The sequence below is a fragment of the Curtobacterium phyllosphaerae genome, from assembly GCF_049341865.1.
Taxonomy (GTDB): Bacteria; Actinomycetota; Actinomycetes; order Actinomycetales; family Microbacteriaceae; genus Curtobacterium; species Curtobacterium phyllosphaerae.
The window spans coordinates 448,634-503,467 of sequence record NZ_JBMPIU010000002.1 but is presented as its reverse complement, the minus strand read 5'-3'; the positions used below and the strand labels follow the sequence as shown (position 1 = coordinate 503,467).

Here is a 54,834-nt window from a genome sequence, read left to right as displayed (position 1 = left end):
CCGCCGACGCTGACACGCGTCGACGACCGTCCGGAACGGCCCGGACCGCAGGCACCCGCCCGCGGTCCGGGCCGTTCCACGTCCCGCGGGCCGTTCCACGTCCCGCGGGCCGTTCCACGTCCCGCGGGACCGGCTCGGCTACGCGTCGACCAGGGCGACGAACCGACTGCCGACACCCGCGACCTCGGACCACGGGCGGCCGGACGCGGATCCCGGCGCCTCGTGCGGCGCGTGGTGGTCGCAGACCAGGGCGTCCCAGTCCGGCCACCACTTCTTCGGTCGAGCGTCCTCGGCGAAGCCGCACACCGCGCATTCGAGGTGCACCCAGACCTTCGTGTCGCCGGTCCGGTTCGCCCGGGACTGCGCGAGCCAGGGCGGCGGATCCTGCTCGATCGCCGCGAGCTCGGCATCGCTGAGGCGCGGCGGGATCCCGTGGCGGGCCGCCATCTCGAGGGGGATGTCGAGCCGGACGGCGGCGTCGCGTCGTGAGAGCATCCGCCCAGGGTAGGTTCTCCGGACCGTCGGCGGGGACGGCTCACCACGCGGTGGCCGCACGGCGCCCGGCGAGGCTAGGTCGCGCTCAGCGCTTCCTCGTCCGCAGCGAGGTCCTTCTGCACCGCGAACTGGGTCCGGTGCAGTTCCTCGTACCGGCCGCCCACCGCCAGCAGTTCCTCGTGGGTCCCGCGCTCCACGATCGTGCCGTCCTCGACCACGAGGATCATGTCGGCGCTCCGGATGGTGGAGAGGCGGTGCGCGATCACCATCGCCGTCCGACCCTCGAGTGCCTCGCTGAGCGCCTCCTGCACGGCGGCCTCCGACGTCGAGTCGAGCGCCGCCGTCGCCTCGTCGAGGATGACGACGCGCGGCTGGGCGAGCAGGAGCCGCGCGATCGTCATCCGCTGACGCTCGCCGCCGGACAGCCGGTACCCGCGCTCCCCCACCATGGTGTCCAGCTGGTCCGGGAGGGAGCGGATGAGCGGTTCGAGCCGAGCCCGGCGGACGGCGTCCCAGACCTCGTCGTCGGTCGCCCCGGGTCGCGCGAGGCGCAGGTTGGACAGGATCGTCTCGTGGAACAGGTGCCCGTCCTGCGTCACCATGCCCATCGTGTGCCGCATCGCGTCGAACCGGACGTCGCGGACGTCCGTCCCGGCGAGCCGCACGGCACCGCTGTCGACGTCGTACAGCCGCGAGAGGAGCTGCGCGATCGTGGACTTGCCCGCACCGGACGTCCCGACGAGGGCGACGGTCTGCCCCGGTTCGATCCGGAAGGACACCCCGTGCAGGACCTCCTCGCCGCCCCGGGTGTCGAGCGTCGAGACCTCCTCGAGGGAGGCCAGGGAGACCTTGTCCGCGGACGGGTAGGCGAACCGGACGTCGTCGAACTCGACGGCCACCGGGCCCTCGGGGACGGAGACCGCGTCCGGCTTCTCCTGGATGAGCGGCTCGAGGTCGAGCACCTCGAAGACGCGCTCGAAGCTGACCACCGCGCTCATGATCTCGACCCGCGCGTTCGCGAGGCTCGTGAGCGGTGCGTAGAGGCGGGTGAGGAGCAGCGCGAGGGTGACGACGTCGCCGGTGTTCAGGGACCCGCCGAGCGCGAGCGACCCGCCGAGTCCGTACACGAGCGCGAGGGCGAGCGCCGAGACGAGCATCAGGGCCGTGACGAACACGAACTGCAGCATCGCGGTGCGGACCCCGATGTCGCGGACCCGGGCGGCACGGACGCGGAACTCCTCGGCCTCCTCGTCCGGACGACCGAACAGCTTGACGAGGGTCGCACCAGGGGCCGAGAAGCGCTCGGTCATCTGTGTGCTCATCGCCGAGTTGTGGTCGGCGGCCTCGCGGCGGAGCGCGGCCAGGCGACTGCCCATGCGGCGCGCGGGGATCAGGAAGAGCGGGAGCATGACGACCGCGATGACCGTCACCAGCCAGGACGTGCTGAGCATCACCGCGAGCGTGAGCACCAGTGCCACGAAGTTCGTGACCACGCCGGACAACGTGCCGCTGAACGCCTGCTGGGCGCCGATGACGTCGTTGTTGAGGCGGCTCACGAGCGCGCCGGTCCGGGTGCGCGTGAAGAACGCGATCGGCATCTTCTGCACGTGGTTGAAGACGGCGGTCCGGAGGTCGAGGATGACGCCCTCACCGATCCGCGCCGAGTACCAGCGCGTGACGAGTGACGTGGCGGCGTCGGCCACGGCGACGAGCGCGATGACGACGGCGAGCCAGATGATCGTGCTGACCGCGCCGCGCGCGACGATGACGTCGACCACCTTGCCGGCGAGCACCGGTGTCGCGACGGCGAGGAACGCGCCGACGACGGACAGGGCGATGAAGATGACCAGCTTGGACCGGTAGGGCACCGCGAAGGTCATGATCCGCCGCAGGGACGCACGGGAGAACCCGTGCTTGCCGTCCCGGACGGTCGAGATCTTGTACAGCGAGCTCCAGGCCGCGCCTTCCATGCTCATTGCGATTCCTTCCGTGGGCACCGGGCCGAGCAGAGACGGTCGGTCGCCCGAGCTCGCGGTTCGCCCGAGCGGCGACGCGAGCACGGAGGCCAGGATACGGCTCCGCGCGCCGGTCCGGCGTCCCCACCCACCAGACGCCAGGGGCGGCGCCGAACGCGCGCCGCGCCTCCCGTCAGGCTTCGGCGCGGCCGGTGAGCCAGCGGACCATGTCGGGGTCGACGTGGGAGAAGAACTGCGACTCGCCCTCCTCGAGTCCGGCGATCGCCGCCATCTGCTCGTCGGAGAGTGCGAAGTCGACGACGTCGAGGTTCTGCTGCATGCGCTCGGGCTTGACCGACTTCGACAAAACCACGACACCACGCTGCACCAGCCAGCGGAGTACGACCTGCGCGACGGACTTGCCGTGCGCGGCACCGATCTCGGACAGCACCGGGTTGGTGAAGAGGTCGTTCTTGCCCTCGGCGAACGGCGCCCACGCTTCGAGCTGCACGCCCTCGCCGTGCAGCAGCTCCTGGTAGTCGGCCTGCTGGTGGAACGGGTTGGTCTCCATCTGGTTCACCGCCGGCACGACGTCGGCGAACGCGATGAGGTCCACGAGCCGGTCGGGGGCGAAGTTGGAGACGCCGATCGCGCGGAGCCGGCCATCCCGGTGCGCCTGCTCGAGGGCACGCCACTCGCCGTGATAGTCGCCGAACGGCTGGTGGATGAGGTACAGGTCGAGGTAGTCGAGGCCGAGCTTCTGCAACGACGTGGTGATCGCCTCCCGCGCGCCCTCCTCGCCGCGGCGCTGGATCCACAGCTTCGACGTGATGAACAGCTCCTCGCGGGGCACACCGCTCGCGGCGATGCCACGGCCGACGGCCTCCTCGTTGCCGTAGGACGCGGCGGTGTCGATGAGGCGGTAGCCGGCTGCGATCGCGTCGGTGACGGCCTGCTCGGTCTCGTCGGCGGGGATCTGGTAGACGCCGAAGCCGAGCTGCGGCATCCTCGCGCCGGTGTTCAGGGTGGCGGTGGGGATGGTGCTCATGGGCGTTCCTTCCGGGGATCGGGGGCGGCCGAGGTCCGGCCGGTGATCCCAGAGAACAGCGCTCTCCGCGCGGGGAACAGGCTGCGCTGTTTGGTGTACTGGCAGTGTCTGTTCCACCATCACGGGCACGCCTACGCTGACCGGCATGGACACCGGAACCGAGGCCAGCGACTTCCTCCGCAGCCGTCGCGCCCGCATCACCCCGGAAGCGGTCGGCCTCACCGCCTCCGCGACCGGACGACGCGTCGAGGGACTGCGGCGCGAAGAGGTCGCAACGCTCGCCGGGGTCAGTGCCGAGTACTACAACCGGATGGAACGCGGCAAGCTCGCCGGCGTCTCGGAGTCCGTCCTCGCCGCCGTCGCCCGAGCGTTGCAGCTCGACGAGTCCGAGGAGCAGCACCTGTTCGACCTCGCCCGCGCCGCGAACGCCGAGCACGCGCTGACCCGCCCCGCGCCGCGGCGCACCCCGGCCCGCTCCCGCGCCGATGCTCCCGTCCGCCGGATCCTCGACGGGATGACCGACCTGCCCGCCTACGCCCGGAACGCCCGGACGGACATCATCGCGATGAACCAGCTCGGCGCGGCCCTCATGCCGGGCCTCGTGCCGAACGGGAAGGAGCCGGCGAACATCGCCCGGTACCTCTTCCTCGACCCGACGTCGCAGGAGTTCTACGCCGACTGGGAACGCGTCGCCCGTGACATGGTCGCCGCCTTCCGGATCGAAGCCGGCCGCACCCCTTTCGACCGGGCGCTCACCGACCTCATCGGCGAGCTGACGACCCGCAGCGACCCCTTCCGGACCTGGTGGGCGTCGCACAACGTCCGCCTGCACACCAGCGCCAGGAAGACCCTCCGGAACTCCACGGTCGGTGACGTCGAGGTCACCGGGGTCGCACTCACGCTCGCGAGCGACCCGGACGTCACGATCATCAGCTACATCACCGAACCCGCCTCCGTGTCCGAGGAACGCGTCCGGCTCCTCGCGAGCTGGGCCGCCAGCGACGACCGGACTCCGGGATCGCCCATCGAGAGGACCCATCCATGAAGAGCACCCGCCTCGGCGACTCCGGACTCCAGGTCAGCCGCATCGCGCTCGGCTGCATGAGCTTCGGCGACCCCGCCAGCGGCCACCTGCAGTGGTCCCTCCCGGAGGACGACGCGCTCCCCTACTTCCGGCAGGCCCTCGACCTCGGGATCACGTTCTGGGACACCGCGAACGTGTACTCCTACGGCGACTCCGAGCGCATCGTCGGCGAAGCCCTCCGCCAGTTCGCCGACCGCGACGAGATCGTCCTCGCCACCAAGGCGTTCTTCCGCGACACTCCCGGCACGGGTCCCGGCCTGCACGTCGCGGGACTGTCGCGGAAGGCGATCATGCAGCAGATCGACGCCTCCCTGACCCGACTCGGAACCGACCACGTGGACCTGTACCAGATCCACCGCTTCGACCCGGACACCCCGGTCGAGGAGACGATGGAAGCCCTCCACGACGTCGTCAAGGCGGGGAAGGCCCGGTACATCGGCGCATCCGCGATGTGGGCGTGGCAGTTCGCGACGATGCAGCACGCCGCCGACCTGCACGGCTGGACCCGGTTCGTGTCGATGCAGGACCAGTACTCCCTGCTCTACCGCGAGGAGGAACGCGAGATGTTCGGCCTCCTCGCCGACCAGGGTGTCGGCAGCATCCCCTACAGCCCCCTCGCCAAGGGCCGCGTCGCCCGTCCCGCGGGTGGGCAGACCAAGCGGTCCTCCGACGACCCGGTCGGCAACAGCTTCTTCGCCGACACCGATCGCGACCGTCCCGTCATCGACGCCGTGGAGCGCATCGCCGCAGCACGCGGCGTCCCGATGGCCCAGATCGCGATGGCGTGGGTGCTGCACAACCCGGTCGTGAGCGCACCCATCATCGGCGCGACGAAGCCGCACCACCTCGACGACGCAGCGGCAGCGGTCGACATCGACCTCACCCCGGACGAGGTCGTCGCGTTGGAGGAGCACTACCAGGTACGCCCCGCCGGCGGCTTCTGAGGGGGGCGGGCGGCGAGGTCGGCCCCACTGCCCGCACGGTGGCGGAGGATGGCACGGTGAACCGCACCGATCGTCTCTACGGGCTCGTCGAGGAACTGCGGGCGGCGGCCCCACGACCGCGGAGCGCCCGACGCCTGGCAGACCGGTTCGAGGTGTCCGTGCGGACCATCGAGCGGGACCTCGCCGCGCTGCAGGAGTCGGGCCTGCCGATCTGGGCGGAGCCTGGGCGGACCGGCGGGTACGTCATCGACGCCTCGGCGACGCTCGGACCGGCCGGGTTCACGCCCGACGAGGCGCTCGCCGTGCTGATCGGGCTCGGCACCCTCCGGCACAGTCCGTTCCGGCACGCGGCGCACACCGCTGCCCGGAAGACCCTCGCCGTCATGCCGGACCGCGACGCTGCACGCGCCAGCGCCCTCGCCTCCCGCGTGCACTTCCTGGAACGGGAGGAGCAGCCGTCTGCACCGGCGGAGTTCGCGGCGGCCCTCCGCGCAGACCGCGTCGTCCGGCTGCGGTACGCGGACGCCGCGGGGTCGGAGTCCGTCCGCGACGTCGAACCGCTCGGCTCGATCGGCAAGGACGGGCAGTGGTACCTGATCGCGTGGTGCCGGTTGCGGGACGGCGTGCGGGCCTTCCGGGCAGACCGGATGCGCTCGATCGAGGTCACCGACGAACGACCCCCGCAGCGCACCGTCCGCGCCGAGGACCTCGCGATCCAGTACGGGCGACTGCGATCCGTCATCGACGACGGACCGCCCTGACCACGTCGACCGTCCGCCCCGGTGATCTCCGGGAACACCGACAGGACGCTGTCGCGACCACGGGTGACGCTGGTGGCTCACCACCACCATCTCCGAAGGGGACCCCATGTCGTTCGCATCCATCCGCATCGTCACCGACGACCTCGAGGGCCTCGTCGCCTTCTACGAGCGGGTCACGGGCCAGCAGGCGGAGCGTCCCACGCCGGCCTTCGCCCAGTTCAGGGGGCCCGGCGCGAACCTCGCGATCGCGAGCACCGCGACCGTCGCCATGCTCGGCGGTGCCATGACGCCGGCGACGAACCGCTCGGTGTTCATCGAGTTCGAGGTCGTCGACGTCGACGGCGACTTCGCCGCGCTGCAGCCACGGAGCGAGGACGTCGTCCTCGCGCCGACCACGATGCCGTGGGGCAACCGCTCCGCACTCGTCCGCGACCCCGACGGCAACGTCGTCAACCTGTTCAGCACGCCGCGTGCCGGGTAGCAGCGTCCCATCCACGGTGCCCCTGGAGGGACTCGAACCCCCAACCCTTTCCTTAGGACGGAACTGCTCTTCCATTGAGCTACAGAGGCCGGTCCGTCCACTCTACCGAACGCGCTGCGGGGCCCGGCCACCGGCAGATCGGACGGGAGGCCCTGTCCGGGTCCCACGAGCGACTCGCCGTCCCGGGCGGTCGCGGTGTGCATCCAGGCGAACCGGTCACGTCGTCGGCTGGAACCCGACCTCGAGCAACAGGTTGGCGTGCGAACGCTGGTCGCCGGTCGCGATGACGAGCCCGAGCTCCGGGGCGCGGACCGCGTCGTAGAAGGCGAAGCGGTCGAGCGACGCGAACGGGACGTCCGGCCCGAGCGCGGACCGGTAGCCGTCGTGCGCCGCCACGGGCCGGTCGGCCGCCATCACCGTCGCGGACTCGATCGGCACGGCGTCGAGGAGCGTCTCGAGGACCTGGTCGACGTCGAGGAGCCCGGGACGGAAGTTCAGGAACACGAGCGCCGCGCGCGGGTTCATGGCGGTCCGGAACGGGTAGTTGCCGTCCGCGACGAGGACCCGCGACCCGTGGCCGAGGCCGGCGAGCGCGCTGATCGTGGGCTGGTGCGTGAGGGTGTAGCGGAGCACGTGGCTCTCCTGTCGTGGCGTGGGTGGGGGGTCAGGACGTGCGGCGCGCGACCGAGGCACCGGCGACGAGCCGGGGTGCGACGGCGACGTCGACCGTGGTGGCGGCGTGGTCGGACGTCCCGTCGCCGGCCAAGCGCTCGCGGATGCGGTCGGCGGCGAGCACCGCCAGCTCCCGGGTCGGCTGCGTGATCACGGTCAGCTTCGGCACCGTCACCCGAGCGAGCTCGAGACCGTCGAACCCGAGCACCGAGAGGTCGCGGCCGAGCGCGAGACCGGACTCGTTCAGGGCGATCACCGCGCCGAGGGTCAGTTCGTAGTTGGCGCAGAACACCGCGGTCGGTCGGGGGTCCGCCACGAGGATCCGCTGCATCGCCGCGTGCCCCTGCTCGAGCGTCAGGGGCCCGGTCAGCACGAGGGGCTCGGGGACGTCGACGCCGGGGCGTTCGAGCACCGCACGGAACCCCGCGGTGCGCTCCCGCATCGTCGAGACCGCCGGGTCGCCGCCGATGACCGCGAGGTGCTCGTGCCCGTGGTCGAGGAGGTGCCGAGCGGCCATCGCGCCGGCGGCGTGGTTGTCGAGGAACACGCCGTCGACCCGGAGCCCCGACGCACGCCAGTCGACCTGAACCACGGGCAGTTGCTCGGCCGCTCGCGAGAGGGGCTCGACGTCGTGCGCGGACGGAACGGCGATGATCCCGTCGACCATCCTGCTCCGGAGCAGTTCCACGGCCCCGGCGGACGCGTCCGGGCTCGACGACACGATGACGCTCATCCCGTGCTCGCGGAGCGCGCTCTCGACGCCGGCGATGACGGTCAGGTGGAAGTCGTTGTCGAGCGCGGGGAGCAGCACCCCGATCGTGCTCGACCGCCGGGACCGGAGGTTGCGAGCGAACCCGTTCGGCCGGAACCCGAGGCGACCCGCGGCGTCCTCGATGGCCGCCCGGTTCGCCGCGAGCACCGTGCCGCCGTTGAAGTGCTTGGAGATCGTCGCGAGGGACAGCCCCGTCTCGCGCTGGATGTCCTTGTACGTGGCGGTCGTGCGCCCGGTGTCCGTCACGCGACCGGGTCCCCGGCTCCGCCCGCGATCGTGCCGTCCTCGTCCCAGAGGTCCCGCCAGCTGTCCGCGCCGCGCCAGAGGAACACCTGTCCCTTGATGAGCCGAGCGCCGCGGTCGACGTCCGCCATCGCGGCGAGCTCCTCGGCGGTGAGCGGATCGGTGAGTGCGCCCTCGAGGTTCGCGCGGTACTGCTCGGGCTTCACCGAGAACGGGATCGGAACCTGGCCTCGGGCGACGGCCCACTTCAGGCAGACGACCGCGGGGTGGACGCGGTGGTCGCGAGCGATGCGTTGCACGGTCGGGTGCTCGACGTCCACGGGGTCGTCGTCCGCGCGGTCGCGGTCCGGGCGGGACGGGGACCCGAGCGGCGAGTACCCGACGGGTTGGATGTCGGCCGAACGGCAGAGGTCGAAGAGCTCCGGCTGCTGGAAGGTCGGGTGCAGCTCCATCTCGTTGAGCGCGGGCAGGACCCTGGCGTCGTCGAGGAGCAGCCGCAGTTTCGGGACGGTCGTGTTCGAGGTGCCGAGATGGTCGACGAGGCCCGCGTCGACGAGGTCCTCGAGTGCCCGCCAGAGCGCCAGGTACGCGGCGTGGTCGTACGGTCGGGCGGCGGCGTCGCGGTCGTCGACGGATGCGTGCGGCGGGTGGTGGTTGGGGAACGGCCAGTGCACGAACACCGCGTCGAGCCGGCCGACCCCGAGGTCCGCGATCGACCGGTGCACGGAGGCGACGGCGGCGTCGGGGTCGTGCGCGTCGTTCCACACCTTGCTCATCACGAACAGGTCGTCCCGGGGCACGCCGGCCGCCGCGATGGCGGCACCGACCGCCGGCTCGTTGCCGTAGACGGACGCGCAGTCGATGAGCCGGTACCCGACGTCGATGCCGCCACGGACGGCCTCGGCGACCTGCTCGGGGCCGTACCGGTCCGAGCCGAAGGTGCCGAGACCGATCGGCGGGATGACCCGACCCGTCCGCAGTCGTCGACCGGCCGTCTCGTCGACCGCAGCCCTGTCCGTGGGAGCCATGTCGTCCCTCCAGTGCGAAGTGTGTGCCGACGCAGACGCGTCGGAACGTTTCGTCACGCTAGCGCACCGATCATCTCCGGCGACAGTCTTGACTCCCGACGACAGCACTCGTACCGTGCTGGGAGAGCGGAACGTTTCGCCCCGGAACGCGCAGCCAGTACGCACCCATCGACCCGAGGACGTGTCATGACCCCGATCGACCCCACCGACCTGCCGGACCCGATCGACGTGTCGGACAACAGCCGGGCGCTCGCCGACGTCGCCGCCGTCGTCGCCGCCGGTCCGTTCGACGCCACGTGGGACTCGCTCCGGCAGTACACCCCGCCGCGCTGGTACGAGGACGCCAAGTTCGGGATCTTCCTGCACTGGGGCGTCTTCTCGGTGCCGGCGTTCCGGAACGAGTGGTACTCCCGCGACATGTACCGCGAGGGCACGCCGGAGTACGAACACCACCTCGCGACGTACGGTCCGCACCGCGACTTCGGGTACAAGGACTTCATCCCCTCGTTCACGATGGCCGACTTCGACCCCGCGGCGTGGGCGAACCTCTTCCGCCGGGCGGGTGCGCAGTTCGTCGTGCCGGTCGCCGAGCACCACGACGGCTTCGCGATGTACGACACCGACCGGTCCCGCTGGAGCGCGGCACGGATGGGTCCCGAGCGGGACGTGTTCGGCGACCTGCTCGCCGCGGTCGACGACGCCTGGATGGTTCGGGGCGCGTCGTCGCACCGGGCGGAGCACTGGTTCTTCATGAACGGCGGCACCCGGTTCGACTCCGACGTCCTCGACCCGCGGTTCATCGACTTCTACGGGCCGGCCCAGCGCGAGGAGACCGCGCCGAACGAACGGCACATCGAGGACTGGCTGCTCCGCACCGTCGAGATCATCGACAAGTACCGGCCGCAGGTGCTGTGGTTCGACTGGTGGATCGAACAGCCCGCGTTCGCCGAGGCGCTCCGGACCCTCGCCGCCTACTACTACAACCGTGCGGCGGAGTGGGGCCGCGAGGTCGTGATCAACTACAAGTGGCAGGCGTTCCCGGACGGTGCGGCGGTCTACGACATCGAGCGCGGCGCCCTCGCCGGCATCCGACCCGTGGTCTGGCAGAACGACACCTCGGTGTCCAAGACCGCCTGGAGCTTCGTCGAGGGCCATGACTACAAGACCGTCCGTGAGATCGTCGCCGAACTCGTCGACGTCGTGTCGAAGAACGGAGTGCTGCTCCTCAACGTCGGCCCGAAGTCCGACGGCACCATCGCCGAGCCCGAGCAGCGGATCCTCGAGGGGGTCGGCGCCTGGCTGACCCGGAACGGCGAGGCGATCTACGGCTCACGCCCCTGGACGATCCCAGCCGAGGGACCGACCGAGCAGCAGGTGGGCTCGTTCACCGACGGCGCCGCTCCGGCCTGGACCGCCGCGGACATCCGCTTCACCACCCGGCACGACGTCACCGGCCAGTACGTCTACGCGGTGCTCCTCGGCACCCCGGACGACGGGGTCGCCAGGATCCGGGCGTTCGGGTCCGGCAGCGGTCTCCTGCCGAGGCCGATCCGGAGCGTCGAGGTGCTCGGGACCGGCCCCGCGAGCTCGAACACCGGCGGACTCAACGCGTTCGACGACACCCCGGCGGAGGACGCCGCCGTCTCGTGGCGGCAGACCCCGGACGCGTTGGAGGTGACGATCCACGGCGAGGTCGGTCCGGACTCCGGGCCCGTCGTCAAGATCTGGCTCGCCCCGGAACGGGCGACGGAGCGGACCGACGCCCTGCACGGCTGATCCGCCGGTCAGGCCGCGATCAGGTACTCGTCCCAGTCGGGCTGCGGGCGCTCGATGCCTCGCACCACCCACGCCGTGCCGTGCGGGGCCTTCGGCCGGAACCGCAGGGCCCAGCCCATCTCCCGCGGGGTCCGGTCGCCCTTGACGTTGTTGCACGTCAAGCAGCACGCCACGAGGTTCTCCCACGAGTCCTCACCGCCACGCGACCGGGGCTGCACGTGGTCGATCGTCGTCGCGTGCCGACCGCAGTACCCGCAGCGGTTGGCGTCCCGGCGGAGCACACCTCGACGGGACACGGGCACGAGCCGCGACTGCGGGATGCGCACGTACCTCGTCAGGATGATCACCGACGGCCGGTCGAAGCTCGACGAGGAGCCGAACACCGGGTGGTCGGCGTCGACCGTGACGACGGATGCCTTCTGGTTCATCACGAGGACCAGGGCGCGCCGGAACGAGATGACCGCGAGGGGCTCGTAACCGGCGTTCAGGACGAGAGTGCGCATGGGTTCCCTTTCGACGTGCCTGGACGGCTTCCAGGCTGACGACGCTTGCCGGACCACGTGCTCCGGACGGGCTCCCACCGGTCCCACGACGAAGAAGAGCACCACCCCGAGGGGCAGTGCTCAGTCATGCGGGTGCGTCCTGCGACGCGACGTGTGTGTGCACGCAGGCGGTGGTCGACCACGTGTCGACATGCGCGCGCCGACCCATGGTGCGGGTCGTGCGACAGGCTGACATGAGATCTCCCGTTCGGGCCGAGTGGACCGGCTGCCGACAGGGTAACCCACGAACCGACCCGACACGGTCAGTGTCGGGCCGGTTCACCGGGAGTTCAGCGAGCGGCTGCGCGCTACTTGATGCCGAACCGGACGATGTGGTAATCGCTCGTCCAGATGGGGCGGATGCTCACCCGGCCACCGGGCTTCGGAGCGTCCATGATCATCCCGTTGCCCATGTAGAAGCCGTCGTGGGCCTCGTTGTTGAAGATGACGACGTCCCCGGGCTGCGCGTCGGCCTCGGAGATTCGGGTGCCGGCCGCGTCCTGGAGCGGCACGGAGTGCGCGAGCGAGATGCCGAACTGGGCGTAGACGTACATCACGAAGCCGGAGCAGTCGAAGCCGGCCGGGGTGGCGCCGCCGAACACGTACGGCGTGCCGATGTACTGCTGGCCGACGGCCGCGACCTGGTCGAGGCTGAAGCTCGGGTACTTCGGGTTCGCGACGTAGTCCGCCGCGGTCGGGCCGGTGTACGACGCGAAGCTCGCCGCGGTCTGGGCCCGTGCGGTCTGCACGGCGGCGATGCGCGCGGTCTCCGCGGCCTTGGCGGTGTTCGCGGCGGCGAGGACGGCCGGGTCCGACGCGGTGTAGCCGTCACGGGCGGTGTCGGCGAGGGCGGCGGCGCTCGACACGCGGACCGACTGGCTGTCCGTGGTGCGGAGGTTCGCGGCGTCCACCGCGGCCTGCGACGAGCCGTCGGACTGACCGACGCTCTGCTGGGCGGCGAGCGCGGGGAGCACCTGCGTGCTGAGGAGTCCCGCGGTCAGCGTCACCACGACGACCGGCAGGACGCGACGCTTGACCGGGGTCCGACGCGTCGCGGTGGTCGTCGGGGCGGCGGTCGTGGCTGCCGTCCGGGCGACGGCGGTCGTGGCCGCGGTGCGGGCGGCGGTCGCACGGCGGGCCGGTGCTGCCGGAGCACTGCGGCGGAACGCGCCGGACTTGGCCGCGGCCGCCGCTGCGGTCTCGGCGGCACGCAGGGAACGGCGGGTGGGAGTGGCCTGCGCCAGGTCGCCGGTCAAGGCGTCCGCGGTGGATCCGGTCTGCGTCAAGAGTGTGGTCTCCGGCGCCTCGATCGCACACGACCAGCAGGCCGTTCGGGTGCGACCCCATCCGTTCGTCATCGTTTCCGATCAGGCAGGAGACGGGTTCGAGACGTCCTGCCACGGTTCCCGCCAGCTCGCTTCCAGGCTGGGCGGGACTCGTCGAGAGTACGTGATGCCCGCTGCGGTGTCGAGCCGAAATGGGCACTTTGTAACGGAATGGTAAAGAACACCCGGTCAGAGCGGGGTTTCCGATATCTCATGGCGAGCCGTCCACGCCAGCACCAGATCTGGGGTCACGCTGTACCCCGAGGGGTCGGGGTCGGGGTACGACGAGGAGGACCGCCGGGGCGTCAGGCGTCGATGTAGACGTGCTGCGCGACCTCGACCGGCAGCTCGAGACCGTCGTCTTCGCCGTCGATGCGCACCGACACGTACGCCCCGGCGCGTTGCACCCGCGCGGTCCGACCCGGCATCACGCCGGCCGAACGGAGCTGGTGGAGGAGTTCCGGCTCGAACTGCACGGGCTCGCCGAGCCGGCGGACGACGCCCGAGGCGACCTGGTCGGTGCCCTCGGTCGCGGCGACGATGTTCCGCACGCCGTCGAGGAACCGCCCGGCGGGCGAGTCGCCCAGCTCGTCGAGCCCCGGGATCGGGTTGCCGTACGGCGACTCCCGCGGATGGCCGAGCATCTCGATGATGCGGCGCTCGACCTGCTCGCTCATCACGTGCTCCCACCGACAGGCCTCGTCGTGCACGAAGGCCCAGTCCAGCCCGATGACATCGGCGAGCAGTCGTTCCGCGAGACGGTGCTTGCGCATCACGTGGGTGGCACGCTGTCGTCCCTCGTGCGTGAGTTCCAGGTGCCGGTCGCCCGAGACCACGACGAGGCCGTCGCGCTCCATCCGGGCGATGGTCTGCGAGACCGTCGGACCGGAGTGCCCGAGGCGCTCGGAGATGCGCGCGCGGAGCGGCACGATCGCCTCTTCCTCGAGGTCCAGGATCGTGCGCAGGTACATCTCCGTGGTGTCGACGAGATCGGTCACCGGTCCGCCTCCCCAGTCAAGTCAGCAACCCCGCCATCCTACGTGGTCACGTCCCACGGACCCGACGAACGGACGGGAGGCGCACCCCTGCCGGACGGACCGGTCCCGACCGCGCATGGTCGGGTCGGCTGGGATACCAGTCGCTAGGATCGGCCCATGGCCGACATCGTCATCCCCGCAGACCTCCTCCCCACCGACGGCCGCTTCGGATGCGGTCCGTCCAAGATCCGCGGTGCGCAGCTCGAGGCCCTGGTGACCAGGGGGGCGTCGATCCTCGGGACCAGCCACCGCCAGGCACCCGTCAAGGACCTCGTCGGCTCGGTCCGTGGCGGCCTCCGCGACCTCTTCGACCTGCCCGACGGGTACGAGGTGCTCCTCGGCGACGGCGGTTCGACCGCCTTCTGGGACGCCGCCGCGTTCGGGCTCGTCGAGCGTCGGGCCGAGAACCTGTCGTTCGGCGAGTTCGGCTCCAAGTTCGCCAAGGCCGCCGCTGCTCCGTGGCTCGAGGCACCGCACGTCGTGAGCGCCCCGGCCGGATCGCGGTCCGAGGTCGAGATCGTCGAGGGCGTGGACGTCTACGCGTACCCGCACAACGAGACCTCGACGGGCGTCATGGCCCCGGTGCGACGCGCCCACGGCGACGACGGAGCGCTGACCGTGGTGGACGCGACGAGCGCCGCGGGTGGCGCGATGGTCGACCCGGGCGAGACCGACGTCTACTACTTCGCCCCGCAGAAGAACTTCGCGTCCGACGGCGGCCTCTGGCTCGCGCTCTTCAGCCCCGCGGCGATCGAGCGCGTCGGGCGGATCGCCGCGTCCGATCGGTACATCCCGGAGTTCCTGTCGCTGCAGAACGCCGTCGACAACTCGCGGCTCGACCAGACGCTGAACACCCCGGCCATCGCGACGCTCCTGCTCCTCGACGAACAGGTCCGGTGGATGAACGAGTCCGGCGGACTGGCATGGGCCGACGCCCGGACGCGGGAGTCGTCGTCGGTGCTGTACGACTGGGCGACCGCCTCGGACTACGCGACGCCGTTCGTCGCGGACCCGGACCACCGCTCGCAGGTCGTCGCGACGATCGACCTCGACGACCGGGTCGACGCGGCACGGGTCGCGACGGTGCTCCGCGCGAACGGCATCGTCGACACCGAGCCGTACCGGAAGCTCGGCCGCAACCAGCTCCGCATCGCGACGTTCACCGCGATCGAGCCCGACGACGTCCGCGCACTCGTCGGTGCGATCGACCACGTCGTGGCGCAGCTCGGCTGACCTGCCGCCGGGTGCTTCCGCAGGGCATTGCCCTCCCCGCAGGACACCGCTCCCACGGCGGTGTCTCGGCGGGAGAGCGGCGCCTCGGGGGCGGTGTCTCGGGGGCGGTGTCTCGGGGACTACTCCTCGTCGTCGGAGTCGTGCGCGGCGGCCTCGGCCTCCTCGACGTCGACCCCGTCGAAGTCGTCGTCGTCATCATCGAGATCGTCGTCCAACTCATCGTCGTCGTCGAGATCATCGTCGTCATCCGACACGTCGTCGTCCGACTCGTCGTCGTCGAGATCGTCGTCGTCGTCGAGATCGTCGTCGTCCTCGTCCGACTCGTCGTCGTCCTCCCCGGACTCGTCGCCGTCGTGCTCGGACTCGTCGCCGTGCCCGTCCTCGCCCTGCGCCGCGCGCCAGTCGGCGAGCCGCTCGGACCAGGGCACCCAGTCCGGCGCGAGCAGCGAGCCGTCCCCGGGCATCAGCTCGACTTCGAGCACGGTCGGGTCGTCGCCCTCGACCTGGGCGACGCTGACGGTCCACCGCCACCCCGGGTAGCCGGGCATCGTGTTCGCGAAGCGGACGGACACGACGCCGTCGCCTTCGTCCACGGTGTCGACGTGGGCGCCGACGGTGGACTCCGGAGTGACCTCGAGGAGCGCCCGACGTGCCAGCGCGGTGGGATCGTCGATCATCGCGTCACGCATCCAGCTGGTCCGCCACGTGGCGGAGGATCGTCGCCGTCCGACGGCCGTTCTTCGGGTAGTGCCCGTGGCGGAGGTCGCCGCTGATCCGGTCGAGCTCCTTCACGAGGTCCTCGATGATCACCGACATGTCGTCCGCGGAGCGGCGCTGGATCTTCGCCAGGCTCGGCCCGGCCTCGAGGACGCGCACCGAGAGCGCCTGGGTCCCGCGCTTGCCGGCGACGACGCCGTACTCGAGTCGGGTCCCCGCCTTGATGGTCTCGAGTCCCTCGGGGAGTGCCGACGCGTGCAGGAAGACCTGTTCGCCGTCGTCGCCAGCGATGAAGCCGAACCCCTTCTGCTCGTCGTAGAACTTGACCTTGCCGGTCGGCATGACTGCACTCCTTGATCATGGGCACCGCGTTCGGAGTGCCGGGTCGTCTATCCTTGGCACGTGGCCAGACAGACCCGAACCCCTGAGCAGGCGCCGAGTTCGCTCGAGCCTGTGGTGACGTCCAATCGTAGCGAACGAACGCTGGCGTTCATGGTCGCCGGCGTCCTGGGCGTCTCGCTCATCGCGTTCATCATGCTGATCGTCGCCTGGCTGACGATCAAGACGATCCCCGGCACGGGCATCTGGCCGCTCGTCACGGTCCTGCCCGAGATCGGGTTCCCGGTCGGCATGCTGCTCGTGTTCGCCCTGCTCGCGGTCACGTGGATCCGACGGGCACGGCAGAACAAGGACGGATCGCGCTGACCGCCCGGCCGCTGGACACGACGGACGACGCTCGATGACGACCGCGGCTGATCTCGCCTCCCGGCTCCGGGCGCTGCCCGCCGAGGACCTCGTCGTCCTCGTCGTCGGTCGGCGCCTCCCCGGCGGCGCCCTCGCGGCGAACGGCCCGGCGGCGATCACCGACTTCTTCGACCTCGCGGACGCCCTCCGTGGCCCGGACTCCATCGACCGGGCGCTGGAGCGCCTGCCCCGGGCGACGCTCCTGGCGCTCCGGGACCCCACCCGGACCGACGACCTCGGCCCGGCCCTCGCGCTCGGGCTCGCGACGTCCGACCCGGCCACCGGCACGCCGCAGGTCGACGACGCCGTGGCGGAGCGGCTCGCGGCCCGCACCGATCTCCACCGCGCCCTCGACGACGGGCCGGCACCGCGCCTCCCGTCCGACCGTCCGACGGAGGCCGACCCACGGTCGGGAGGCGCGACCCGCGTGCCCGACGCACCGACTGACCCGCAGGCGGTCGCGCGGGCGACCGGCGTGGCTGCGGAGCGGGCGTTCACGACCATGACGACGCTCGCGGAGCTGCTCCGGCAGGTCGACGACGGTGTCGTGCACGAACTCGCCAAGGGCGGCATCGGCGCGCCGCTCGGACGCCAGCTCGCCGCCGTGTCCGGAGCGGGGCCCGAGGACGTCGGCCCCCTGCTCGACGTCCTCGCGATGGTGGGCCACGTGGACACGGTCGACCAGACGTGGAGCGCGACCGACGAGGGCCGCTCCTGGCTCGTCCGCAGCTGGCCGGACCGCTGGGCGGACCTCGTCGCGCACTGGCAGGGCGCCCTCCCCGACCCGGTCCGCGGCGTCCTCGCACTCGCCGGCGACGACTGGTCCGACCTCGCCGCGCTCGGGCGCTGGGCGTACCCGGGCGGCGCCGAGTGGCTCGACTCGGACCTCGACCGCGCCGCCGACGTCGCCGACCGACTCGGTCTCGTGGTGGACCAGATCGTCACGCCGACGGGTCGTGCGCTCCTCGACGCCGATCCTCGGCGGGCGGTCGCGGCGGCGAGTGCCGACCTCCCGCCGACGGTCGACGCCGTGTACCTGCAGCACGACCTCACCGTGATCGCTCCCGGACCGCTGACGCCCGCGGACGACCAGCGGCTCCGACGCGTGGCCGACGTCGAGGCACCCGGTCTCGCGACCCGGTACCGCATCTCCGAGGAGAGCATCCGCCGCGCGCTCCTCGCCGGGATCGACCGTGCGGAGATCCTCGACACGTTGTCCGGGTTGTCCGCCACGGCGCTGCCGCAGCCCGTCGGGTACCTCGTCGACCAGGTCGCCGCGCGCGCCGGCAGCATCGTCGTGGACCGCGCGGCCGGCGGGGTCGGCACGGTCGTCCGGGGGCCCGCCGACCAGCTCGACCTGATCGGCGTCGACGCCGAGCTGCGGCACTTCACGTGGGACCGACTCGCGCTCGACTCGCTCGGGACCCGGTACCCGCCCACCGTCGTCGCCGCGGAGCTCGAGGCCCAGCGCTACCCGGCCGTCGTCGCCGCCGGTGCACGACCGCCGCGTCCGACCACCGATGCGCCCCGCCGTGCGGCGGTCCGGACGCCGGAGTCCCAGGCGCGGGACCTCGTCGAGCGGCTGCGAGTGACGACGGAACGGGGCGACCGGGAGCCGGAGCAGGAGTGGCTCGGCCGACAGATCGACCTGGCGGTCCGCGGCAAGGTGCCGATCCGGGTGACGGTGCAGATGCCGGACGGATCGCAGGTGCCCTTCACCATCGTGCCGACGTCCGTCGCTGCGGGCCGGGTGCGCGGGCGGGACACGCACGCCGACGTCGAGCGGACCCTGCCCCTGTCCCTCGTGGTGGCCGTCGAGTCCGAGGCCTGACCGCCACAGGCCCCGGCTGCGCCCCACGCTGCCTCGTCCCCACCTCGCCTCGTCCCCGCCGAGAATGCGACAACCGGCAGTCCGGAGCCGGACACACCCCGCGCTCCTGCATCCTCGACCGCGCACACCAGCGCACACCCGGGACACGTAGGCTGGAACGCCTATGAACGGGCCACTCATCGTGCAGAGCGACCGGACCGTGCTGCTCGAGGTCGCACACCCGGACGCCGACGACGCACGCCACGAACTGTCCACCTTCGCCGAGCTGGAACGTGCCCCCGAGCATGTCCACACCTACCGCATCACCCGGCTCGGCCTCTGGAACGCGCGCGCCGCCGGCCACGACGCCGAGCAGATGATCGCGACGCTCGAGCACTTCGCCAAGTTCCCGGTCCCGCAGAGCGTCACGGTCGACATCCGCGACACCGTGGCCCGCTACGGCCGCCTCGTGATCCGGCGCGAGGACCCGGCCGACGCCCCGGCGATCGCGAACGACGCGACCGAGGAGCTCGAGCGCCAGCCGACGCTCGTCCTCACCGCGGTCGACCCGAGCGTCCTCGCCGAGGTCATCCGGTCCAAGCGGATCGCACCGCTCCTCGGCGAGCGCCGCTCGGACACCTCCGTCGAGCTGCAGCAGTGGGCCCGCGGACAGGTCAAGCAGGAGCTCGTCAAGATCGGGTGGCCGGCCGAGGACCTCGCGGGCTACACGCCGGGGCAGCCGCACGCGATCGACCTCGACACCTCGGAGTGGAGCCTCCGCGAGTACCAGCAGGACGCGATCTCGAGCTTCTTCTCGCAGGGCTCGGGTGTGGTGGTGCTCCCCTGCGGCGCCGGCAAGACCCTCGTCGGCGCGGGGGCGATGGCCACCGCGAAGGCCACGACGCTCATCCTCGTGACGAACACCGTGTCGGCCAGGCAGTGGCGCGACGAGCTCCTCAAGCGCACGACACTCACCGCGGACGAGATCGGGGAGTACTCCGGCAGCGTCAAGGAGGTCCGCCCGGTCACCATCGCGACCTACCAGATCCTCACGGCCAGGCGGAAGGGCGTCTACACGCACCTGTCGCTGCTCGACGCGATGGACTGGGGTCTCGTGGTCTACGACGAGGTCCACCTGCTCCCGGCGCCGGTCTTCAAGCTGACCGCGGACCTGCAGGCCCGTCGTCGGCTCGGCCTCACGGCGACCCTCGTGCGCGAGGACGGTCGGGAAGGCGACGTCTTCTCCCTCATCGGTCCGAAGCGCTACGACGCCCCGTGGAAGGAGATCGAGGCGCAGGGCTACATCTCGCCCGCCGAGTGCTACGAGGTCCGCATCGACCTGCCGCACGAGGACCGTCTCGAGTACGCCGCGTCGAGCGACGAGGACCGGTACCGCCTCGCCGCGACGAGCCCCGCGAAGACCCCCGTGGTCCGCGAGCTCATCGAGAAGCACCGGGGTGAGCAGATCCTGGTGATCGGGCAGTACATCGACCAGCTCGACGAACTCGCGGCCCAGCTCGACGCCGCGGAGATCACCGGTGCGACCCCGATCGACGAGCGGGAGCGGCTCTACCAGCAGTTCCGCGAGGGTGCGATCGACGTCCTCGTGGTCTCGAAGGTGGCGAACTTCTCGGTGGACCTTCCGGACGCGACGGTCGCCATCCAGGTGTCGGGGTCGTTCGGCTCCCGCCAGGAGGAGGCACAGCGCCTCGGGCGGCTCCTCCGCCCGAACAAGGACGGCGTCCCGGCGTCCTTCTACACGCTCGTCACGCGCGACACGGTGGACCAGGACTTCGCCCAGAACCGTCAGCGGTTCCTCGCCGAGCAGGGGTACGCCTACACGATCCTCGACGCGGACCAGCTCGCGCCCGCCTGAACCGCACGTCGCGGACGCGACCAGGAGACGGTGGGGAGGAACGGTGCCAGCCCGCACCGTCCCTCCAGTCCGCGTTCCACTCCTGTACCAATCGTTCCCAGGGAACCCCGAGGGAACGGCCAGATACTTGCTCCATGACCGATGGCCCCAAGATCCTCATCGTCGACGACGAACCGAACATCCGCGACCTCCTCACCACGTCGCTGCGCTTCGCGGGATTCGCGGTGCGCGCCGTGGGGAACGGTGCACAGGCGATCTCCGCCGTGCTCGAGGAAGAACCGGACCTCATCATCCTCGACGTCATGCTCCCCGACATGAACGGTTTCGGCGTCACCAAGCGCCTCCGTTCCTCGGGCTACACGTCGCCGATCCTGTTCCTCACCGCGAAGGACGACACCGAGGACAAGATCACCGGGCTCACGGTCGGCGGTGACGACTACGTCACCAAGCCGTTCTCGCTCGACGAGATCGTCGCCCGCATCAAGGCGATCCTCCGTCGGACGATGAACGACGAAGAAGACGCGATCATCCGCGCCGGCGAGCTGACGATGGACCAGGACACGCACGAGGTCACCATCGGCGACGCGCAGATCGAGCTCAGCCCCACCGAGTTCAAGCTGCTCCGCTACCTCATGCTCAACCCGAACCGCGTGCTGAGCAAGGCGCAGATCCTCGACCACGTGTGGGAGTACGACTTCAACGGGGATGCCGGGATCGTCGAGTCCTACATCTCGTACCTCCGCCGCAAGCTCGACCAGTACTCGGCCGAGCCGGTGATCCAGACCAAGCGCGGCTTCGGCTACATGTTGAAGGCCTCCAAGGCCTCCTAGCGACCGGCTGTCGGCGCGACCCCAGCTTCGGGCGGGGTCGCGCCGATTACTGTGTACGCAGCATGCACGCACGCCTCTCTCACTGGTGGAACGAGATCTCGCTCCGCACCAAGATCACGGGGATCACCGTCCTCCTCGTGACGCTCGGGCTGCTCGTGGCCGGGCTCGGGACGATGACCGCCCTGTCGACGTACCTGATGGGGCAGATCGACTACAACGTCACCTCGACCGCCAAGAGCCTCGACAACCAGCAGAACCAGGTCTCGGCCGAGGGCTACTGCAACTTCTCGATCCAGCTCGGGAGCACCACGTACATCAGCGTCTACAACGCCGACGGCGACCTCATCTGCCACACCAGGTCGTCGGACGAGGAGCCCGACACGAGCGACCTCGACGCGACGGCGGCCGCGGCGTCGAACCCCGACTCGCCGTTCTCGCTCTACGACGCCGACCACAACCACGAGTGGCGTGCGATGGTCGTCGACGCGACGGTCAAGGGCACCGGCCAGGACCTCAAGATCCTCGTCGCGATCTCCTCCCAGAACGCGGATGCCACGATCACCCGCTTCACGGCGATCTTCCTCGGGTTCGGGTTCTCGGTCGTGCTGCTCGGCGCCATGCTCACGCGGCTCCTCGTCACCGCGACGTTCGACCCGCTCCGCGACGTCGAGGACACCGCGGCACGGTTCGCTGCCGGAGACTTCTCGCAGCGTCTCGGCGATGAGACACCGAACACCGAGGTCGGACGTCTCAACCGGTCGTTGAACACCATGCTCGAGCGCATTGACTCCGCGTTCGACGACCGACAGCGCACGATCGAACAGATGCGCCGGTTCGTCGGCGACGCCTCCCACGAGCTCCGGACGCCGCTCGTGTCCCTCCGTGGGTACGCCGAGCTGTACCGGATGGGCGCGCTCCGCAAGGACGAGGACGTCGCCCAGGCGATGGACCGCATCGAGAAGGAGGCCAAGCGGATGGGCCTCCTCGTGCAGGACCTCCTGCAGCTCGCGCGCATCGACGAGTCCAAGCCGCTCGAGCTCGGCCCGGTCGACCTCGTCGCGATCGCCCGGGACTCCGCGCTCGACACGATGGCCTCGAACCCGGACCGCGAGATCCAGGTGCTCCTGACCGACGCCGTCACCGGTGTCGGTGTGCCGCAGTGGGTCGGTCCGGCCGCACTCCCCGCCGCACCCGGTGGGTCGCCGTCATCGCCGTCCGCCAACGTCACGGGGCCGATCGCGTTCGCCGGGGCGACCTTGGCGCGACTCCGCGCCCGTCGGAACCGCGCGATGAACGTCGAGTCCTCGACGGGTCCGTCGACCGCCGAGCTGCCGACCGTGGTGCTGCCGGCGCGACCGCCGGTGGTGCTCGCCGAGGAGAACAAGATCCGCCAGGTCGTCACGAACCTGATGGGGAACGCGATGCGGTTCACACCCCACGACGACGCGATCGAGATCGGGATCGGCGTGGACGAGTCGCGCGAGATGGCGCACCTCGACGTGGTCGACCACGGCGAGGGCATCCCGCCGCAGCTCCGGGAGAAGATCTTCCAGCGGTTCTGGCGGGCGGACACCTCGCGTGCGCGGGACACGGGCGGCTCCGGACTCGGGCTCGCGATCGTGTCGGGGATCGTCGCGGCGCACCACGGCGACGTCGAGGTGTTCGACACCCCGGGCGGCGGTGCGACCTTCCGGGTGTGGTTGCCGCTCCTGCCCCGTGACTACGTCGCGCCGTCGGAGTCGTCCGCCGAGTAGCCCGTGCGCGCTCGGTTCGGGGTCGCACAACACGCCGCGTCCCGCTGCCGGGGTCGCACAACACGCCGCGTCCCGTCGGCGGGGTCGCACAACACGCCGCGTCTCGCTGCCGGCGTCGCACAACACGCCGCGTCCTGCTGCCGGGGTCGCACAACACGCCGCCTCCCCTCGCCGGGGTCGCACAACACACCGCGTCCGCCCACCCCGAGACGGCGCGTCCTGCGACCTCGACGTCACGCGGCCGGGCGGGTCGCGCCCCTGAGTGCCTGGGCGAGACGCCGCAGGAAGTCGTCCGGTGCGGCAACGTCCCGCGCGGTGACGTGCAGCACGGTCCACCCGTTCACCACGAACCCGTTCGATCGAGACGCGTCGTGCTGCCACGTACCGCGGTCGGTCCGGTGATGATCGCCGTCGTACTCGATCGCCACGCGGGCGGCTCGGTAGACCATGTCCGGCCGACCGAGGAACGTCCCCGTGTCGTCGAACACCGCCACGTTGAGTTCGGGCTCCGGAAGCCCACGGTCGACGACGGCCAGTCGAGTGATCGTCTCCATCGGCGACTCGGACCCGACCCGGACGCGTTCGGCGGCGCGTCGCAGCGCGATCGAGCCACGCGACCGTCTGACCCGTGCGGCAGTGACGAGTTGGTCGGGCGTCGCGAGTCGTCGCTCGCCCACGATGTGATCACCGACGATGACGAGCTCGGACTCGCGGAGAAGTACGGCGCAGTCACACCACGTCCCGACCGCATCGGACACCGGGAGGTCCCGGATTCGGACGGATCCACCGAGGACAGCGAGCGAACGATGTCCGACGACACCCGGGCGACGCATCACCGGGCCTGCACCGATGGTCGTGACGTGGACCGGATCGTGCGCGCGGTCCAGGCGGCGCGGGAGGGGGAAGCCCCACAGCCTGGCAGCCGTGAGGTGGCTGAACCGCTGGTCGTCGCGCATGACGAGTGCCAGGGCACGAACGAGGTCGAGATCGTCGTGCTCGAGGGCGACAGCGATGCGGACGCCGTGGACCGGGGATGACAGGTCCGATCGGCGGAGGCGTGTCGCAGGCACGCCGATCAGCCGCTCGTCGTCGACGCGGAACGGTCCGCTCCCGAAGCCGCTCGGGAGTGGTCGCAGAGGTGTTGGCATCCCGCGAGCGTGGCCGGACCACCGACATCCACCGCGGCCCCCTGGGTGACCTGTGGAGCGATCACGTGGTGCGTCACCTGTGCAGGACGCCCACTCCCCGGGCCAGATCGCACCAAACGCCGTGGACGGGGGCCGAGGTCGCGGGACGCGCCGCGTGGTCGAGGCCCGAGACGGCGTGTTGTGCGATCTCGACGCCGTCGGCGGGCGCGGCGGGCGCGGCGGGCGCGGCGGCCGCGGCGGGCGCAGCGCCCGGGTACGCGGAACGGGCCGCCCTCCCGGAGGAGAACGGCCCGCTCAGGACACGAAGGTCGGACTAGAAGTCCATGCCACCCGTCGGGTCGCCGGCCGGAGCCGAGACCTTCTCGGGCTTGTCGGCGACGACGGCCTCGGTGGTGAGGAACAGTCCGGCGATCGACGCAGCGTTCTGCAGCGCCGAACGGGTCACCTTGGCCGGGTCGATGATGCCCGCCGCGATCAGGTCGACGTACTCGCCGGTCGCGGCGTTGAGGCCCCACCCGGACTCGAGCTCGCGGACCTTGGCGGCGACGACACCCGGCTCGAGACCGGCGTTCAGCGCGATCTGCTTGAGCGGCGCGTCGATCGCGACGCGGACGATGTTCGCCCCGGTCGCCTCGTCGCCCGTCAGCTCGAGGCTGTCGAGCGCGACCTTGCCGGCCTGGATGAGTGCGACGCCACCACCGGCGACGATGCCCTCTTCCACAGCCGCCTTCGCGTTGCGGACGGCGTCCTCGATGCGGTGCTTGCGCTCCTTGAGCTCGACCTCGGTCGCCGCACCCGCCTTGATGACGGCGACGCCACCGGCGAGCTTGGCGAGACGCTCCTGGAGCTTCTCGCGGTCGTAGTCGGAGTCCGTGGCCTCGATCTCGCTGCGGATCTGGCGCACGCGACCGGCGATCTGCTCGCTGTCGCCAGCGCCCTCGACGATGGTCGTCTCGTCCTTCGTGATGACGACCTTGCGGGCACGACCGAGGAGGTCGAGCGTCGCGTTCTCGAGCTTGAGACCGACCTCTTCTGCGATGACCTGACCACCCGTGAGGATGGCGATGTCCTGCAGCATGGCCTTGCGGCGGTCGCCGAAGCCCGGGGCCTTGACGGCGACGGACTTGAAGATGCCGCGGATCTTGTTCACGACGAGCGTGGCCAGGGCCTCACCGTCGACGTCCTCGGCGATGATCAGGAGCTGCTTGCCCGACTGGATGACCTTGTCGACGACGGGGAGCAGGTCCTTGATGTTCGAGATCTTCGAGTTGACGATGAGCACGTAGGCGTCCTCGAAGACGGCCTCCTGGCGCTCCGGGTCGGTCACGAAGTACTGCGACAGGTAGCCCTTGTCGAAGCGCATGCCCTCGGTCAGCTCGAGCTCGGTGCCGAACGTGTTCGACTCCTCGACCGTGACGACGCCTTCCTTGCCCACCTTGTCGATGGCCTCGGCGATGAGCGCGCCGATGGTCGGGTCCGCGGCCGAGATCGACGCGGTCGCGGCGATCTGGTCCTTGGTCTCGATCTCCTTGGCGTCCGACAGCAGCTGAGCGGAGACGGCCGCGACGGCCTTCTCGATGCCCTTCTTCAGGCTGATCGGGTCCGCGCCCGCAGCGACGTTGCGGAGGCCCTCGCGGACCAGCGCCTGTGCCAGCACGGTCGCGGTGGTCGTGCCGTCACCGGCGACGTCGTCGGTCTTCTTGGCGACCTCCTTGACGAGCTCCGCACCGATCTTCTCGTAGGGGTCGTCGAGTTCGATCTCCTTGGCGATGGAGACGCCGTCGTTCGTGATCGTGGGGGCGCCCCACTTCTTCTCGAGGACGACGTTGCGGCCGCGCGGGCCGAGCGTCACCTTCACGGCGTCAGCCAGGATGTTCAGGCCGCGCTCGAGGCCACGACGGGCCTCCTCGTCGAAAGCAATGATCTTTGCCATGTGTGTTTCTCGTCCCTCCCGGACGTCGTGCTGGACGCGATGGTCGTTGGCACTCGATGCAACTGAGTGCTAGCCGATTCTGGCACTCGCACCCGGTGAGTGCAACCTCCGGCCGGTCCTCCGCGCGAGCCCGGGGCGAACACCCAGCCGCACGCACGACGGAGCACGCTGCCCCGAGGGACGACGCGCCCCGGACGCACGACGGAGCGCGCCGCCCCGAGGGACGACGCGCTCCCGACGAGCTCGGTGCTCAGGCGGGCTTGACCGCCTCGGCCTGCGGGCCCTTCGAGCCGGTGCCGACGTCGAACGTGACCGCCTGCCCCTCCTCGAGCACCTTGTAGCCGTTCATGTCGATCGCCGAGTAGTGCACGAAGACATCCTGTCCGCCGCCGTCGACGGTGATGAATCCGTAGCCCTTCTCGGCGTTGAACCACTTGACGGTTCCGTTGGCCATGTTCATTGCTCCCTGCGATGTCGCTGACGGTGGGGCGTGGGTTCGCGCACCACCGGGTCCGAGTGCTCAGGCACTTCACCCGGGTTCGTCCTGACGAGCGCACACGGTGTCCGTCGGCATTCTGATCGCTGGGGTGACCAATTGCGATGCTAGCCGCGTCAGCGGTTTCGACAAGGGCGATGAGCGCGAATCCCGCGGGTGGTCCCGGAACTCAACATGCCTGTAACACGACCGAAACGAACGACCCCGGAACGGCGCCTCGCGGCCGGGCGTCAGCGGGCGTAGTCGGCGCCGAGGACGACCGTGACGTCGGAGTTCGGGAACGCCGTGGACTTCTGCACGGACCCGACGCCGAGCGTCACGACGATGCCGCGCGCGATGGCCGCCTGGTCGTCGGACTGGTAGTAGACGATCGTCGACGGCGCACCCTTGGTCGACGCGTTCCCGTCGGACGCGACCTGCCAGCCGGCGTTCTCGAGCGTCGCCGTCCCCGTCGCCGCGAGTCCGCCGGTGTTCGTGCCGTTCAGCACCGTGAGGGTGATGCCCGATGCCTGCGCCGACGGACCCGCGGTGGGCTCCGGCGTCGCGGAGGCGGATGCGGGCGCCGATGCGGACCCGGACGCCACGGCACTCGACCCGGCGCCGTTGCCGGTGAACTGGATGCTGTCGTTCAGCACACCGAGCACGACGGCGCCGCCGCCGACGAGCACGCCGGTCGCGAGCGCGGCCCAGGCGAACAGGATCCAGCCGCGTCCGCGGCGCGGTAACCCGCGGTGCGCACCGACCCTGGGGCCGTCGGCGACGTCGTCGAACCGGTCTCGGGGGAATCTACTCATGCGCGTCGGTGCGTCCTTCGTGGTCTGCGCGCTCGGCCCCGAAGGACCGTTCCGCGCGTGCGTTCGTCCGACTCCGCCGGAGTCGGTGCAGCCGGGTCACGAGCTGCGGGTCGAACGCGAGTGCTGCGGGGGTGTCGATGACACGGTTCAGGACCTGGTAGTACCGGGCGGGCGACATGTCGAACTCGACGCGGATGTCGGCCTCCTTCGTCCGGTCGTGTCTCGCGCGGTCGTGCTCGAACACGAGGACGTGCCGAGCGAGCTCCGAGAGGTCGGAGTCGGTGCGGGGTCCGGTCACGTCGATCCGTTCGCTCACTGATCACCGCCCATTCGGATACCGACGGCGCTCACGGTCGTCGCAATAGTAGGGGTGACGGTCCGCTCGACCCTGGCATGCCCCTGGCAGGTCGCGAAGAAGCCCTCAGATCCATCGCACGGTGGTGCCGTGCGCGTCGGCGAGCGCCACGGCGACCCCGTCGAACGACACGGTCGCGAACGCGTCGGGGTCTCCGGGGTCGACGCCGTCCGGCAGCGTCGACGCCACCCCGTGCAGGATCCCGGTGCGTTCCATCGCGACCCAGTGCACCCCGAGCGCGGTGACCCGGTCGACGAACGCCTGCCGTTCCGCACCGGGGACGTACACGAGGGTCCCGGTCGTCATGACGACCGGGGTGCACCCGGACGGGAGCGCGGCGAGCGCACGGTCGAGGTCGTCCGGCACCCGGCCGGTGATGCGGACGGGAGGCGCGGCCAGCGTCGCGCGGGCGGCCGCGCGCATCAGGGCGGTCCGGTCCGTCGCCTCCGGCGGGACCGCCTCGACGAGCCGGTCGAAGGCGCGGGGCTCCCGGAGGTCGATCGGTGCGGGGTCGAGGCCGACCCGTCCGGCGATCGCCGGCACGACGAACGGTTCCGGCACGCGTCCCGTCGCCCGGGCGGAGAGCGCGAACGAGGGCTGCGCGGTCGAGGACGTCATCCGGACCGGCCCGTCGTCGGTGACGTAGTCGAGCACGACGTGGTCCGGCACGCTGCAGAGCCCGGCGCTGACCCCGACGTCGAGCAGGCCGATCGGTCCCGGCATCCGGGCGAACAGCGGCAGGACCGCGGCGAGCCGTCGCGGGTCGTTCGCCTGCATGGTCGCGAGGGACGCCGCCTGGACGACCTCGTCGGGCCGCGTCCGGAGCAGCCGGACGAGTGCGGTGGGGTCGACCGGGTCGGCACCGAGGCGTCGGGCGACCGCGAACACGAGCTCCGGCTGGCGCTTCGTCGGCGGCAGACGGTCGAGCACGGCGACGACGTCCGCGGCGGACGCGACCGATCTCGCCCACGCGGCGTACGTCGGCCACGCGGCCACGAGCCTCCCGGCGGTCGCGGTGTACCGGTCGGCCGTGCCGGACGCGACCATCAGCGGGGACCCGGCGCGCGGTACATCCCGACGTGCCTGATGCCCGCCTCGACGTAGGAGGCGCCGAACCGGACGAAGCCGCTCGCCGCGTACAGCCCGGCGACGTGCTCCTGGGCGTGCAGTGCGATCGGGTCGGTGCCGTGGGCGTCGAGCACGGCCTCCACGAGCCGGTGCGCGAAGCCCCGCCTGCGGTGTCCGACCTCCGTCGCGACGCGTCCGACCACCCAGCGTGCAGGCTCGGCACCGTCCGGGGAGACCTCGGCGGCCGACGGTCGGATCAGGCGCAGGTACGCCGCCGCCACGCCCCCGGCGCCGTCGATCCACCAGTGCTCAGTGTCGTCGGCCTGGTCCCGGGGCTCGAAGTCCTCGTCGGTGACGCGCTGCTCGAGGGCGAAGACGCGGTTCCGGAGGCGCACGATGCCCCAGAGGTCGTCGCGGTCGAGGTCCGTCCACCGTGCGCACCGTACGGAATGTTCACCCACGCCACCGAGTTTAATGACGTGACCGACCCTGACGGTCAGACCTGGAGGTACGCAAGTCATGGCATACAACGTGGAGAAGTCCGACGCCGAGTGGCGCGAGGAGCTCGACAAGGAGCAGTACGCCGTCCTGCGGCAGGCCGCCACCGAGCGTCCGTGGACCGGTGAGCTGCTCGACGAGGAGCGCGCCGGCGTCTACACCTGTGCCGCGTGCGGCGCGGAGCTGTTCAAGAGCGGCACGAAGTTCGACTCGGGCTGCGGGTGGCCGTCGTTCTACGAGTCCGTGCGGCCGGAGGCGGTCCAGCTCATCGACGACGACACCCTCGGCATGAAGCGCACCGAGGTCCGCTGCGCGAACTGCGGCAGCCACCTCGGCCACGTGTTCCCGGACGGGTTCGGGACGCCGACGGGTGACCGCTACTGCATGAACTCGATCTCGCTGGCCTTCACGCCGGGCGAGTGAGCACCCCGGCCCGCCGGTACACTGGTCGGGCCAGCCGGCGTGGCGCAATTGGTAGCGCACCGTACTTGTAATACGGGGGTTGCGGGTTCAAGTCCCGCCGCCGGCCCTCAGCAGGACACCGCCGGGGAACAGCGGTGCCCGACATCTCACGGTGAGCACGTCGGTGGCGTCGCCGGCGCACTCGCCTACGACGCCACCGACGGATCGGTCATCGTCCGCCGACGAGCTTCCGCTCGCGCTGCGCGGTGCCGGCCGTGCCGTACGGGTAGTCGTCGATCTGCGGGACGCTCGCGGAGTCGAGGGCCTCGACCTCGTCGGCGGTCAGGACGACGTCCGTCGCACCGAGGTTGTCGACGAGCTGCTCGACGGTCCGCGCACCGAGGATGACGCTCGTCACGGCGGGCCGGCCGAGCAGCCAGGCGAGCGAGACCTGCGACGCCGAGACCCCGTGCGCCTCGGCCGCGGCGTGCACCGCGTCGAGGACCGCCCACGTGCGCGGGTCGGCGTTCCGGGCCTCCCACGCCTCCATGCCGCGCGTCGGGTTCTCGCCGAGGCGGGTCGCACCGGTCGGGGCCTGGTCCTTGACGTACTTGCCGGAGAGCCAGCCGCCCGCGAGCGGCGACCACGGCAGCAGACCGATGGCCGCGTCGAGGCAGGCGGGCACGATCTCGTGCTCGATGTCCCGGACGAGCAGGTTGTACTGCGGCTGGAGCGTCACGGGCGGTGCCCAGTGGTTGGCCTTCGCCTCGTAGACGGCCTTCGTGATCTGGTAGCCGAGGTAGTTCGAGAACCCGTAGGCGCCGATCTTGCCGGCCGAGACGGCGTCGTCGAGGAACCGGAGCGTCTCCTCGATCGGGGTGAGGGCGTCCCACGCGTGCATCTGGTAGAGGTCGATGTAGTCGACGCCGAGACGGTCGAGCGACGCGTCGAGCGCCTTCGTGAGGTGGCGGCGGGAGAGCCCGACGTCGTTCGGGCCGTCGCCCTGCGGGAACCGTCCCTTGGTCGCGAGGACGATCTGCTCCGCCTCGGTCGGGTGGCTGCCGAGCCAGCGGCCGATGATGCGCTCCGACTCGTTGCCGGAGTAGACGTCCGCCGTGTCGACGAACGTGCCGCCGTGTTCGACGAACGTGTCGAGGATCTGGTGGGAGGTGGTTTCGTCGGCTTCACTGCCGAAGGTCATGGTGCCGAGTGTCAGCGACGACACGACTGCACCGCTGTTGCCGAGGAGTCTGTAGTCCATGCTCCGGACGGTAGCCCTCCGGGTCGCCGCGTGTGCGTCGATGCACGAACGGTGCCGCTATGCGCACTGGGGCGGACCAGACGGGAGGCGCGGGTCGGCTCGGTCCCGCGCCCGGCGTCCGTCAGCGGGTCCGGTCGAGGAACGCGACGGCGGCCTGGCGGAACACCCCGGAGGTCGGCGCGTTGAAGTGGTGCCGGCCCGGTATCTCGAGGAACTCGCCGCGTGGGGCGGTCGTCGCGAGCCGCCGCGACGCGGGGAGGACGCCGTCCTCGCTCCCGGTGGCGAGGAGGAGCGGCTGCGTGGGCGCGTTCTCCGGCGTCGGCGAGACGGTGCCGCGCATCCCCTCGATGAGCGCGACGAGGGCACCGAGGTCGTTGCCGGGCACCCCGGACGCCATCGTCACGTACGTCGCCGTGAGACGGTCCTCGACGGGTGCGCCGGTCTCGACGAACGCCCTGGCCTGGTCGACCCGCAGCCGGAGCATCGGGTCGGCGTCCGGCACGCCGCCGAGGACCGCACGGCTGATCCGGTCGGGCGCGCGGTCGGCAGCGTGCCACCCGACCCGCGCACCGAGCGAGTACCCGAGGTACGCGACGTCGTCGAGCAGGTAGCCGTCGAGGACCGCCATGACGTCGGCCACGAGCAGCTCCATCGAGTAGCACTCCGGCCGGTGCGGCTTCGCGCTCGCGCCGTGTCCGCGCTGGTCGATCGCGACGACGCGCCAGCCGGCCCGCGTCAGGTCCCGCGTCCACCCCGAGGCGTGCCAGTTCAGGAGCGCACTCGACGCGAACCCGTGCACCGCGAGCACGACGGGCGCGTCCGGGTCCCCGAAGTCGTAGGTGGCGATGGCCGTGCCGTCCGGGGACTTCACGATGCGCGGCTCGGGAACGTCGGGCACGGGGGTCATGGCCGTACGAGGCTACCGAACGCGTGGCATCGTGGCGCGCATGGACGAACACCGCGTCGGCTACGGGGCCGACCAGATCCGCGCTGCCGAACGACCGCACCTCGCCGCCGGGGAACCGCTGATGCCACGCGCCGCCACGGGTCTCGCCGACGTCGTCGCGGGCCTCCTCGACGACGTCGCCGTGACGGCGTCGGACGGGCCGGGCCGGGTGCTGCTGCTCGTGGGGAGCGGCGACAACGGCGGCGACGCCCTGTACGCCGGGGCGTCCCTCGCCGAGGCCGGCCACACCGTCGAGATCGTGCGGACGGGGTCGCGCGTGCACGAGGACGGGCTGGCGGCGGCGCTCGGTGCCGGCGCGCGCCTCCCGGCCGAGAACGTCCTGACGGACGCGACGCCCGTCGCGGACGTCACCCGAGTCGTGACGGAGGCGGCGCTCCGCGCCGACCTGCTGCTCGACGCCGTGCTCGGGATCGGGCGGACCGGGTCGACGGCGCTCCGTCGCCCGGCCCGGGAGGCCGTGTCGGCCGTCCGCGAACTCGCCCGTGACCAGCGCGCACCGTTCGTGGTCGCGGTCGACGTGCCGAGCGGGATCGATGCCGACACCGGTGCCGTGTCGGACGAGCAGGTGCTGCAGGCCGACGTCACCGTGACGTTCGGCGGCGTCAAGGCGGGCCTTGTCCGCGGGCCGGGCAGTGCGCTCGCCGGACGGGTCGTGCTCGTCGACGTCGGGATCGGCGACGAGCTCGCCGGGGTCGAGCCTCTCGTCCCCTGACGCACGCCGTCCGCGCCGTCAGCTCCGTCCGCTCCGTCCGCCCCGCTCCGCTAGCATGCGTCCCGGTACGTCTCCTCGAAGTGCCGGTAGTTCGCGGCGATGACGTCCTCGGCGTCCTCGGACCGCATCTCGCCGTCGACGACGTGCCCGAGCGGCTCCTCCCAGATGCTCCGGCCGATCGCGAACCCGACGAACCCGTCCACGGGCGCGGCGACGGACAACCAGCGGTCCAGGTCCTCCTGCGCGGCGTCCCGGCCGAGGATGATGCACTGCACCGAGTCCCGACCACCCTGCCGGGTCGCCGCGACGATCCGCTCGGCGTCCTCGCGACGGTCCAGGCCCTCGATCTTCCAGACGTCCGGCTCGACGCCGTGCTCCTGCAGGTAGCCGACGACCTCGACGGTCAGCGTGGGGCGGAGGTCCCGGTCGTAGTCGTCGACGGAGTCCTCCTGGTCGTCGGTCCCCGGCACGAGGAGCTCGAGCAGGAACGTCCGGCCGGCGTCGTGCAGGGCGGTCGTGACGGCGGCGAGCCGTGTCGCCTGCCCGGCACGGTCGGACTCGTCGAACGCCGGGTTGTCGCGGACGAGCACCTTGACGTAGTCCGGGTCGAACTCCTCGACGTGGCGCATCCACTCGCCGTCGGTGCCGTCGCCGTACTCGAACGCGAAGAAGTCCTGGCCGGACGCCTCGATCGGCATCGCGAGCTGGAGACCGGCGTCCTTCACCATCCGGGCGACCTCGGCCCCGTACCGCTCGTCGACGAGGACACCGGCGCGGGCCCGATCGGCACCGCGGGACAGCGCGTCGAGGAGCCCGCGGTAGACGAGCTGCTTGCCGGCGCTGATCCGCGCGATGACGGCGGGGTCGGTGGGCTGCCCGGAGTCGACGCCGTACGTGGTCTTCGCGAGCGAGTCGCGGTGGTCCATCGCGAGGATGAAGACGGGGTGGTCGCGGTCGAGAGTGGTCATGCGGCGATGCAACGCCGTCGCGCCGAGAGCCGGCTCAGCGACCGGGGGACGCGCTCCGGGACCGCGCATCCCGGGCACGCCGCCGTCCCGACCCCTAGGTTCGGGGCATGACGTTCAACGACGACACCGAGCTCTCCGACGGCAGGGTCAAGCGACGCGGTCGTACCGCAGGCATCGCCGGGGGCGGGGTCGGCCTCGCCGCGGTGGTCGTGTTCCTCATCGCGCAGTTCACCGGCGTCGACGTCTCCGGACTCGTCGGCGACGGCGGCGGCACGACCACGATCGAGACCGGTTCCGACGCCACCCCGGTCGCCGGGTGCCAGACCGGGCGCGACGCGAACCAGCGGGTCGACTGCCGGATGGAGGGTGCCGCGGAGTCCCTCGACGCGTACTGGACCACGGAGTCCGGGCAACTCGGGTTCGCGTACCGCGCACCGGAGTTCTTCCTGTTCGACGGCTCCACCGACACCGGATGCGGTCAGGCGTCGAGCTCGACGGGACCCTTCTACTGCCCGCCGGACCGGGCGATCTACCTGGACACCGCGTTCTACGACGACCTCCAGGACCGGTACGGGTCGTCCGGTGGGCCGCTCGCGCAGATGTACGTCGTCGCCCACGAGTGGGGGCACCACGTCCAGCAGCTCGAGGGCACGTTCGCGACCACCGACCGGTCGAGCGGCGCGTCGTCCGGCAGCGTCCGGACCGAGCTGCAGGCCGACTGCTACGCCGGAGCGTGGGTCGGTGCCGCGGCGACCACGGAGGACGCGAACGGCCGGACCTTCTTCGCGCCGATCTCCCGTGCCCAGGTCGCCGATGCGCTGAGCGCGGCGTCCGCCGTCGGCGACGACCGCATCCAGTCGGCGTCCGGCGGGCAGGTCGATCCGGACTCGTTCACGCACGGCACGAGCGCCCAGCGGCAGCGCTGGTTCGCGCAGGGGTACGAGCAGGGCGCCGCACGGTGCGACACGTTTGGCGTCCCGGCGTCGCAGCTCTGACGCCGACCGACGTGTCAGTCCGCGGTCGGGGTCGGGGACGGTGTGGGCGTCGCCGACTCGTCGTCGTCGCCCGCGGCGAAGCTGCTGCCCGCGGCGGTGACGATGAACGTCCGGAACTCGGCGTTCGAGAACGGCAGGCTGTAGTCGTACTTCTTCCCGTTCACGAGGATCGTCGGCGTGCCGGAGAACGTCGTGACGTTCGAGTGCGGGATGCCGTCCGAGGTGACCTTGGTCGTCTCGTCGTCCACCCACTTCGCGAACTCCTGGTCCTGGATGCATCGCGTGATCGACGCCAGGTGCGTGATGCCCTTCGTCTTCGCGACGAGCGCCGTCAGGGCCGCGTCGTCGAGCCCTGAGGTGTTCTCCCGCGGTTGCGCGTCGAACAGGGCCTGGTTCACGGCGAAGAACTGGTTCGGCGAACTGTTCGCGACGCACGCCGCCGCGTTCGCCGCACGGAGCGAGTACTTCGTGCCCTGCGACCGGTTCGTGAGGATCGCGATCGGGTGGATCTGGACCGTCGCGGCGCCGGAGTTGACGAGCCCGCGGACGTACGAGCTGTTCTCCTGTTCGAACTGACCGCAGATCGGGCAGAGGTAGTCGATGTACAGGGTGATCTTGACGGTGTCGCCGGAGCTCGTGCCGTCCGTCGCCGCGTCGCTCGGGTCGGCGCTCTCGGTCGGCGTGGCGCTGCCGGACGCGGTGGCGCTGCTGCTCGCGCTCGAGCTCGCCGACGGGGTCGCCGCACCCGAGGACCGTGCGCCGACCACCTGCAGCCCGCGCCCGATCGTGATGCCGCCGTTCGCCATGTTCGCGGGGCCGGGGCCCGCCGGCTGCACGGAGTTGACGAGCACAAGGGTGACGACCGCGACGACCGCGAGCAACACGACGCCGATCCCGGCCTGGATGCCGATGCGGACCCCGCGCTGGCGGCGCTTCTGCTGCGCGCGGGCCTTCTGCGCACGGAGCCGTGCCGCCGCGCGGCGGTGGTTCCGCGACTCGCGCAGGGGCTTGTCTGCAGGGCGGCCCGTACCCTCGGGGCGGTTCGTCATGCGGGGGTCCTCCGTGATCGACCGGCGGTGGTGTTGCCGCCTGCGTCCGAACGGCCTCAGCACCCCCGCGCGGCCCGGACGGACCTCGGAAGTGTAGTGGGCGGCACTGGGAGGAGTCCAAACGCGCGCATGGACCTCGGTGTCGACGGCGTCGGACTGGCGTTCCACCCCGAAATCGTGTTCTATTGCCTCGATGGTCGATGTCGCCCATCCGGGGGCCCCCGGGCCGCCGTTCCTCACTACGGATCGTCCGGCACGTACCTGCCGGTGAAGGAGCATGAACGCTCATGGCGTCAGTCACCTACGACAAGGCAACCCGTCTCTACCCCGGAGGCACCCGCGCAGCGGTCGACTCCCTCGACCTCGAGGTCGCCGACGGCGAGTTCCTCGTCCTCGTCGGACCGTCCGGTTGCGGCAAGTCCACCTCGCTCCGCATGCTCGCCGGGCTCGAGGAAGTCAACTCCGGCAACATCCTGATCGGCGACCGCGACGTCACCGACATCCCGCCGAAGGACCGTGACATCGCGATGGTCTTCCAGAACTACGCGCTGTACCCGCACATGACCGTCGCCGAGAACATGGGCTTCGCGCTCAAGATCGCCGGCGTCGGCAAGGACGAGCGTGCCACCCGTGTGCAGGAGGCAGCCAAGCTCCTGGACCTCGAGGAGTACCTCGGCCGCAAGCCCAAGGCGCTCTCCGGTGGTCAGCGTCAGCGCGTCGCGATGGGCCGCGCGATCGTCCGTCAGCCCCAGGTGTTCCTCATGGACGAGCCGCTGTCGAACCTCGACGCCAAGCTCCGCGTCCAGACCCGTACCCAGATCGCGTCGCTCCAGCGTCGTCTCGGCGTCACCACGGTCTACGTCACCCACGACCAGACCGAGGCCCTCACCATGGGCGACCGCATCGCCGTCCTCAAGGACGGCATCCTCCAGCAGGTCGGCTCCCCCCGCGACCTCTACGAGAAGCCGCAGAACGTGTTCGTCGCCGGCTTCATCGGTTCGCCGGCCATGAACCTGCTCCCCGCCGACGTCGTCGACGGTGGCGTCCAGTTCGGCACCTCGGTCGCCGCGGTCGACCGCGACGTCCTGGGTAACGCCAAGTCGGGCAACGTCACGATCGGCGTCCGTCCGGAAGACGTCGTCGTCTCGACGTCGGGCGAGGGCCTCAAGGTCCAGGTCGGCCTCGTCGAGGAGCTCGGCGCGGACGGCTACCTCTACGGCCACACCGAGGTCGGCGGCAAGCGCGTCGACGTCGTGGCCCGTGTCGACGGCCGCCAGCACCCGTTCGCGGGCGACACCGTGTACGTCACGGCGCACGCCGGCCGCGTGCACGTGTTCGACACCGAGTCGGGCGAGCGTCTCGGCGACAAGGCCGTCGTCTCCGCCTAGTCATCGGTACCATCACCACACGGGGAGCCCGTCGGATCGCCTCACCAGGGCGGCCCGGCGGGCTCTCCGCCGTCTCGACGGGGGTCGCCTCCGTCGCGAATCCCCCCGCCACCTCCTGAAAGGCGTGCACGCCGTGCCCGACTCGATGTCCATCACCGCGGCCACCGTCGACCCCGGGCTGCTCGACCTGCCGTGGGACCTGCCGCTCGGGGCATGGCCCGACGAGACCATCGCGGCGCTCCCGAAGGGCATCTCCCGGCACCTCGTGCGGTTCGTGCACCTGAGCGGGTACGTCGTCGCGGTCAAGGAGACGAGCGAGGAGCTCGCCCGGAGCGAGTACGACATGCTCCGGACGCTCCAGCGCATGGACGTGCCGTGCGTCGACCCGGTCGCGGTGATCACGAACCGCGTCGATGCGGACGGCGCCCCCCTGCAGCCCGTGCTCGTCACCCGGCACCTGCGGTTCTCCCTGCCGTACCGCGCGCTGTACTCGCAGACGCTCCGTCCGGAGACCGCCACCCGGCTCGTCGACGCGCTCGCGGTGCTCCTCGTCCGGCTGCACATCATCGGGTTCTTCTGGGGCGACGTCTCGCTCTCGAACACCCTGTTCCGTCGTGACGCGGGGGCGTTCGCGGCGTACCTCGTCGACGCCGAGACCGGCAAGCTCTACCCGGGCGGCCTGTCGAACGGGCAGCGCGAGAACGACCTCGAGATCGCGCGGGTGAACATCGCCGGGGAGCTCCTCGACCTCGAGGCCGGAGGACGCCTCGACGAGAACGCGGACCCCGTGTCGGTGTCCGACGGCATCGTCGCCCAGTACCGCACGCTCTGGAAGGAGCTCACGGGCACGGAGCAGTTCGCCGCGTCCGAACGCTGGCGGATCAACGACCGCGTGGAGCGCCTCAACGACCTCGGGTTCGACATCGAGGAACTCGCGATCAAGACGGCCGAGGGCGGCACGCAGGTCCGGATCCAGCCGAAGGTCGTCGACGCCGGCCACCACCAGCGGCGTCTGCTCCGCCTGACCGGCATCGACGCCGGGGAGAACCAGGCCCGTCGGCTCCTCAACGACCTCGACTCGTACCGTGCGCGGAACGGCCGCGAGGAGCTCGACGAGGAGATGGTCGCCCACGAGTGGGTGTCCCGGGTGTTCGAGCCGGTCGTCCGGGCGATCCCCCGCGACCTCCGCGGCCGCCTCGAACCGGCCGAGGTGTTCCACCAGCTGCTCGAACACCGCTGGTTCATGGCGCAGCAGCAGGAACGGTCGATCTCGCTGCCCGAGGCGACGACCGCCTACGTCAACGACGTGCTCCGGCACCGGCGGGACGAACGGCTCCTCATCAACCCGCCGACGAACGCCATCACGCTGCCGATGGACCTGGTCGACGACGCACCGGTGTCGTCCGACGACGAGGTCGACGACTGGCGCGCGACCGTCTGACCCGGGTCAGCGGTCACGATGCCCCCGCTCAGCGGTTGCGACGCCGGGCGATCTCCCACAGCGTGACACTGGCCGCGATGCCCGCGTTCAGTGACTCCGTGGCCGAGCTGATCGGGATCGAGACGACCGCGTCGCACGTGTCCGTGACGAGTCGCGAGAGGCCCTTGCCCTCGCTCCCGACCACGATGACGATCGGCTGATCGGCGAGTTCGAGCGCGTCGAGCTGGACGTCGCCGTCGCCCGCGAGTCCGAGGACGAACAGCCCCTGCGACTTGAGCGACTTGAGCGTCTGGGTGAGGTTCGGTGCCATCGCGACCGGGACCCGGGCGGCGGCACCGGCCGAGGTCTTCCATGCCGAGGCGGTGACCCCGACGGACCGACGGGACGGCACGAGCACGCCGTGTCCGCCGAACGCGGCCGTCGACCGGATGATCGCCCCGAGGTTGCGGGGGTCGGTGATGCCGTCGAGGGCGACGATGAGGGGCGTCTGGTTCTTCCGGATCGCTCGCTCGACGAGGTCCTCGGCGACGGCGTACTCGTACGGCGGCACCTTGAGCGCGACGCCCTGGTGCACCGCGTCGTGTCCGGTCAGTCGGTCGAGCTCCGGGCGCATGACCTCCAGCACGGGGATCCCGCGGTGGGTCGCGAGCGACAGGATCTCCTTGACGCGGTCGTCCATCTCGAGCCGTGCGGCGAGGGTGAGGCTCGACGCCGGGATCTTCGCCCGGAGCGCCTCGAGGACGGAGTTCCGCCCGGTGACGAGTTCGGAGTCGTCGTTCGAGCGGCGCTGCGGCCCGGGCGCGCGGAGGGTCCTCGGCTGCGGCGTGGTCGATGCGCCGTGGCGGTTGCGAGCCGCGGTGAGCCGTTCGGAGGCGGCCTTGCGCTTGCCCGCGGGGTGGTACGGCCGGTCCTCGGCCTTCGGCGTCGGCTTCTTGCCCTCGAGCGCCTGACGCCCCTGGCCGCCGGAACCGACCTGCCCGTTGCCCTTGGTGCCGGAGCGCACTGCGCCCGGACGGCCCTTCTTCTTGCCGGATACGTTCTTCATGCGATGCTCCAATGGGTGCCGGACGCTGCGTCCTCGATCGTGATGCCGGCCGCCGCGAGGTCGTCGCGGACCCGGTCGGCGGTGGCGAAGTCCTTGGCCGTGCGGGCTGCCGCACGCTCCTCGACGAGCCGTTCGACGAGCGCGGCCAGCGGTGCCGCTGCGACGTCGGTGGTCCCGGTGCCGGCCCACGCGTCGGACGTCGGGTCGATGCCGAGCACCTCGACCATCGCATGCACCTGCTGGAAGGCAGCCCCGAGCGCCACCGGGTCGTCGGTGTCGAGCGCGGCGTTCCCGGCGCGGACGGTCTCGTGGAGCACGGCCAGGGCCTGCGGCACGGACAGGTCGTCGTCCATGGCGGCGGCGAACGCGTCCGGCACGACCGTCGCCTGCGGCACGGGCCGGTCCTCGAGTCGGCGTCGCGCCCTCGTCATGAACCCGGTGATCCGCTCGAGCGCCGCCGACGCCTCGGCCAGGGAGCCGTCGTGGTGGTCGATGCTCGACCGGTAGTGCGCCGCGCCGAGGAAGTACCGGACCACGATGGGCGGCGCCGACGCGAGGAACTCCGCCGCGAAGATCGAGTTCCCGAGGGACTTCGACATCTTCTGCCCGTCGACGGTGACGAGACCGTTGTGCAGCCAGTACGTCGCGAAGTCGTCGCCGGCCGCGGTGGACTGCGCCAGCTCGTTCTCGTGGTGCGGGAACCGCAGGTCGAGACCGCCCCCGTGGATGTCGAAGGCGGGCCCGAGGTACCGCCGGGACATGGCGGAGCACTCGATGTGCCACCCGGGTCGGCCGGCCCCCCACGGGGACTCCCACGTGGCGGTCGAGGGTTCACCCGCCTTCGCGCCCTTCCAGAGGGCGAAGTCCCGCGGGTCGCGCTTGCCCCGGGGGTCGGAGTCCGCGGCCTCGACCATGTCCGCACGCCGCTGCCGGGTGAGCGTGCCGTACGACGACCAGCTGCCGGTGTCGAAGTAGACGTCGCCGGAGTCGTCCGCCGCGGCGTAGGCATGCCCGCGGTCGATCAACCGGGCGATGATCTCCTGCATCTGCGGGATGCTCGCGGTGGCACGGGGCTCGTACGTCGGCGGCAGGATCCCGAGCGCGCGGTACCCCGCGGTGAACTCGAGCTCGACGCGGTAGGCGCGCGCGAACCACGGCTCGTCGGTCCCGGCGGCCAGGTCGAGCACCTTGTCGTCGATGTCGGTGACGTTCCGCACGAGCGTCACGGCGTAGCCGCGGTGGGTGAGCCAACGCCGCCACAGGTCGTAGACGAGCGCGGACCGGAGGTGCCCGATGTGCGGCGAGGACTGCACCGTCGGCCCGCAGACGTACATGCTGACCCGACCCTCGACGAGCGGGGTCAGGTCGACGACGTCGTGTGCACGGGAGTCGTAGAGGCGAACGGTCACGCGACCAGCCTATTCGGCCGCTCGGACCCGGTGGACGAGTGCCGTCGCGATCGCCGCGAGCCCCTCGCCGCGGCCGGTGAACCCGAGGCCGTCGGTGGTCGTCCCGGAGACGCTGACCGGGGCCCCGACGACGGCTGCGAGCGCATCCTGCATCGCTGCCCGCCGGTCCCCGATCCGCGGACGGTTCCCGATCACCTGGACGGTGAGGCTCGACGGCGTCCACCCGGCCTCGGCGAGGAGCGCGACGGCACCCTGCACGAACACCGTCCCGGAGGCACCGGCGTAGCGCGGGTCCGCGGTCCCGAACCGCCCGCCGATGTCGCCGAGCCCCGCGGCGGACAGCAGGGCATCGCAGACGGCGTGCGCGACGGCGTCGCCGTCGCTGTGCCCGGCGAGCCCCGGCTCCCCCGGGAACTCGAGCAGTCCGACGTGGCAGACGGCGGACGCGTCGTACGCGTGGACGTCGACGCCGAGCCCGACCCGCGGCGACCCCATGGTCGCGCCGTCGGCCGGGAGGCGCGGCCCGGCCCCGACGGACAGCGCGGCCTCCGGAGCACGGTCGCGCCCGCCATCCGCGGCGTACAGGTCCTCGGCGAGCAGGGCCTCGGCCCGTCGGAGGTCCCACGCGGTCGTGATCTTGAACGCGTCGGGGTCGCCCGCCACGGTCCGGACGACGCCGCCGGCGGCCTGGAACACCCCGGCGTCGTCGGTCTCGGAGCGGGACGCAGCGGCGTAGGCGGCCCGGAGCCCCGCGAGCGGGAACCCCTGCGGCGTCTGCACCCCGACGAGCTCGGACCGGTCGACGGTGCCGACGACGACGGTGCCCCGCGGGCCGCCTGCGCTGTCCACATTCTCCGGTGCGACCCGTTTGACGGTGTCCGTGACGGGCAGGGCCGGGACGACGCCCGCCCCGGTCGACTCGACTGCTGCGAACACCCGCTCGACCTGCCCGACGGGCGTGAGGCAGCGCGCGGCGTCGTGCACGAGCACCGTGCTGACGGAGTCCGGCAGCGCTGCCAGACCGGCGACGACGGACGCGTGGCGATCCGCGCCTCCCGGCACGACCGCGGTGTAGGCGACCGCCGGCCCGGCGACGGCGGCGACCAACGCACGGCACTCGTCGAGCCGGTCCGCGGGCGCGACGACCACGACGACGACCGGCTCGGCGAGCAGGAACAACGTCGACAGCGCCCGGTCGAGCATCAGCCGCCCGGCGACCGGCACGAACGCCTTGGCGGTACCGATCCCGAGCCGGGTGCCGGACCCGGCCGCGACGACGACGACCGCCCGTGTCACGGATGCCGTCGGGGCATCGGTCACACGGGCGGTCGGTCGTGGTGCAGCGGGCACTCGGGCGCGACGGGCGGTCGCTACGAGGCGAGGACCTCGTCGAGGACGGTCGATGCCTTGTCCTCGTTGGTCTTCTCGGCGAGGGCCAGCTCGGAGATCAGGATCTGCCGGGCCTTGGCGAGCATGCGCTTCTCGCCGGCGGACAGACCGCGGTCCTGGTCACGGCGCCAGAGGTCGCGGACGACCTCGGAGACCTTGATGACGTCGCCGGACGCCAGCTTCTCGAGGTTCGCCTTGTACCGGCGCGACCAGTTGGTCGGTTCCTCGGTGAACGGGGCGCGGAGGACCTCGAACACGCGGTCCAGGCCTTCCTTCCCGATGACGTCGCGTACGCCGACCAGGTCGACGTTGTCCGCCGGGACCTCGATCGTGAGGTCACCCTGCGTCACGCGGAGTTTGAGATAGACCTTCTCCTCGCCTTTGATGATCCGTGTCTTGACTTCTGAGATGGTCGCTGCCCCGTGATGGGGGTAGACCACGGTCTCGCCGACCTCGAATTGCATTAATCAGGCTCCGTTCCGAGATACTCAGTTTACCACAAGCCCTTTTCGGGTATTGGGGACCGCGGCACGAGCACAGGCGGTCCCCCGGTAGGATGATGCGGGACCGCACGGTCCACCACCGTCACCCTCTGGAGGAACATTGCGAGCTCGGGTTCTCGTGTCCGTCGCCGTCGCGGCATCGATCGCTCTCGGCACCGCCGGGTGCGAGTTCATGACGCCGCAGTCGACCACGGAGCACTACGACGCGAGCGACGGCGTCAGCACGAACGTCGGCTCGGTCGACGTCCGCAACGCCATCCTCCTGACCTCGGACGGCGAGAGCGCCCGGTTCATCGCGACCCTGGTGAACAACTCGGACTCCGCGAAGACCCTGACGATCCAGGCCGCGGACAAGTCGTCCGACACGCAGGAGGTCCGGATCCCGGCGAATACGTCGCTCGACCTCGCGCACGACTCCCGCGCTACACAGGTCGTGTTCGACTCGCTCGGGTCCAAGGCCGGCGTCCTGACCCGCGTGTTCCTCACCTACCCGTCGGCCGAAGGCTCCTCGATCCGCGTGCCGGTGCTCGACTACCAGCTGCCCGAGTACTCCACCCTCGAGCCGACCCCGTCGTCGACCTCGACCGTGCCGCCGACCAGCCCGACGCTGACCCCCGCGCCGTACGCGAGCTCCTCGAACGGCTAGCCCCACGAGCGAACGCCCCCGGACCGTCCTGCGGACCGGGGGCGTCGTGCATGGCGGAGGGCGCGCCTCCCGTCCGTCCCCCTACGGCTCGATCCGGTACCCGAGGCCGCGGACCGTGACGAGGACCTCCGGCGTGCTGGGGACGCGCTCGATCTTCGAGCGGATGCGCTTGATGTGCACGTCGAGGGTCTTCGTGTCACCGAAGTAGTCCGACCCCCACACGCGGTCGATGAGCTGTCCCCGCGTGAGCACCCGGCCCGCGTTCCGCAGGAGGAGCTCCAGGAGCTCGAACTCCTTGAGCGGCATCGCGACGTCCGACCCGTCGACGCTCACCGCGTGCCGTTCGACGTCCATCCGGATCGACCCGACCTGCAGGATCCCGGTGTCGCCCGGGTCGTCCTCGGTCCGACGCCGGAGCACCGCGCGGATCCGGGCCAGGAGCTCCCGGGTCGAGTACGGCTTCGTCACGTAGTCGTCGGCACCGAGCTCCAGGCCCACGACGACGTCCACCTCGGAGTCCTTGGCGGTGAGCATGATGATCGGGACGTTCGACCGGGTGCGGATCTGCCGGCAGACCTCGGTACCGGACAGCCCCGGCAGCATGAGGTCGAGGAGGACGAGGTCGGGGTCGTCCGCGTCGAAACGGGCCAGTGCGGTCAGGCCGTCCGCTGCGACCGTCGTCTCGTAGCCCTCGCGCTGCAGGAGGAACTCGAGCGGACCGCTCAGGGCGGGTTCGTCGTCGACGATGAGGATGTGGGTCACGGTTGCTGCTCTCCCAGGTGGTCTTCGAGGGCGGTGGTCAGGGCGGTGTCGGCTTCCGGGATGCGGATGGTGAACGTGGAGCCCTTGCCGGTCTGCGACCACACCCGGACCGACCCGCCGTGGTTGCCGACGACGTGCTTGACGATGGCGAGTCCGAGCCCCGTGCCGCCGGTCGCACGGGACCGGGCCGGGTCGACGCGGTAGAACCGTTCGAACACGCGGTCGAGGTCGGCCTCCGGGATGCCGACACCCTGGTCGGTCACGGAGATCTCCACGAAACCCTTCGCGCTCCGCACCCCGACGCCGACGCGGGTGCCGTCGGGCGAGTACTTCACGGCGTTGGCGATGAGGTTCGACACCGCGATCTGCAGGAGGCCCGGGTCCCCCATCACGCGGAGCCTGGACTTCTTCTCGCGGACGATCCGGATCCCCCGGCTCGCCGCGACGACCGCGTTCGTGTCGCACGCGGCCTCGACGATGCCGTCGATGCCGATCTCCTCGCTCGTCTCGAGGGTGTCGACGGACTGGAGTCTCGACAGTTCGATGATGTCCTTCGTCAGTGCGCCGAGCCGCTCGGACTCGGTGATGAGCTGACCTGCGAACCGCTTGACGTGGTCGGGGTCGTCGGCGGCGGCGACGAGCGTCTCGGCGAGCAGGCCGATCGCGCCGATCGGCGTCTTCAGCTCGTGCGAGATGTTCGCCACGAAGTCGCGGCGGACCTCGTCGATGCGGCGACTCTCGGTCAGGTCGTCCGCGGTGAGCAGCACGTACCGGTTCCCGAGGGTCGCGGCGCGGAACGAGAGGTACCCGACGAGTTCGCCACGACGGCCGCGGGGCAGCTCGAGGTCCTCGGATCCCATCTCGCCGCTCGCCCGCACCCGGTCGACGAGCTTCATGAGCTCCTTGTGCGCGAGCCGCCGACGGACGACGAGCCCGACCGCGAGCGCCTGGGGGGACACCGCGACGACGGTGTTCGACGGGTCGACCACGACGGCGGGGTTGTGCATCGTGGTGATGACCGCGGCGATGCCGTCCGGGAGTGCTCGATCGGCGACGTCCGCGGCGCGGGCGGTCCGCTCCGCGGTGATGATCACCACCACCACGCCCGCACCGAACACCCCGCCGAGGAGCATCGACAGTGGCACGAGCCACGCGTTGTCCATGCCGCCAGTGTAGGAGTGGTCCAGGACGTGGCGCCGACCGCGGTCCCCGCTCCGGTGCGCTGTGACGGAGCGTTCAACCGCGCGACACCATCCGTTCACCTCGGCCGTCGAGAATCGGTGGACTTGTGCCGAAAGGCCGGTGCCGCGTCGGCCCGTGCCGAGAGAAAGGGCTCGACATGCGTGAAGTGTTCCAGCAGGAGCTCGAGGACGTCCAGGTTCGTCTCGCCGACATCGCCGGGCTCGTCGCCGTCGCGATCGAGCGCGCGACCGAGGCGTTCAACGGGCAGGACGTCGCCCTCGCCGAGCAGGTGATCGCTGACGACGCCAAGATCGACAGCGCCGCGCAGGACCTCGACGAGCTCGCGATCGACATCCTCGCCCGCCAGGCGCCCGTCGCGCGTGACCTCCGCACCGTCGTGAGCGCACTCCGCATCAGCGCCTCGCTCGAGCGGATGGGTGACATGGCCGAGCACATCGCGCAGCTCGCCCGGTACCGGTTCCCGGACAAGGTCGTCCCGAAGAGCATCCGCCCGATCTTCAAGGAGATGGGTCAGCTCGACGTCGCGGTCGCGCAGAAGCTCGAGCGACTGCTCCGCACCGAGGACGTCGCGCTGGCGGACGAGATCCGCGACGACGACGACAAGGTCGACGAACTGCACGCGAGCGTGTTCGACGCGGTGCTCGGCGAGACCTGGAAGGGCAAGCCGGTCGACACCGTCGACTCGACGCTCGCCAGCCGGTACCACGAGCGGTTCGCCGACCACGCGGTCTCGATCTCCAAGAAGGTGCAGTACCTCGCCACCGGTGACTGGGTGGGCGCTCCGGCCGAGTAGCCCGGGGCCCGGTCCGCAACGGTCTGGGAGACTTGCGGCATGGCTGCTGTCGCGATCCTCGTCAACGGACTCCCCGGCTCGGGCAAGACGACGATCGGAGCCGCCCTCGCCGAGGTGCTCGACTGCCCGTTCCTCTCGAAGGACGCGGTCAAGGAACCGCTCGCCGACCTGGTCGGGCCGATGATCCCGTCCCGGCAGCTCGGCGGCATCGCGATGGACACCGTCTGGGCGATGGCCGCGGCGGTCGAGGCCGGCGTCGTGATCGACTCCGTGTGGCTCGAGGGCCGCGACCGCGCGTTCCTGGAGGCCGGGCTCGTCACCGCCGGGTCGCCCCGGGTCGTCGAGGTGTGGTGCGACGCGTCCCGTGCTGCGGTCGTCGACCGGCTCGATGCCCGCTACGCCGCGGTCGCTCCCGCGCGGCACGTGGTGCACGGGACCCGCGACGAGGTGCTCGCGGCCTGGGACGAACACGCCGACGCGCTGCCCCTCGGGCTCGCGGGCGGCTGGCCCGTGGTCCGCGTCGACACGGTCGCCGGGTTCGACGTCGGCCGGCTCATGGAGGAGATCGCCGCCCATTTCGGGGCGTAGGCGCGCCGCTCAGGTCCGGCGAGATCGCAGGCCGTCGGCGGGGCGGGGCCGGGGGTCGGCGGGGCGGGGGGCTGGGGGCGGGGCGGGGGCTGGGGGGCGGGGGCGGGCTACTTCTTGGCGCCCTGGGCCGCCACCGCCGCAGCACCGGCGGCAGCCGCCTCGGGGTCGAGGTAGCGCGACGGACCGGTCGGGCGGAAGTCGTCGTCGAGTTCGTAGACGAGCGGGATGCCGGTGGGGATGTTGAGCCCGGCGATGTCGTCGTCGGAGATGCCGTCGAGGTGCTTCACGAGCGCGCGGAGCGAGTTGCCGTGCGCGGTGACGAGGACGGTCCGACCGGCACCGAGGTCCTTTGTGATGTCGGACTCCCAGTACGGCAGCAGACGCTCGATGACCAGGGCGAGCGACTCCGTGCGGGGCAGCGCGTCGCCGAGGTCCGCGTAGCGACGATCACCGAACTGCGACCACTCGGCGTCGTCCGCGATGGGGGGCGGCGGGACGTCGAACGACCGGCGCCACTCCATGAACTGCTGCTCGCCGTACTGCTCGAGCGTCTGCGCCTTGTCCTTGCCCTGCAGGTCGCCGTAGTGCCGCTCGTTGAGTCGCCAGTCGCGCTTGACCGGGAGCCACGCCAAGTCCGCCTCGAGCAGGGCGATGTCCGCGGTCTGGATGGCCCGGGTGAGGAGCGAGGTGTACAGGATGTCCGGGACGATCCCGGACTCGGCGATGAGCTGCCCGGCGCGCTTCGCCTCCCGCTCACCGACGTCGCTGAGTCGGACGTCGACCCAGCCGGTGAACAGGTTCTTCTGGTTCCAGTCGCTGTTGCCGTGACGGAGCAGCACGAGTGTCGAGGTCATGTGCCGATCCTACCCAGCGGCGTCGTCCCGGGCCGGGCGCCGGCCGCACCGTACCCTTGCGGTATGCCGATCGGGAACGTCACGCGGGGGACGACCGGGACGAACCGGCTCCGCCGCGTGGACCGGTGGATCGCGACGCTCCCGGCCCTCCGGCGCGCGGTCGACCCGCTCGTGGCGGACGTCGGGTACGGCGCCAGCGCGACGACCACGCTCGAGCTCCACGACCGCCTGGTGCTCGTCCGGCCGGACGTCCAGGTCGTCGGGATCGAGATCGAGCCGTCGCGGGTCGCACTCGCCGCGGCCGCTGCGCGCGACGGTGTGACCTTCCGCCTCGGTGGGTTCGAGACACCGACCCCCGGGGATCGGCGACCGGCCGTGACCCGCGCGTTCAACGTCCTGCGGCAGTACGACGAGTCCGAGGTGCAGGGCGCCTGGGACGTGATGACCGAGCGACTCCAACCCGATGGCCGGCTCGTCGAGGGCACCTGCAACGAGGTCGGCCGGGTCGCGTCGTGGATCACCCTCGGACGCGCACCGTCGGGCGCAGCCATCCCCCTGGTCTTCACGGTGTCGCTCCGGCTCGCGGGCCTCGACGTCCCGTCGGTCGTGGCCGAGCGGCTCCCGAAGGCGCTCATCCACCGGAACGTCCCCGGGGAGCGGGTGCACGCGTTCCTCCGGGAACTCGACCGCGCGTGGGCGATCGCCGCACCGCTCGGCACGTACGGACCGCGCCAACGCTGGATCGGCACCGTTCGAGCGCTGCGGGACGCTGGCTGGCCGGTGCTGCACGGGGTCTCCCGGTGGCGCCTCGGCGAGCTGTCCGTACCGTGGGACGCCGTCGCGCCCGGCTGACCGGACCTCGCCGGAGGTCAGCCCCGTCGGGGGTCAGCTCCGTCGGGGGTCAGCCCCGTCGGAGGTCAGCCCCGGCGTCGGACCACCGCGACGGCGAGGGCCAGGGCGACGCCGAGGACGACGAGTTCGACGCAGCTCGACCACGGTGTCCCGGGCGCCGCGATCGACGACACACCCCACAGGACGACCGCCTCGATCGTGAGCGTGACGAGGGACGTCGCGACGACGGCCGTGGGCACGGCGTCGTCGAACGGCAGCAGTGTGCCCGCCAGGTACGCCGATGCGCTCATGGTGGCGAAGGTGACGAGGGTCGCCACGACGACCCCGGGGTCGTGCGGTGCGATCACCACGACGGCCACCGCCGTCAGCACGAGTCCGATCGGGAGGACGCCCGTGTACTGCTCGACGACCGTCCGCAGCGGACGGACACCGCTCGTGACGCGGACCCACCGCCACCCCGCGGACCGGCCGTAGGAGGTCTCGGCGTTCGCTGAGAACAGCACAGCGCAGGCGGACAGCGCCGCACCGCCCGGGAGGAGTCCACGACCGACCATCCCGACCAGGAGCACGCCGAGCACCAGGGCCGCCGCGGTCGTGGCCTGTCCGACCGGGTGCCGGAGGAGCATGAGCGTCTCGCGGAGGACGGCGTTCGCGAACGAGTTCGGCGCGCCGATGGTCCGCAGGCCGACGATCCGGGGCGTCCGCGGGAACACGCCGTCGTCGCGCTCGAGGAGGCGCGCACCGACGAGGACGACGACGGAACCGGCGACGAGGACGAGACCGCCGAGCAGGGCTCTGCCACCGAGCGCACCGTCCGGTCCCCACACCACCGCCAGAGCATGCGCGACCAGACCGTCCCGGGATCCCATCGTGGCGTCGAGCAGGTCGGCCAGGAGCGCACCCACCGATCCGAACGCGACGAGGAGTGCGACGAGCCGGGCGAGGACGGGTGTCACGGACATGGCTCGCAATCCGGTGACCACCAGCGCGTGCGCCGCCACGGCCGCCAGTGCCGCCCCGACCGCGGTGGCGGACAACACCAGGAACGCGACCACCGGAGCGTCGTTGCTGCTCGCGACGAACCAGGTCGGCCCGGCGCCGCCGAGGCCCGCGACCACCGCGATCGCCATCACGAAGGGCAGAGCCTCGCCGACGACGACGGCCGGGACCGGAGCGCCCGCACTCCGTGCCGCGGGACGCATGCGCGACGTCGGTGGCGTCACCACGAGCATGCCGAGCCCGACGATCGGCGCGGTCATGAGCTGCGCGTCGACGAGGGCTCGCCGCGCGGCGGCCATCGCCGGTCCGGAGTCGTGGCCCGCGTCGAAGGCGACCGCGAAGTGCGCCCGGGAGAACTGCAGCAGGAGGACGTTGGTGACCAGGGCCACGACCCCGATCGCAGTCAGCGCAGCGATCGCGGGTCCGGTCCCGCCGAGTGAGCGGACGATGTGCCGCCGGAGCGTCAGGGAGGTCGCGCGCGCGACCGCGCCCGACGCGCTCATGCCCGGTCCCGGTCTGCGACGAGCGCATCGAGTCCGGAGAAGAACTCGGCGGTCGCCTCCCCGGCCTCGTGCGCCAGACCGGTCATCGCGAGGAACCCCGCCTCCAACGAGACACCGCGCTCGGCGTCCCGCAGCTCCGTGATCGCCTGGTCCGCACGGAGCTCGCCGTCGGAGAGCACGAGCACGCGGTCGCACAGCTGGTCGGCCGCCAGGAGGTCGTGCGTCGACAGCAGCACGGCGCCGCCACGATCGGCGTAGCTCCGGAGCAACGTCGTCATGATGGCCGTCGACTCCGGGTCGAGTCCTCGGAGTGGCTCGTCGAGCACGAGGACGGTGGGAGCGTGGAGCAGTGCGGCGATCAGCTGCAACTTGCGACGCATGCCGTGGCTGTAGGTCGCGATGAGGGAGTCGGCGGCGTGCTGCAGGCGGAGACCGCGGAGCAGACTGTCCTGCACCACCGGACGGACCTGGACACCGCGGACCCCCTTGACGAGGTCGAGGTACTCGCGCCCGGTGAGGAGCTCGGCCATCGGGAGGTCGTCGGGACAGAACCCGACGGCTCCGTTCCGGTCGACGGGCCGGCCCGCGACGTCGGTCATCGTGATGGACCCGGAGTCCGGCACGACCAGGCCGACGACCAGGTGGAGCAGCGTGCTCTTCCCCGCTCCGTTCGGACCGAGCAGTCCCGTGATCGCCCCCTCGTGGACCTCAGTCGTGACGGACCGGAGCACGGTCCGGCGTCCGTACCGTTTCGTGACGTCACGCAGCGCGAGCACGCTCGTCGGCCCCTCTCCAGACGGCTCGGGCCTGCGCGCCGTCGTCCGCGGTCCGACGGAGACTCGCGAGGTGGAGACCGAACACCAGCGCGACGGGGAACCCGACGAGGAACGGGCCGCCGGGAGCGAGCATCGGGAGCACGCACGCCACCCCGAGCAACGGGCCGGCGACGGCGACGATCGCGTCCTCTCCCAGGCTCAGTCGCCACCGCACGATCGTCCCGCCGCTCCACCGGCCGACACCGAACAGCTCGACCGGTCGCATGCCGTGCCGTGCCACCAGCGCCGCGTACGCGACGCCGTGTCCCAGCTCGTGCAGGAACAAACTGAGCGGGAGCACCACCGCGTACGCGACGAGCCGCACTCGGACGGTGCCGTCGTCGAGGTCACCGAACGCGGCCGCGAGACCGAGGAGCGGCATGCCGGCGAGCACGAACACCGAGATCATGACGCGCCAGGACGCCTGCAACGCCGCGCGCAGGACGGCACGCTGGGTGCTGGCCGTCACGGATCCGCCGTGAGCTCGGCATCCGGTCCGGCCCGATGCGCGCGACCGACGAACCACCCGGTGACGATGCCGAGGACTGCCGACGCCAGCGGGATGACGACGACGCCGATCCCGGACCGGGCGACGACGTCCCCGTGGTCGACGCTGGTCGTGACGACGAGCGGCACGGTGAGCACCGCCTGCCCGGACAGCGCCTGGCCGAACGCCCAGAGCCACACCCCGGCATCGACGCCGACCCCGAGGACGAGACCTCCGACTGCGCCGGTGAGCGCTCCGGCGATCGGCCGTCCGCCGTCGCGCAGGCTCGCGCCGGGTCGTCCGGACACCGCGTCGTCGCTCAGAGCTTGTGGCAACTGAGCTTCACCTGCCATGCGCTCAGGCTGACGACGGCGTCGAGGACCGCGCCGCGGGACGCGCACATGACCACCGCACCGGCGACGACCGTGACGGCGAGGGCCAGCAGCACGACGATGGCGACGACGATGATCACCGGGACGACGGAGTTCGTGCGCGTCGAACCCCGCGCCACCGCCCACGCCTGCCGGAGTGAGAGGCCGCCGCTCCGCGGGACGGCCGGGACGAGAACAGTCATGATGCTCCTTCGCTGGGCTCCCGCGTCTCGGGAGTGCGATGACTGTAGCGTTAAATTGAGATGCAGTACATCAGTTCTCCACAGCTCGGTCCGGGCCCGATGACTACGGGTCGACGAGCCGAGACCGCGCTTCCGCATGGGACAGGCCGGTCGCCATCAGCAGGTCGATCACGAGGGGGCGGAGCATCAGGACGACGACCGCCTCCCCCGCGGCCCCGCGCTCCTCGGACTCCGGACCGAGCACGATCCTCGGGTCGAGTCGGGACGCGACCCCCTCGAGCACGGAGCGTGCCTCCGCGAGCGACGACGCGCCTCCAGAGCGCTGCTCGACGGCGGACGCGACGTGACCAAGCGCCAGCCGGACCTCGTCGAGCAGCGCGCCGATCGGCGCCCGGTCGACCACGGGCGGCCCCTGCGTCCCGATCCGCCGGATCACGACCCGGAGGTTGCGGACGGCCAGGTCCACCTGCTGACGGACCCGCTCCTGCAGGAGCAGCGCCTCCCGGCGACCGCGGAGCCACGGCGAGATCCGCGCCACGGCCACCGCGGTCTCGAGCGACGCCTGCCACGCGTCGAGCAACGGCTGCGTGGACCGCACCTGGTCGAGCGCGACCTCGGCGCGGGCGCGCCGGTCGAACCCGAGCGCCTCGATCGTGTCGACGAGCGCGGTGTCGACGAGCACGAAGACGCGTCGCGCGTCGTTCCGCGCGAGTCCGACCGGATCCCGCGGGACGAGGGCCGTCGCGAGGAGCGCCACCGCCCCGCCCACGATGCCGTCGATGCTCCGCACGAACGGACCGCCGCCCGGCACCGGGAGGAACAGCACGAGGATCGACTGGGTGGCGGCCGCGGCGGCGAACGCGTTCGACCTCGACGAGAACCGACCGACGAGCAACGCCAGCAGCATGAACGGCACGATCTGCCACACGCCGGCGCCGATCACGAGCAGCAGCAGCTCGCTGAGGACGATGCCGACGAGGATCCCGACCGCGGACTCGAGGACGCGGACCGGTCGGGCGTCCCGGGTGAACCCGAGCGTCGAGATGGTCGTCGTCGCCGCGAGCACCGGGTACTCGTGCCCGAGCACGACGTGCGCGAACGCGTAGGCGCCGAGCGTGGCGGCGGTGATCTGGAGCGCCGCCGGGATCGAGGTCCGGACCCGCAGCGCGGACTCCCGCACGTCGAACGTGGGCAGCGCCGCTCGAGTCCGCCCGTGCGGAGCAGTCGGCCGAGAGGCCCGCGGCCGGGTCACGACGCCCGTCGCGACCCGGGGGCCGTCGGGTCCGGCATCGCGTGCCGCGCGTTCAGCGACGGACCGCGCCGAGACGCGGCATCCGCGGGACGTCCGCCGTCGCGCCCGCGTCGGTCGGCACGATCGTCTGCTGCGCCGCCGTCACGGTGACGTCGTCGGCCGAGGTCGTCAGCACCGCCGTCGGGTCGAGCGACCGCTTGACGACCGCGAGTGCGACCGGGCCGAGCTCGTGGTGGTTCCCGACGGCGGTGATCCGCCCGACCTCCGTCGGTTCGGCGGACCCGCCCCGCGCCGGGCCGTGCACGAGTGCACCGACCGCGGGCAGGACGCCGTCAGAGCCGTCGAGGTGGAGCAGCACGAGGCGTCGGGGCGGGTGGCCGAGGTTGTGGACCTTCGCGACGGTCTCCTGCCCGCGGTAGCACCCCTTCGAGAGGTGCACGGCGGACCGGAGCCAGTCGAGCTCGTGCGGGATCGTGCGCTCGTCGACGTCGCCGAGGCGCGGACGCCACGCTGCGATGCGGAGCGCCTCGAGCGCCAGCGTCCCGGCGACCGGGACGTCAGATGCGGCCAGGGCGTCGGCGGCGGCGGCCGTCAGCACCGTCTCCCGGTAGGTCCACGACCGGCCGGGGTGGTCCGGGGCGTCGGCGTAGCTCCAGCCGCCGGCGGCGACCTCCGACCACGGGTCGACCCACGTGACCACGACGTCGGCGTCGGGCACCACGGACCCGACCGGACCGTCGGAGAACGCGCCGACCGCCCGGAGGTCGGCCGACCGGTCGGCGACCTCGACGCGGAGCATGAACCGCATCGAGGAGAGCCAGGCCGCGAGCGGAGCGGCGTCGCCCGGGTCGGTGAGCAGCCATGTCGTCACGCCGTCGTCGACGACCCGCGCGGCGTGCTCCACCCGGCCCGCGGCATCGAGCACGAGTGTCTCCGTCGACACCCCGGGCGCGAGACCCACGAGGAGCTGCGACGTCATGGAGTTGAGCCAGGAGAGCCGGTCCGGACCGGTGACGGTGACGATCCCGTTCGCGCCGAGGTCCACCACTGCCCGACCGCGCTCGAGGAGCCGCTGCTCGCCGATCGGGTTGCCGTAGTGGCTCGCGGCCGTGCCGGACGGATCCGGGACGAATCCGTCGCGCGTCGCGAACGGGGTGGTCATCTACTCGACCTTGGCGAGCTGGCCGGACGCGTGCGAGGTGAGTTCCTGCCCGAGGGCGGCGATGTCCCACGCCCAGAACAGCTTGCCGTCGACGAGACCGTACATCCGGGTCGCCGCCGAGTACTCCTTGGCGCGGGAGGACCGCATCACGGCGTCGGTCGCGAGGTCGACGCGGGGACCCTTGATCCGCCCGACGTAGAGCTCGTCGACGCCGGTCGGGTGGATGACCGAGGCCTCGATGTCGAAGCCGTCGTCGTTGTTGCGGAGCATCTCGACCGCGCGGGCCGTGGTGAACGGCGCCGCTCCCTCTCCCATCAGCATCGCGGGTCCGGGGTCGCCGGGCTCGGACGGTCGTTCGAGTCGCCAGTAGCCCATCTCCGCGGCGAGGGGCGTGTG

At 71.5% G+C, this 54,834-nt stretch carries 58 protein-coding genes and 2 tRNA genes (1 of these 60 running past the window's edge); 22 read left to right on the top strand and 38 right to left on the bottom strand.

The features are described from left to right. Positions 1-138 precede the first annotated feature (138 nt). From ACO0E0_RS05595 to ACO0E0_RS05585, 3 genes are all read right to left on the bottom strand, one after another. Positions 139-495: a hypothetical protein gene (locus ACO0E0_RS05595; protein ID WP_422870402.1), complete on the bottom strand. Its 357-nt coding sequence runs from the start codon at positions 493-495 to the stop codon at positions 139-141. A gap of 74 nt (positions 496-569) precedes the next feature. Further along, positions 570-2,471 (bottom strand): ABC transporter ATP-binding protein, encoded by a 1,902-nt coding sequence (locus tag ACO0E0_RS05590; protein WP_422870401.1) that lies wholly within the window; start codon positions 2,469-2,471, stop codon positions 570-572. A gap of 172 nt (positions 2,472-2,643) precedes the next feature. Further along, positions 2,644-3,498, bottom strand: a complete 855-nt coding sequence (locus tag ACO0E0_RS05585) for an aldo/keto reductase (RefSeq protein WP_479723447.1) — start codon at positions 3,496-3,498, stop codon at positions 2,644-2,646. A 145-nt stretch (positions 3,499-3,643) separates the two neighbouring features. On the opposite strand from ACO0E0_RS05585, the gene ACO0E0_RS05580 reads away from it, so the two are divergent. From ACO0E0_RS05580 to ACO0E0_RS05565, 4 genes are all read left to right on the top strand, one after another. Further along, positions 3,644-4,543: a helix-turn-helix transcriptional regulator gene (locus tag ACO0E0_RS05580; RefSeq protein WP_422870400.1), complete on the top strand. Its 900-nt coding sequence runs from the start codon at positions 3,644-3,646 to the stop codon at positions 4,541-4,543. Beyond that, positions 4,540-5,526: an aldo/keto reductase gene (locus tag ACO0E0_RS05575; protein ID WP_422870399.1), complete on the top strand. Its 987-nt coding sequence runs from the start codon at positions 4,540-4,542 to the stop codon at positions 5,524-5,526. Before ACO0E0_RS05580 ends, ACO0E0_RS05575 begins: the two co-directional genes overlap by 4 nt. Before the next feature lie 56 nt (positions 5,527-5,582). Continuing rightward, positions 5,583-6,287, top strand: coding sequence for a helix-turn-helix transcriptional regulator (locus ACO0E0_RS05570; protein WP_422870398.1), 705 nt, complete (start codon positions 5,583-5,585; stop codon positions 6,285-6,287). Positions 6,288-6,393: 106 nt separating this feature from the next. Then, positions 6,394-6,768, top strand: a complete 375-nt coding sequence (locus ACO0E0_RS05565; protein ID WP_422870397.1) for a VOC family protein — start codon at positions 6,394-6,396, stop codon at positions 6,766-6,768. A 17-nt stretch (positions 6,769-6,785) separates the two neighbouring features. On the opposite strand, the gene ACO0E0_RS05560 is transcribed toward ACO0E0_RS05565, so the two are convergent. From ACO0E0_RS05560 to ACO0E0_RS05545, 4 genes are all read right to left on the bottom strand, one after another. Beyond that, positions 6,786-6,857, bottom strand: a tRNA-Arg gene (locus tag ACO0E0_RS05560). Between the two features lie 127 nt (positions 6,858-6,984). Next, positions 6,985-7,401 (bottom strand): RbsD/FucU domain-containing protein, encoded by a 417-nt coding sequence (locus tag ACO0E0_RS05555; RefSeq protein ID WP_422870396.1) that lies wholly within the window; start codon positions 7,399-7,401, stop codon positions 6,985-6,987. A gap of 31 nt (positions 7,402-7,432) precedes the next feature. Then, the gene (locus ACO0E0_RS05550) at positions 7,433-8,458 is read right to left on the bottom strand and encodes a LacI family DNA-binding transcriptional regulator (RefSeq protein WP_422870395.1); all 1,026 of its coding nucleotides are present in this window, start codon (positions 8,456-8,458) and stop codon (positions 7,433-7,435) included. After that, positions 8,455-9,483 (bottom strand): aldo/keto reductase, encoded by a 1,029-nt coding sequence (locus ACO0E0_RS05545; protein WP_422870394.1) that lies wholly within the window; start codon positions 9,481-9,483, stop codon positions 8,455-8,457. The genes ACO0E0_RS05550 and ACO0E0_RS05545 overlap by 4 nt, the downstream gene beginning before the upstream one ends. A 186-nt stretch (positions 9,484-9,669) precedes the next feature. On the opposite strand from ACO0E0_RS05545, the gene ACO0E0_RS05540 reads away from it, so the two are divergent. Then, positions 9,670-11,259, top strand: coding sequence for an alpha-L-fucosidase (locus tag ACO0E0_RS05540; protein ID WP_422870393.1), 1,590 nt, complete (start codon positions 9,670-9,672; stop codon positions 11,257-11,259). An 8-nt stretch (positions 11,260-11,267) separates the two neighbouring features. On the opposite strand, the gene ACO0E0_RS05535 is transcribed toward ACO0E0_RS05540, so the two are convergent. From ACO0E0_RS05535 to ACO0E0_RS05525, 3 genes are all read right to left on the bottom strand, one after another. Continuing rightward, positions 11,268-11,762 (bottom strand): HNH endonuclease, encoded by a 495-nt coding sequence (locus ACO0E0_RS05535; protein ID WP_422870392.1) that lies wholly within the window; start codon positions 11,760-11,762, stop codon positions 11,268-11,270. A gap of 347 nt (positions 11,763-12,109) precedes the next feature. Next, the gene (locus ACO0E0_RS05530) at positions 12,110-13,087 is read right to left on the bottom strand and encodes a C40 family peptidase (RefSeq protein WP_422870391.1); all 978 of its coding nucleotides are present in this window, start codon (positions 13,085-13,087) and stop codon (positions 12,110-12,112) included. 344 nt (positions 13,088-13,431) lie between these two features. Further along, positions 13,432-14,124, bottom strand: a complete 693-nt coding sequence (locus ACO0E0_RS05525; protein ID WP_422870390.1) for an iron-dependent transcriptional repressor DtxR — start codon at positions 14,122-14,124, stop codon at positions 13,432-13,434. Between the two features lie 156 nt (positions 14,125-14,280). On the opposite strand from ACO0E0_RS05525, the gene serC reads away from it, so the two are divergent. Further along, entirely contained in the window at positions 14,281-15,396 is a 1,116-nt protein-coding gene (serC, locus tag ACO0E0_RS05520; protein ID WP_422870389.1) for a phosphoserine transaminase, read from the top strand. A gap of 119 nt (positions 15,397-15,515) precedes the next feature. Here the strand turns inward: serC and ACO0E0_RS05515 are convergent, their stop codons facing one another. Together ACO0E0_RS05515 and ACO0E0_RS05510 are read right to left on the bottom strand one after the other, a co-directional pair. Next, entirely contained in the window at positions 15,516-16,073 is a 558-nt protein-coding gene (locus ACO0E0_RS05515; RefSeq protein WP_422870388.1) for a DUF3027 domain-containing protein, read from the bottom strand. 4 nt (positions 16,074-16,077) lie between these two features. Continuing rightward, entirely contained in the window at positions 16,078-16,455 is a 378-nt protein-coding gene (locus ACO0E0_RS05510; protein ID WP_422870387.1) for a cold-shock protein, read from the bottom strand. A 150-nt stretch (positions 16,456-16,605) separates the two neighbouring features. On the opposite strand from ACO0E0_RS05510, the gene ACO0E0_RS05505 reads away from it, so the two are divergent. The 5 genes from ACO0E0_RS05505 to ACO0E0_RS05485 all read left to right on the top strand — a co-directional run bounded on the left by ACO0E0_RS05505 (position 16,606) and on the right by ACO0E0_RS05485 (position 23,127). Continuing rightward, entirely contained in the window at positions 16,606-16,818 is a 213-nt protein-coding gene (locus ACO0E0_RS05505) for a hypothetical protein (protein WP_422870386.1), read from the top strand. A gap of 34 nt (positions 16,819-16,852) precedes the next feature. Further along, the gene (locus ACO0E0_RS05500) at positions 16,853-18,688 is read left to right on the top strand and encodes a helicase-associated domain-containing protein (RefSeq protein WP_422870385.1); all 1,836 of its coding nucleotides are present in this window, start codon (positions 16,853-16,855) and stop codon (positions 18,686-18,688) included. 163 nt (positions 18,689-18,851) lie between these two features. Then, positions 18,852-20,543 (top strand): DNA repair helicase XPB, encoded by a 1,692-nt coding sequence (locus tag ACO0E0_RS05495; protein WP_422870384.1) that lies wholly within the window; start codon positions 18,852-18,854, stop codon positions 20,541-20,543. Positions 20,544-20,677: 134 nt separating this feature from the next. Beyond that, entirely contained in the window at positions 20,678-21,373 is a 696-nt protein-coding gene (locus ACO0E0_RS05490) for a response regulator transcription factor (protein ID WP_055950466.1), read from the top strand. A 62-nt stretch (positions 21,374-21,435) separates the two neighbouring features. After that, positions 21,436-23,127, top strand: a complete 1,692-nt coding sequence (locus ACO0E0_RS05485) for a sensor histidine kinase (RefSeq protein ID WP_422870383.1) — start codon at positions 21,436-21,438, stop codon at positions 23,125-23,127. 233 nt (positions 23,128-23,360) lie between these two features. Here the strand turns inward: ACO0E0_RS05485 and ACO0E0_RS05480 are convergent, their stop codons facing one another. After that, the gene (locus ACO0E0_RS05480; protein ID WP_422870382.1) at positions 23,361-23,681 is read right to left on the bottom strand and encodes a DUF559 domain-containing protein; all 321 of its coding nucleotides are present in this window, start codon (positions 23,679-23,681) and stop codon (positions 23,361-23,363) included. A gap of 126 nt (positions 23,682-23,807) precedes the next feature. Here ACO0E0_RS05480 and ACO0E0_RS05475 point away from each other — a divergent pair, with 126 nt between their 5' ends. Then, a complete protein-coding gene (locus tag ACO0E0_RS05475) occupies positions 23,808-24,164 on the top strand; it encodes a hypothetical protein (protein ID WP_422870381.1) in 357 nt (118 codons plus the stop codon). A gap of 424 nt (positions 24,165-24,588) precedes the next feature. Here the strand turns inward: ACO0E0_RS05475 and groL are convergent, their stop codons facing one another. From groL to ACO0E0_RS05445, 6 genes are all read right to left on the bottom strand, one after another. Beyond that, positions 24,589-26,208 carry a chaperonin GroEL gene (groL, locus tag ACO0E0_RS05470; protein ID WP_422870380.1) on the bottom strand — a complete coding sequence of 540 codons (1,620 nt, stop codon included), beginning with the start codon at positions 26,206-26,208 and terminating at the stop codon, positions 24,589-24,591. Between the two features lie 250 nt (positions 26,209-26,458). Continuing rightward, positions 26,459-26,662 (bottom strand): cold-shock protein, encoded by a 204-nt coding sequence (locus tag ACO0E0_RS05465; protein ID WP_422870379.1) that lies wholly within the window; start codon positions 26,660-26,662, stop codon positions 26,459-26,461. Positions 26,663-26,934: 272 nt separating this feature from the next. Further along, a complete protein-coding gene (locus tag ACO0E0_RS05460) occupies positions 26,935-27,498 on the bottom strand; it encodes a LytR C-terminal domain-containing protein (protein WP_422870378.1) in 564 nt (187 codons plus the stop codon). Next, the gene (locus ACO0E0_RS05455; protein ID WP_422870377.1) at positions 27,491-27,796 is read right to left on the bottom strand and encodes a DUF3263 domain-containing protein; all 306 of its coding nucleotides are present in this window, start codon (positions 27,794-27,796) and stop codon (positions 27,491-27,493) included. Before ACO0E0_RS05455 ends, ACO0E0_RS05460 begins: the two co-directional genes overlap by 8 nt. Before the next feature lie 123 nt (positions 27,797-27,919). Continuing rightward, positions 27,920-28,900, bottom strand: coding sequence for a DUF2332 family protein (locus ACO0E0_RS05450; protein WP_422870376.1), 981 nt, complete (start codon positions 28,898-28,900; stop codon positions 27,920-27,922). Next, positions 28,900-29,382, bottom strand: a complete 483-nt coding sequence (locus ACO0E0_RS05445; protein ID WP_422870375.1) for a GNAT family N-acetyltransferase — start codon at positions 29,380-29,382, stop codon at positions 28,900-28,902. The genes ACO0E0_RS05450 and ACO0E0_RS05445 overlap by 1 nt, the downstream gene beginning before the upstream one ends. Positions 29,383-29,440: 58 nt before the next feature. Between ACO0E0_RS05445 and msrB the strand changes: the two genes are divergently transcribed. Next, positions 29,441-29,842, top strand: a complete 402-nt coding sequence (msrB, locus tag ACO0E0_RS05440; RefSeq protein WP_422870374.1) for a peptide-methionine (R)-S-oxide reductase MsrB — start codon at positions 29,441-29,443, stop codon at positions 29,840-29,842. Between the two features lie 33 nt (positions 29,843-29,875). Then, positions 29,876-29,948: transfer RNA gene (locus ACO0E0_RS05435), tRNA-Thr, on the top strand. A 102-nt stretch (positions 29,949-30,050) separates the two neighbouring features. Here the strand turns inward: ACO0E0_RS05435 and ACO0E0_RS05430 are convergent. Both ACO0E0_RS05430 and ACO0E0_RS05425 read right to left on the bottom strand, forming a co-directional pair. Continuing rightward, entirely contained in the window at positions 30,051-31,082 is a 1,032-nt protein-coding gene (locus ACO0E0_RS05430; RefSeq protein WP_422870373.1) for an aldo/keto reductase, read from the bottom strand. 121 nt (positions 31,083-31,203) lie between these two features. Continuing rightward, positions 31,204-31,989 (bottom strand): alpha/beta fold hydrolase, encoded by a 786-nt coding sequence (locus tag ACO0E0_RS05425; protein ID WP_422870372.1) that lies wholly within the window; start codon positions 31,987-31,989, stop codon positions 31,204-31,206. Between the two features lie 40 nt (positions 31,990-32,029). Between ACO0E0_RS05425 and ACO0E0_RS05420 the strand changes: the two genes are divergently transcribed. Further along, positions 32,030-32,761, top strand: coding sequence for an NAD(P)H-hydrate epimerase (locus tag ACO0E0_RS05420; RefSeq protein ID WP_422870371.1), 732 nt, complete (start codon positions 32,030-32,032; stop codon positions 32,759-32,761). Between the two features lie 50 nt (positions 32,762-32,811). On the opposite strand, the gene ACO0E0_RS05415 is transcribed toward ACO0E0_RS05420, so the two are convergent. After that, on the bottom strand, positions 32,812-33,798 hold the full coding sequence (locus ACO0E0_RS05415) for a 2-deoxy-5-keto-D-gluconate 6-phosphate aldolase domain-containing protein (RefSeq protein WP_422870456.1): 987 nt from the start codon (positions 33,796-33,798) through the stop codon (positions 32,812-32,814). Between the two features lie 38 nt (positions 33,799-33,836). On the opposite strand from ACO0E0_RS05415, the gene ypfJ reads away from it, so the two are divergent. After that, complete coding sequence (gene ypfJ / locus ACO0E0_RS05410) at positions 33,837-34,724, top strand: KPN_02809 family neutral zinc metallopeptidase (protein WP_422870370.1); 888 nt, start codon at positions 33,837-33,839, stop codon at positions 34,722-34,724. A 14-nt stretch (positions 34,725-34,738) separates the two neighbouring features. Here ypfJ and ACO0E0_RS05405 read toward each other — a convergent pair whose 3' ends face one another. After that, positions 34,739-35,773, bottom strand: coding sequence for a DsbA family protein (locus ACO0E0_RS05405; RefSeq protein ID WP_422870369.1), 1,035 nt, complete (start codon positions 35,771-35,773; stop codon positions 34,739-34,741). A gap of 287 nt (positions 35,774-36,060) precedes the next feature. Between ACO0E0_RS05405 and ACO0E0_RS05400 the strand changes: the two genes are divergently transcribed. Both ACO0E0_RS05400 and ACO0E0_RS05395 read left to right on the top strand, forming a co-directional pair. Next, positions 36,061-37,161 (top strand): ABC transporter ATP-binding protein, encoded by a 1,101-nt coding sequence (locus ACO0E0_RS05400; protein WP_422870368.1) that lies wholly within the window; start codon positions 36,061-36,063, stop codon positions 37,159-37,161. Between the two features lie 145 nt (positions 37,162-37,306). Then, positions 37,307-38,602, top strand: coding sequence for a DUF4032 domain-containing protein (locus ACO0E0_RS05395; protein WP_422870455.1), 1,296 nt, complete (start codon positions 37,307-37,309; stop codon positions 38,600-38,602). A gap of 28 nt (positions 38,603-38,630) precedes the next feature. Here ACO0E0_RS05395 and rlmB read toward each other — a convergent pair whose 3' ends face one another. The 4 genes from rlmB to ACO0E0_RS05375 are packed head-to-tail and all read right to left on the bottom strand — an operon-like array spanning position 38,631 to position 42,909. Further along, complete coding sequence (gene rlmB / locus ACO0E0_RS05390) at positions 38,631-39,647, bottom strand: 23S rRNA (guanosine(2251)-2'-O)-methyltransferase RlmB (protein ID WP_422870367.1); 1,017 nt, start codon at positions 39,645-39,647, stop codon at positions 38,631-38,633. Further along, complete coding sequence (cysS, locus tag ACO0E0_RS05385; RefSeq protein WP_422870366.1) at positions 39,644-41,056, bottom strand: cysteine--tRNA ligase; 1,413 nt, start codon at positions 41,054-41,056, stop codon at positions 39,644-39,646. The genes rlmB and cysS overlap by 4 nt, the downstream gene beginning before the upstream one ends. 9 nt (positions 41,057-41,065) lie before the next feature. Then, a complete protein-coding gene (ispF, locus tag ACO0E0_RS05380) occupies positions 41,066-42,376 on the bottom strand; it encodes a 2-C-methyl-D-erythritol 2,4-cyclodiphosphate synthase (RefSeq protein WP_422870365.1) in 1,311 nt (436 codons plus the stop codon). 50 nt (positions 42,377-42,426) lie between these two features. Next, positions 42,427-42,909, bottom strand: coding sequence for a CarD family transcriptional regulator (locus tag ACO0E0_RS05375; RefSeq protein ID WP_422870364.1), 483 nt, complete (start codon positions 42,907-42,909; stop codon positions 42,427-42,429). A gap of 157 nt (positions 42,910-43,066) precedes the next feature. Here ACO0E0_RS05375 and ACO0E0_RS05370 point away from each other — a divergent pair, with 157 nt between their 5' ends. After that, complete coding sequence (locus tag ACO0E0_RS05370; RefSeq protein ID WP_422870363.1) at positions 43,067-43,594, top strand: hypothetical protein; 528 nt, start codon at positions 43,067-43,069, stop codon at positions 43,592-43,594. Between the two features lie 81 nt (positions 43,595-43,675). On the opposite strand, the gene ACO0E0_RS05365 is transcribed toward ACO0E0_RS05370, so the two are convergent. Continuing rightward, the gene (locus ACO0E0_RS05365; protein ID WP_422870362.1) at positions 43,676-44,356 is read right to left on the bottom strand and encodes a response regulator; all 681 of its coding nucleotides are present in this window, start codon (positions 44,354-44,356) and stop codon (positions 43,676-43,678) included. After that, positions 44,353-45,519: a sensor histidine kinase gene (locus ACO0E0_RS05360; RefSeq protein WP_422870361.1), complete on the bottom strand. Its 1,167-nt coding sequence runs from the start codon at positions 45,517-45,519 to the stop codon at positions 44,353-44,355. Before ACO0E0_RS05360 ends, ACO0E0_RS05365 begins: the two co-directional genes overlap by 4 nt. Positions 45,520-45,695: 176 nt before the next feature. On the opposite strand from ACO0E0_RS05360, the gene phoU reads away from it, so the two are divergent. Further along, complete coding sequence (gene phoU, locus ACO0E0_RS05355) at positions 45,696-46,352, top strand: phosphate signaling complex protein PhoU (protein WP_422870360.1); 657 nt, start codon at positions 45,696-45,698, stop codon at positions 46,350-46,352. Positions 46,353-46,391: 39 nt separating this feature from the next. After that, on the top strand, positions 46,392-46,940 hold the full coding sequence (locus tag ACO0E0_RS05350) for a P-loop nucleotide/nucleoside kinase family protein (protein WP_422870359.1): 549 nt from the start codon (positions 46,392-46,394) through the stop codon (positions 46,938-46,940). Between the two features lie 107 nt (positions 46,941-47,047). On the opposite strand, the gene ACO0E0_RS05345 is transcribed toward ACO0E0_RS05350, so the two are convergent. Further along, positions 47,048-47,794 (bottom strand): phosphoglyceromutase, encoded by a 747-nt coding sequence (locus tag ACO0E0_RS05345; protein ID WP_422870358.1) that lies wholly within the window; start codon positions 47,792-47,794, stop codon positions 47,048-47,050. A 63-nt stretch (positions 47,795-47,857) separates the two neighbouring features. Here ACO0E0_RS05345 and ACO0E0_RS05340 point away from each other — a divergent pair, with 63 nt between their 5' ends. Further along, positions 47,858-48,646, top strand: coding sequence for a class I SAM-dependent methyltransferase (locus tag ACO0E0_RS05340; RefSeq protein ID WP_422870357.1), 789 nt, complete (start codon positions 47,858-47,860; stop codon positions 48,644-48,646). A gap of 65 nt (positions 48,647-48,711) precedes the next feature. Here the strand turns inward: ACO0E0_RS05340 and ACO0E0_RS05335 are convergent, their stop codons facing one another. The 8 genes from ACO0E0_RS05335 to ACO0E0_RS05300 form a co-directional block, all read right to left on the bottom strand. Further along, positions 48,712-50,148, bottom strand: coding sequence for a hypothetical protein (locus ACO0E0_RS05335; RefSeq protein ID WP_422870356.1), 1,437 nt, complete (start codon positions 50,146-50,148; stop codon positions 48,712-48,714). Further along, the gene (locus ACO0E0_RS05330) at positions 50,145-50,924 is read right to left on the bottom strand and encodes an ABC transporter ATP-binding protein (protein WP_422870355.1); all 780 of its coding nucleotides are present in this window, start codon (positions 50,922-50,924) and stop codon (positions 50,145-50,147) included. The genes ACO0E0_RS05335 and ACO0E0_RS05330 overlap by 4 nt, the downstream gene beginning before the upstream one ends. Continuing rightward, positions 50,908-51,432, bottom strand: a complete 525-nt coding sequence (locus ACO0E0_RS05325; protein WP_422870354.1) for a zinc metalloprotease — start codon at positions 51,430-51,432, stop codon at positions 50,908-50,910. Before ACO0E0_RS05325 ends, ACO0E0_RS05330 begins: the two co-directional genes overlap by 17 nt. Further along, on the bottom strand, positions 51,429-51,803 hold the full coding sequence (locus tag ACO0E0_RS05320; RefSeq protein WP_422870353.1) for a hypothetical protein: 375 nt from the start codon (positions 51,801-51,803) through the stop codon (positions 51,429-51,431). The genes ACO0E0_RS05325 and ACO0E0_RS05320 overlap by 4 nt, the downstream gene beginning before the upstream one ends. Next, the gene (locus tag ACO0E0_RS05315) at positions 51,770-52,024 is read right to left on the bottom strand and encodes a hypothetical protein (protein WP_422870352.1); all 255 of its coding nucleotides are present in this window, start codon (positions 52,022-52,024) and stop codon (positions 51,770-51,772) included. Before ACO0E0_RS05315 ends, ACO0E0_RS05320 begins: the two co-directional genes overlap by 34 nt. Positions 52,025-52,127: 103 nt before the next feature. Continuing rightward, entirely contained in the window at positions 52,128-53,204 is a 1,077-nt protein-coding gene (locus tag ACO0E0_RS05310; protein WP_422870351.1) for an FUSC family protein, read from the bottom strand. A 124-nt stretch (positions 53,205-53,328) separates the two neighbouring features. After that, entirely contained in the window at positions 53,329-54,438 is a 1,110-nt protein-coding gene (gene ygfZ / locus ACO0E0_RS05305) for a CAF17-like 4Fe-4S cluster assembly/insertion protein YgfZ (RefSeq protein WP_422870350.1), read from the bottom strand. After that, positions 54,439-54,834, bottom strand: partial view of a heme-binding beta-barrel domain-containing protein gene (locus ACO0E0_RS05300; protein ID WP_422870349.1) — the 3' portion only. 204 nt of this gene lie beyond the right edge of the window; the window shows 396 of its 600 coding nt (coding positions 205-600); its start codon lies beyond the right edge, outside the window — the gene reads right to left on this strand; it ends in the stop codon at positions 54,439-54,441.

What these genes read in the sequence shown, in the direction of transcription:
- ACO0E0_RS05450 (WP_422870376.1), bottom strand. Translation starts at nt 28,900, where the DNA reads ATGGTCGCGTCCGGCACGGCCGACCGGTACACCGCGACCGCCGGGAGG.
- ACO0E0_RS05495 (WP_422870384.1), top strand. Translation starts at nt 18,852, where the DNA reads ATGAACGGGCCACTCATCGTGCAGAGCGACCGGACCGTGCTGCTCGAG.
- ACO0E0_RS05320 (WP_422870353.1), bottom strand. Translation starts at nt 51,803, where the DNA reads ATGGCAGGTGAAGCTCAGTTGCCACAAGCTCTGAGCGACGACGCGGTG.
- groL (WP_422870380.1), bottom strand. Translation starts at nt 26,208, where the DNA reads ATGGCAAAGATCATTGCTTTCGACGAGGAGGCCCGTCGTGGCCTCGAG.
- ACO0E0_RS05420 (WP_422870371.1), top strand. Translation starts at nt 32,030, where the DNA reads ATGGACGAACACCGCGTCGGCTACGGGGCCGACCAGATCCGCGCTGCC.
- ACO0E0_RS05500 (WP_422870385.1), top strand. Translation starts at nt 16,853, where the DNA reads ATGACGACCGCGGCTGATCTCGCCTCCCGGCTCCGGGCGCTGCCCGCC.
- ACO0E0_RS05425 (WP_422870372.1), bottom strand. Translation starts at nt 31,989, where the DNA reads ATGACCCCCGTGCCCGACGTTCCCGAGCCGCGCATCGTGAAGTCCCCG.
- ACO0E0_RS05590 (WP_422870401.1), bottom strand. Translation starts at nt 2,471, where the DNA reads ATGAGCATGGAAGGCGCGGCCTGGAGCTCGCTGTACAAGATCTCGACC.
- ACO0E0_RS05480 (WP_422870382.1), bottom strand. Translation starts at nt 23,681, where the DNA reads ATGGAGACGATCACTCGACTGGCCGTCGTCGACCGTGGGCTTCCGGAG.
- ACO0E0_RS05595 (WP_422870402.1), bottom strand. Translation starts at nt 495, where the DNA reads ATGCTCTCACGACGCGACGCCGCCGTCCGGCTCGACATCCCCCTCGAG.
- ACO0E0_RS05505 (WP_422870386.1), top strand. Translation starts at nt 16,606, where the DNA reads ATGGTCGCCGGCGTCCTGGGCGTCTCGCTCATCGCGTTCATCATGCTG.
- ACO0E0_RS05340 (WP_422870357.1), top strand. Translation starts at nt 47,858, where the DNA reads ATGCCGATCGGGAACGTCACGCGGGGGACGACCGGGACGAACCGGCTC.
- ACO0E0_RS05400 (WP_422870368.1), top strand. Translation starts at nt 36,061, where the DNA reads ATGGCGTCAGTCACCTACGACAAGGCAACCCGTCTCTACCCCGGAGGC.
- ACO0E0_RS05540 (WP_422870393.1), top strand. Translation starts at nt 9,670, where the DNA reads ATGACCCCGATCGACCCCACCGACCTGCCGGACCCGATCGACGTGTCG.
- ACO0E0_RS05375 (WP_422870364.1), bottom strand. Translation starts at nt 42,909, where the DNA reads ATGCAATTCGAGGTCGGCGAGACCGTGGTCTACCCCCATCACGGGGCA.
- ygfZ (WP_422870350.1), bottom strand. Translation starts at nt 54,438, where the DNA reads ATGACCACCCCGTTCGCGACGCGCGACGGATTCGTCCCGGATCCGTCC.
- ACO0E0_RS05415 (WP_422870456.1), bottom strand. Translation starts at nt 33,798, where the DNA reads ATGCGCGGTCCCGGAGCGCGTCCCCCGGTCGCTGAGCCGGCTCTCGGC.
- ACO0E0_RS05515 (WP_422870388.1), bottom strand. Translation starts at nt 16,073, where the DNA reads ATGATCGACGATCCCACCGCGCTGGCACGTCGGGCGCTCCTCGAGGTC.
- ACO0E0_RS05345 (WP_422870358.1), bottom strand. Translation starts at nt 47,794, where the DNA reads ATGACCTCGACACTCGTGCTGCTCCGTCACGGCAACAGCGACTGGAAC.
- ACO0E0_RS05565 (WP_422870397.1), top strand. Translation starts at nt 6,394, where the DNA reads ATGTCGTTCGCATCCATCCGCATCGTCACCGACGACCTCGAGGGCCTC.
- ACO0E0_RS05535 (WP_422870392.1), bottom strand. Translation starts at nt 11,762, where the DNA reads ATGCGCACTCTCGTCCTGAACGCCGGTTACGAGCCCCTCGCGGTCATC.
- msrB (WP_422870374.1), top strand. Translation starts at nt 29,441, where the DNA reads ATGGCATACAACGTGGAGAAGTCCGACGCCGAGTGGCGCGAGGAGCTC.
- ACO0E0_RS05395 (WP_422870455.1), top strand. Translation starts at nt 37,307, where the DNA reads ATGTCCATCACCGCGGCCACCGTCGACCCCGGGCTGCTCGACCTGCCG.
- ACO0E0_RS05430 (WP_422870373.1), bottom strand. Translation starts at nt 31,082, where the DNA reads ATGGACTACAGACTCCTCGGCAACAGCGGTGCAGTCGTGTCGTCGCTG.
- ACO0E0_RS05575 (WP_422870399.1), top strand. Translation starts at nt 4,540, where the DNA reads ATGAAGAGCACCCGCCTCGGCGACTCCGGACTCCAGGTCAGCCGCATC.
- ACO0E0_RS05350 (WP_422870359.1), top strand. Translation starts at nt 46,392, where the DNA reads ATGGCTGCTGTCGCGATCCTCGTCAACGGACTCCCCGGCTCGGGCAAG.
- ACO0E0_RS05405 (WP_422870369.1), bottom strand. Translation starts at nt 35,773, where the DNA reads ATGACGAACCGCCCCGAGGGTACGGGCCGCCCTGCAGACAAGCCCCTG.
- ACO0E0_RS05465 (WP_422870379.1), bottom strand. Translation starts at nt 26,662, where the DNA reads ATGGCCAACGGAACCGTCAAGTGGTTCAACGCCGAGAAGGGCTACGGA.
- ACO0E0_RS05585 (WP_479723447.1), bottom strand. Translation starts at nt 3,498, where the DNA reads ATGAGCACCATCCCCACCGCCACCCTGAACACCGGCGCGAGGATGCCG.
- ACO0E0_RS05545 (WP_422870394.1), bottom strand. Translation starts at nt 9,483, where the DNA reads ATGGCTCCCACGGACAGGGCTGCGGTCGACGAGACGGCCGGTCGACGA.
- serC (WP_422870389.1), top strand. Translation starts at nt 14,281, where the DNA reads ATGGCCGACATCGTCATCCCCGCAGACCTCCTCCCCACCGACGGCCGC.
- ACO0E0_RS05580 (WP_422870400.1), top strand. Translation starts at nt 3,644, where the DNA reads ATGGACACCGGAACCGAGGCCAGCGACTTCCTCCGCAGCCGTCGCGCC.
- rlmB (WP_422870367.1), bottom strand. Translation starts at nt 39,647, where the DNA reads ATGAAGAACGTATCCGGCAAGAAGAAGGGCCGTCCGGGCGCAGTGCGC.
- ACO0E0_RS05360 (WP_422870361.1), bottom strand. Translation starts at nt 45,519, where the DNA reads ATGGACAACGCGTGGCTCGTGCCACTGTCGATGCTCCTCGGCGGGGTG.
- ACO0E0_RS05335 (WP_422870356.1), bottom strand. Translation starts at nt 50,148, where the DNA reads ATGAGCGCGTCGGGCGCGGTCGCGCGCGCGACCTCCCTGACGCTCCGG.
- ACO0E0_RS05460 (WP_422870378.1), bottom strand. Translation starts at nt 27,498, where the DNA reads ATGAGTAGATTCCCCCGAGACCGGTTCGACGACGTCGCCGACGGCCCC.
- ACO0E0_RS05510 (WP_422870387.1), bottom strand. Translation starts at nt 16,455, where the DNA reads ATGCCGACCGGCAAGGTCAAGTTCTACGACGAGCAGAAGGGGTTCGGC.
- ACO0E0_RS05490 (WP_055950466.1), top strand. Translation starts at nt 20,678, where the DNA reads ATGACCGATGGCCCCAAGATCCTCATCGTCGACGACGAACCGAACATC.
- ACO0E0_RS05315 (WP_422870352.1), bottom strand. Translation starts at nt 52,024, where the DNA reads ATGACTGTTCTCGTCCCGGCCGTCCCGCGGAGCGGCGGCCTCTCACTC.
- ypfJ (WP_422870370.1), top strand. Translation starts at nt 33,837, where the DNA reads ATGACGTTCAACGACGACACCGAGCTCTCCGACGGCAGGGTCAAGCGA.
- ACO0E0_RS05485 (WP_422870383.1), top strand. Translation starts at nt 21,436, where the DNA reads ATGCACGCACGCCTCTCTCACTGGTGGAACGAGATCTCGCTCCGCACC.
- phoU (WP_422870360.1), top strand. Translation starts at nt 45,696, where the DNA reads ATGCGTGAAGTGTTCCAGCAGGAGCTCGAGGACGTCCAGGTTCGTCTC.